At 38.1% G+C, this 57,671-nt stretch carries 50 protein-coding genes, 4 tRNA genes and 1 pseudogene (1 of these 55 only partly in view); 15 read left to right on the top strand and 40 right to left on the bottom strand.

Annotation, left to right across the window (positions count from 1 at the left end):
* The first annotated feature begins 59 nt into the window (after positions 1 to 59).
* On the top strand, positions 60 to 2,252 hold the full coding sequence (locus tag FPL17_RS00405; RefSeq protein WP_005184245.1) for a TonB-dependent siderophore receptor: 2,193 nt from the start codon (positions 60 to 62) through the stop codon (positions 2,250 to 2,252).
* A 53-nt stretch (positions 2,253 to 2,305) separates the two neighbouring features.
* On the opposite strand, the gene glpD is transcribed toward FPL17_RS00405, so the two are convergent.
* The 3 genes from glpD to glpK form a co-directional block, all read right to left on the bottom strand.
* Positions 2,306 to 3,826: a glycerol-3-phosphate dehydrogenase gene (glpD, locus tag FPL17_RS00400; RefSeq protein WP_159882449.1), complete on the bottom strand. Its 1,521-nt coding sequence runs from the start codon at positions 3,824 to 3,826 to the stop codon at positions 2,306 to 2,308.
* A gap of 260 nt (positions 3,827 to 4,086) precedes the next feature.
* Positions 4,087 to 4,845 carry a DeoR family transcriptional regulator gene (locus tag FPL17_RS00395; protein WP_005184250.1) on the bottom strand — a complete coding sequence of 253 codons (759 nt, stop codon included), beginning with the start codon at positions 4,843 to 4,845 and terminating at the stop codon, positions 4,087 to 4,089.
* A gap of 50 nt (positions 4,846 to 4,895) precedes the next feature.
* Positions 4,896 to 6,410, bottom strand: a complete 1,515-nt coding sequence (glpK, locus tag FPL17_RS00390) for a glycerol kinase GlpK (protein ID WP_159882447.1) — start codon at positions 6,408 to 6,410, stop codon at positions 4,896 to 4,898.
* A 261-nt stretch (positions 6,411 to 6,671) separates the two neighbouring features.
* Between glpK and FPL17_RS00385 the strand changes: the two genes are divergently transcribed.
* The gene (locus FPL17_RS00385; RefSeq protein WP_005208141.1) at positions 6,672 to 7,094 is read left to right on the top strand and encodes a hypothetical protein; all 423 of its coding nucleotides are present in this window, start codon (positions 6,672 to 6,674) and stop codon (positions 7,092 to 7,094) included.
* A gap of 61 nt (positions 7,095 to 7,155) precedes the next feature.
* Here FPL17_RS00385 and FPL17_RS00380 read toward each other — a convergent pair whose 3' ends face one another.
* From FPL17_RS00380 to folD, 3 genes are all read right to left on the bottom strand, one after another.
* Positions 7,156 to 7,440 (bottom strand): GNAT family N-acetyltransferase, encoded by a 285-nt coding sequence (locus FPL17_RS00380; protein WP_159882445.1) that lies wholly within the window; start codon positions 7,438 to 7,440, stop codon positions 7,156 to 7,158.
* 152 nt (positions 7,441 to 7,592) lie between these two features.
* On the bottom strand, positions 7,593 to 8,261 hold the full coding sequence (locus FPL17_RS00375; protein ID WP_004801487.1) for a class I SAM-dependent methyltransferase: 669 nt from the start codon (positions 8,259 to 8,261) through the stop codon (positions 7,593 to 7,595).
* A gap of 50 nt (positions 8,262 to 8,311) precedes the next feature.
* On the bottom strand, positions 8,312 to 9,160 hold the full coding sequence (gene folD, locus FPL17_RS00370; protein WP_004652016.1) for a bifunctional methylenetetrahydrofolate dehydrogenase/methenyltetrahydrofolate cyclohydrolase FolD: 849 nt from the start codon (positions 9,158 to 9,160) through the stop codon (positions 8,312 to 8,314).
* Positions 9,161 to 9,311: 151 nt separating this feature from the next.
* On the opposite strand from folD, the gene FPL17_RS00365 reads away from it, so the two are divergent.
* Both FPL17_RS00365 and FPL17_RS00360 read left to right on the top strand, forming a co-directional pair.
* Positions 9,312 to 9,385, top strand: a tRNA-Cys gene (locus FPL17_RS00365).
* A gap of 8 nt (positions 9,386 to 9,393) precedes the next feature.
* Positions 9,394 to 9,479, top strand: a tRNA-Leu gene (locus tag FPL17_RS00360).
* Between the two features lie 125 nt (positions 9,480 to 9,604).
* On the opposite strand, the gene FPL17_RS00355 is transcribed toward FPL17_RS00360, so the two are convergent.
* Positions 9,605 to 11,398 carry an alkaline phosphatase D family protein gene (locus tag FPL17_RS00355; RefSeq protein ID WP_159882443.1) on the bottom strand — a complete coding sequence of 598 codons (1,794 nt, stop codon included), beginning with the start codon at positions 11,396 to 11,398 and terminating at the stop codon, positions 9,605 to 9,607.
* A 213-nt stretch (positions 11,399 to 11,611) separates the two neighbouring features.
* Here FPL17_RS00355 and FPL17_RS00350 point away from each other — a divergent pair.
* A tRNA-Leu gene (locus FPL17_RS00350) sits at positions 11,612 to 11,697 on the top strand.
* A gap of 140 nt (positions 11,698 to 11,837) precedes the next feature.
* On the opposite strand, the gene pgaD is transcribed toward FPL17_RS00350, so the two are convergent.
* The 7 genes from pgaD to FPL17_RS00315 form a co-directional block, all read right to left on the bottom strand.
* Positions 11,838 to 12,254 (bottom strand): poly-beta-1,6-N-acetyl-D-glucosamine biosynthesis protein PgaD, encoded by a 417-nt coding sequence (gene pgaD / locus FPL17_RS00345; RefSeq protein WP_005184270.1) that lies wholly within the window; start codon positions 12,252 to 12,254, stop codon positions 11,838 to 11,840.
* Positions 12,255 to 12,287: 33 nt separating this feature from the next.
* Complete coding sequence (gene pgaC, locus FPL17_RS00340) at positions 12,288 to 13,544, bottom strand: poly-beta-1,6-N-acetyl-D-glucosamine synthase (RefSeq protein ID WP_159882441.1); 1,257 nt, start codon at positions 13,542 to 13,544, stop codon at positions 12,288 to 12,290.
* Between the two features lie 13 nt (positions 13,545 to 13,557).
* A complete protein-coding gene (pgaB, locus tag FPL17_RS00335) occupies positions 13,558 to 15,555 on the bottom strand; it encodes a poly-beta-1,6-N-acetyl-D-glucosamine N-deacetylase PgaB (protein ID WP_159882439.1) in 1,998 nt (665 codons plus the stop codon).
* Positions 15,556 to 15,805: 250 nt separating this feature from the next.
* Positions 15,806 to 16,207, bottom strand: coding sequence for a hypothetical protein (locus FPL17_RS00330; RefSeq protein WP_159882437.1), 402 nt, complete (start codon positions 16,205 to 16,207; stop codon positions 15,806 to 15,808).
* Positions 16,208 to 16,581: 374 nt separating this feature from the next.
* The gene (locus FPL17_RS00325) at positions 16,582 to 16,923 is read right to left on the bottom strand and encodes an FKBP-type peptidyl-prolyl cis-trans isomerase (RefSeq protein WP_005144817.1); all 342 of its coding nucleotides are present in this window, start codon (positions 16,921 to 16,923) and stop codon (positions 16,582 to 16,584) included.
* A 29-nt stretch (positions 16,924 to 16,952) separates the two neighbouring features.
* Entirely contained in the window at positions 16,953 to 17,483 is a 531-nt protein-coding gene (locus FPL17_RS00320; protein ID WP_005184283.1) for a YaeQ family protein, read from the bottom strand.
* 54 nt (positions 17,484 to 17,537) lie between these two features.
* Positions 17,538 to 18,572 (bottom strand): CobW family GTP-binding protein, encoded by a 1,035-nt coding sequence (locus tag FPL17_RS00315; protein WP_159882435.1) that lies wholly within the window; start codon positions 18,570 to 18,572, stop codon positions 17,538 to 17,540.
* A 477-nt stretch (positions 18,573 to 19,049) separates the two neighbouring features.
* Here FPL17_RS00315 and FPL17_RS00310 point away from each other — a divergent pair, with 477 nt between their 5' ends.
* A complete protein-coding gene (locus FPL17_RS00310) occupies positions 19,050 to 19,244 on the top strand; it encodes a hypothetical protein (RefSeq protein ID WP_005184293.1) in 195 nt (64 codons plus the stop codon).
* A 138-nt stretch (positions 19,245 to 19,382) separates the two neighbouring features.
* On the opposite strand, the gene FPL17_RS00305 is transcribed toward FPL17_RS00310, so the two are convergent.
* The 3 genes from FPL17_RS00305 to FPL17_RS00295 form a co-directional block, all read right to left on the bottom strand.
* The gene (locus FPL17_RS00305) at positions 19,383 to 19,904 is read right to left on the bottom strand and encodes an acyl-CoA thioesterase (RefSeq protein WP_004801507.1); all 522 of its coding nucleotides are present in this window, start codon (positions 19,902 to 19,904) and stop codon (positions 19,383 to 19,385) included.
* A gap of 218 nt (positions 19,905 to 20,122) precedes the next feature.
* Positions 20,123 to 20,746, bottom strand: coding sequence for a MarC family protein (locus FPL17_RS00300; protein WP_151715954.1), 624 nt, complete (start codon positions 20,744 to 20,746; stop codon positions 20,123 to 20,125).
* Positions 20,747 to 20,819: 73 nt separating this feature from the next.
* Positions 20,820 to 21,230 carry a J517_1871 family lipoprotein gene (locus FPL17_RS00295; RefSeq protein ID WP_159886745.1) on the bottom strand — a complete coding sequence of 137 codons (411 nt, stop codon included), beginning with the start codon at positions 21,228 to 21,230 and terminating at the stop codon, positions 20,820 to 20,822.
* A gap of 300 nt (positions 21,231 to 21,530) precedes the next feature.
* On the opposite strand from FPL17_RS00295, the gene FPL17_RS00290 reads away from it, so the two are divergent.
* Positions 21,531 to 21,866 carry a hypothetical protein gene (locus FPL17_RS00290; protein WP_159882433.1) on the top strand — a complete coding sequence of 112 codons (336 nt, stop codon included), beginning with the start codon at positions 21,531 to 21,533 and terminating at the stop codon, positions 21,864 to 21,866.
* A 162-nt stretch (positions 21,867 to 22,028) separates the two neighbouring features.
* Here the strand turns inward: FPL17_RS00290 and FPL17_RS00285 are convergent, their stop codons facing one another.
* Both FPL17_RS00285 and FPL17_RS00280 read right to left on the bottom strand, forming a co-directional pair.
* On the bottom strand, positions 22,029 to 22,916 hold the full coding sequence (locus FPL17_RS00285) for an ArgP/LysG family DNA-binding transcriptional regulator (RefSeq protein ID WP_159882431.1): 888 nt from the start codon (positions 22,914 to 22,916) through the stop codon (positions 22,029 to 22,031).
* 114 nt (positions 22,917 to 23,030) lie between these two features.
* Positions 23,031 to 24,194 (bottom strand): MFS transporter, encoded by a 1,164-nt coding sequence (locus FPL17_RS00280; RefSeq protein ID WP_159882429.1) that lies wholly within the window; start codon positions 24,192 to 24,194, stop codon positions 23,031 to 23,033.
* 550 nt (positions 24,195 to 24,744) lie between these two features.
* Here FPL17_RS00280 and FPL17_RS00275 point away from each other — a divergent pair.
* The gene (locus tag FPL17_RS00275) at positions 24,745 to 25,341 is read left to right on the top strand and encodes a LysE/ArgO family amino acid transporter (RefSeq protein ID WP_159882427.1); all 597 of its coding nucleotides are present in this window, start codon (positions 24,745 to 24,747) and stop codon (positions 25,339 to 25,341) included.
* A 770-nt stretch (positions 25,342 to 26,111) separates the two neighbouring features.
* Here FPL17_RS00275 and drt3b read toward each other — a convergent pair.
* The 12 genes and pseudogenes from drt3b to FPL17_RS19080 all read right to left on the bottom strand — a co-directional run.
* On the bottom strand, positions 26,112 to 28,073 hold the full coding sequence (gene drt3b, locus FPL17_RS00270) for an antiviral reverse transcriptase Drt3b (RefSeq protein WP_159882425.1): 1,962 nt from the start codon (positions 28,071 to 28,073) through the stop codon (positions 26,112 to 26,114).
* A gap of 9 nt (positions 28,074 to 28,082) precedes the next feature.
* Positions 28,083 to 29,339 (bottom strand): antiviral reverse transcriptase Drt3a, encoded by a 1,257-nt coding sequence (drt3a, locus tag FPL17_RS00265; protein ID WP_159882423.1) that lies wholly within the window; start codon positions 29,337 to 29,339, stop codon positions 28,083 to 28,085.
* A gap of 159 nt (positions 29,340 to 29,498) precedes the next feature.
* Positions 29,499 to 30,653, bottom strand: a complete 1,155-nt coding sequence (locus FPL17_RS00260) for a PD-(D/E)XK nuclease domain-containing protein (protein ID WP_159882421.1) — start codon at positions 30,651 to 30,653, stop codon at positions 29,499 to 29,501.
* Positions 30,641 to 32,833 carry an argonaute/piwi family protein gene (locus FPL17_RS00255; RefSeq protein WP_159882419.1) on the bottom strand — a complete coding sequence of 731 codons (2,193 nt, stop codon included), beginning with the start codon at positions 32,831 to 32,833 and terminating at the stop codon, positions 30,641 to 30,643. The genes FPL17_RS00260 and FPL17_RS00255 overlap by 13 nt, the downstream gene beginning before the upstream one ends.
* A gap of 109 nt (positions 32,834 to 32,942) precedes the next feature.
* Complete coding sequence (locus FPL17_RS00250; RefSeq protein WP_159882417.1) at positions 32,943 to 34,733, bottom strand: ATP-dependent helicase; 1,791 nt, start codon at positions 34,731 to 34,733, stop codon at positions 32,943 to 32,945.
* Positions 34,726 to 36,519, bottom strand: a complete 1,794-nt coding sequence (locus FPL17_RS00245; RefSeq protein ID WP_159882415.1) for an ATP-dependent nuclease — start codon at positions 36,517 to 36,519, stop codon at positions 34,726 to 34,728. Before FPL17_RS00245 ends, FPL17_RS00250 begins: the two co-directional genes overlap by 8 nt.
* 516 nt (positions 36,520 to 37,035) lie before the next feature.
* Positions 37,036 to 37,347, bottom strand: a complete 312-nt coding sequence (locus tag FPL17_RS00240; RefSeq protein WP_159882413.1) for a hypothetical protein — start codon at positions 37,345 to 37,347, stop codon at positions 37,036 to 37,038.
* A 113-nt stretch (positions 37,348 to 37,460) separates the two neighbouring features.
* The gene (locus FPL17_RS00235) at positions 37,461 to 37,844 is read right to left on the bottom strand and encodes a hypothetical protein (protein WP_159882411.1); all 384 of its coding nucleotides are present in this window, start codon (positions 37,842 to 37,844) and stop codon (positions 37,461 to 37,463) included.
* A 28-nt stretch (positions 37,845 to 37,872) separates the two neighbouring features.
* Positions 37,873 to 38,022: a hypothetical protein gene (locus FPL17_RS18695; RefSeq protein WP_167515349.1), complete on the bottom strand. Its 150-nt coding sequence runs from the start codon at positions 38,020 to 38,022 to the stop codon at positions 37,873 to 37,875.
* 23 nt (positions 38,023 to 38,045) lie between these two features.
* On the bottom strand, positions 38,046 to 39,632 hold the full coding sequence (locus tag FPL17_RS00230) for a CAP domain-containing protein (RefSeq protein WP_159882409.1): 1,587 nt from the start codon (positions 39,630 to 39,632) through the stop codon (positions 38,046 to 38,048).
* A gap of 30 nt (positions 39,633 to 39,662) precedes the next feature.
* Positions 39,663 to 40,271 carry a sortase family protein gene (locus tag FPL17_RS00225; protein ID WP_159882407.1) on the bottom strand — a complete coding sequence of 203 codons (609 nt, stop codon included), beginning with the start codon at positions 40,269 to 40,271 and terminating at the stop codon, positions 39,663 to 39,665.
* A gap of 656 nt (positions 40,272 to 40,927) precedes the next feature.
* Positions 40,928 to 41,053: pseudogene (locus FPL17_RS19080) on the bottom strand (DNA adenine methylase); the annotation flags it as partial.
* Positions 41,054 to 41,270: 217 nt separating this feature from the next.
* Between FPL17_RS19080 and FPL17_RS00220 the strand changes: the two are divergent.
* The 3 genes from FPL17_RS00220 (at position 41,271) to FPL17_RS00210 (ending at position 43,560) form a co-directional block, all read left to right on the top strand.
* Positions 41,271 to 41,951: a hypothetical protein gene (locus FPL17_RS00220; protein WP_159882405.1), complete on the top strand. Its 681-nt coding sequence runs from the start codon at positions 41,271 to 41,273 to the stop codon at positions 41,949 to 41,951.
* Positions 41,952 to 42,046: 95 nt separating this feature from the next.
* Complete coding sequence (locus FPL17_RS00215; RefSeq protein ID WP_119055180.1) at positions 42,047 to 42,274, top strand: hypothetical protein; 228 nt, start codon at positions 42,047 to 42,049, stop codon at positions 42,272 to 42,274.
* Positions 42,275 to 43,224: 950 nt separating this feature from the next.
* On the top strand, positions 43,225 to 43,560 hold the full coding sequence (locus tag FPL17_RS00210; RefSeq protein WP_159882403.1) for a hypothetical protein: 336 nt from the start codon (positions 43,225 to 43,227) through the stop codon (positions 43,558 to 43,560).
* 151 nt (positions 43,561 to 43,711) lie between these two features.
* Here FPL17_RS00210 and FPL17_RS00205 read toward each other — a convergent pair whose 3' ends face one another.
* Both FPL17_RS00205 and mobC read right to left on the bottom strand, forming a co-directional pair.
* Positions 43,712 to 46,132, bottom strand: coding sequence for a coiled-coil domain-containing protein (locus FPL17_RS00205; protein ID WP_159882401.1), 2,421 nt, complete (start codon positions 46,130 to 46,132; stop codon positions 43,712 to 43,714).
* Between the two features lie 41 nt (positions 46,133 to 46,173).
* On the bottom strand, positions 46,174 to 46,743 hold the full coding sequence (gene mobC / locus FPL17_RS00200; protein WP_159882399.1) for a plasmid mobilization relaxosome protein MobC: 570 nt from the start codon (positions 46,741 to 46,743) through the stop codon (positions 46,174 to 46,176).
* 1,078 nt (positions 46,744 to 47,821) lie between these two features.
* On the opposite strand from mobC, the gene FPL17_RS00195 reads away from it, so the two are divergent.
* A complete protein-coding gene (locus FPL17_RS00195) occupies positions 47,822 to 49,030 on the top strand; it encodes a site-specific integrase (RefSeq protein ID WP_159882397.1) in 1,209 nt (402 codons plus the stop codon).
* Positions 49,031 to 49,046: 16 nt separating this feature from the next.
* Here FPL17_RS00195 and FPL17_RS00190 read toward each other — a convergent pair.
* A tRNA-Ser gene (locus FPL17_RS00190) sits at positions 49,047 to 49,136 on the bottom strand.
* Positions 49,137 to 49,232: 96 nt separating this feature from the next.
* Positions 49,233 to 49,721, bottom strand: coding sequence for a transcription elongation factor GreB (gene greB / locus FPL17_RS00185; RefSeq protein ID WP_005202026.1), 489 nt, complete (start codon positions 49,719 to 49,721; stop codon positions 49,233 to 49,235).
* Positions 49,722 to 50,094: 373 nt separating this feature from the next.
* Here greB and FPL17_RS00180 point away from each other — a divergent pair, with 373 nt between their 5' ends.
* A complete protein-coding gene (locus tag FPL17_RS00180; RefSeq protein WP_005184375.1) occupies positions 50,095 to 51,204 on the top strand; it encodes an MltF family protein in 1,110 nt (369 codons plus the stop codon).
* A 56-nt stretch (positions 51,205 to 51,260) separates the two neighbouring features.
* Here FPL17_RS00180 and FPL17_RS00175 read toward each other — a convergent pair whose 3' ends face one another.
* Positions 51,261 to 51,644, bottom strand: coding sequence for an SCP2 sterol-binding domain-containing protein (locus FPL17_RS00175; RefSeq protein WP_004801562.1), 384 nt, complete (start codon positions 51,642 to 51,644; stop codon positions 51,261 to 51,263).
* Positions 51,645 to 51,840: 196 nt separating this feature from the next.
* A complete protein-coding gene (gene ttcA, locus FPL17_RS00170; RefSeq protein ID WP_004801563.1) occupies positions 51,841 to 52,746 on the bottom strand; it encodes a tRNA 2-thiocytidine(32) synthetase TtcA in 906 nt (301 codons plus the stop codon).
* Between the two features lie 498 nt (positions 52,747 to 53,244).
* On the opposite strand from ttcA, the gene FPL17_RS00165 reads away from it, so the two are divergent.
* On the top strand, positions 53,245 to 54,105 hold the full coding sequence (locus FPL17_RS00165) for a lytic transglycosylase domain-containing protein (protein ID WP_216070853.1): 861 nt from the start codon (positions 53,245 to 53,247) through the stop codon (positions 54,103 to 54,105).
* Between the two features lie 224 nt (positions 54,106 to 54,329).
* Positions 54,330 to 55,235, top strand: a complete 906-nt coding sequence (gene htpX, locus FPL17_RS00160; protein WP_005184378.1) for a protease HtpX — start codon at positions 54,330 to 54,332, stop codon at positions 55,233 to 55,235.
* A gap of 57 nt (positions 55,236 to 55,292) precedes the next feature.
* Here htpX and FPL17_RS00155 read toward each other — a convergent pair whose 3' ends face one another.
* From FPL17_RS00155 to FPL17_RS00145, 3 genes are all read right to left on the bottom strand, one after another.
* Positions 55,293 to 55,886, bottom strand: coding sequence for a DUF4112 domain-containing protein (locus tag FPL17_RS00155; protein ID WP_159882393.1), 594 nt, complete (start codon positions 55,884 to 55,886; stop codon positions 55,293 to 55,295).
* Between the two features lie 78 nt (positions 55,887 to 55,964).
* Positions 55,965 to 57,302: a magnesium transporter gene (gene mgtE, locus FPL17_RS00150; RefSeq protein WP_159882391.1), complete on the bottom strand. Its 1,338-nt coding sequence runs from the start codon at positions 57,300 to 57,302 to the stop codon at positions 55,965 to 55,967.
* A gap of 291 nt (positions 57,303 to 57,593) precedes the next feature.
* A protein-coding gene (locus FPL17_RS00145) for an efflux RND transporter permease subunit (protein ID WP_159882389.1) crosses the window boundary here: on the bottom strand, positions 57,594 to 57,671 show its end. It continues 3,027 nt past the right edge of the window; the window shows 78 of its 3,105 coding nt (coding positions 3,028-3,105); its start codon lies off the right edge, out of view; the stop codon is at positions 57,594 to 57,596.

The raw sequence follows: 57,671 nt of genomic DNA, 5'->3' as shown, positions 1-57,671 counted from the left end.
ATAAATTGCAAAATTAACGAATATTAACAATAATTGTAACAATAATATTTCTCATTTACATGGTTGTAGGTATGAGTTCTTCCCCTCTGTTTAAACGCACGCCACTCTTTTTAGCTATCTCAACATTAGTCAGCATCAGTTCTTATAGTTATGCACTTGATGAGGGATCGCAACAACTGCCAACCATCAAAGTCCAAGCAACTCAGGACAGCGATATCAGTGAGAAAACTAAAGCATATAGTATTAAAAATAGCTCAAGCGCAAACAAACTAAATATTGAAGCCAAAGAAATTCCACAGACCATCAACGTGGTAACACGCCAACAAATTGAAGACTTTGGTCTTACCAGCTCTAGAGATGTACTCAACAATACCCCTGGTGTGACCGTCAATTCACTAGAAACTGAACGCTCGGTATATATGGCACGCGGTTTTGAAATCTCAAACATTCTCGTTGATGGCGTGGGCTTCCCTTCTGGTGAATGGAATTATAATGACACCAATCCAGACAGCTATTTCTATGACCGCATTGAAGTCATTAAAGGTGCAGATGCACTGACCAATGCTTTTGGTGATCCAAGCGCAACCATTAACTACATCCGAAAACGTCCAACTAAAGAGTTCCAAGCCAATGCAGGTCTAAGCTATGGTTCATGGGATACTCAACGTTATGAAGCAGATGCCTCAGGTAGCCTCGTATCAGATGGTCGTCTTCGAGGCCGTGTTTCTGGTTTTCAACAAACAGGTGACTCACACTTAGATCGCTATAGCTCTGAGAAAAATGGCATTGCAGGTGTCTTAGAAGCAGACCTTACAGATAGCACATTACTTACCATTGGTGCCAGCCAAGAGAAAAACAAACCCAACGCCAATAACTGGGGTGCTTTACCCCTGATGGATTCTTCGGGTAAACAAATCAATTATGATCGCTCTTACAATCCAAACCCCGATTGGGCCTATTGGGACAATACTTCGCGTAATGCATTTTTTGAGCTTAAACAAAAACTCTCTGACACATGGTCTGCCAATCTAAGCTATAACTATAATGAAAAGAATCGTGACAGCCGACTGCTATATTATTATGGCTATCCGACGGCAAATGGTGCTGATGTCGATCTTACTGCTAAAGGCTTTAGTGAAAAAAATAAACAACACAGTGTTGACCTCAACCTAAACGGAAAGTTTGAATTATTTGGTCAGCAACATGAAGCAATTGTTGGCTATAGCTTTACGCAGAGCAAACAAAATGATGCTCAAATTGTGGGTGATATTCAAGACAGCAATATTGGAACATGTGTTCGTGGCACAAGTCCAAATACCTATGATGCCCAATGTACAACTGACTGGGCAAGTTGGACACCAAACAATGTGTCTTGGGGTTCATTCGCAGAAACAGCAGACTATACGCAACGCAACCAATCGGTTTATGCAGCAACTCGCCTACACTTCAATGACGATTTAAAATTAACCCTAGGTGCAAACTACGTTCAAGCCAAGAGTGAAGGTACGAGTTATGATGCCCCAATGAATTACGACGAGAGCAAAGTATCGCCATATGCGGGTATCACCTATAACTTCACCCCTGAATATACAGGTTATATGAGTTATACCTCAATTTTCCGTCCACAAACCTCGGTTGACCAAGCTACAGGTAAAGTTGCAGATCCAATTGAAGGTAAAAGTTATGAAGCTGGTTTTAAGAGTTCTTGGTTAGATAACAAGCTTACTGGAACACTGGCTGTATTTAGAACCGAGGAAAATAACTACCCACTTCGCTCAACCGACAACCCAGCTATCAATCGCAAAGTCGCAATCAGTGATTTACGCTCGCAAGGCGTAGAAGTTGGTTTGGCTGGACAATTAACAGATCAAGTCAATGTTTCTCTCGGCTATACCCAGTTTAGCCTGCAAGATCTAAAGAATGGTGGGGCTGCACGAACTTACAACCCAACACAAAGCTTTAATCTATTGACGACTTATTCCCCTGCTCAGCTACCAAAACTGAAAGTTGGTGCAGGTGTAAAATGGCAAAGTAAAATCACACGTTTTGACCCAAGCTATAGCACTTACCTTAAACAAAGTGATTATGCCTTGCTCAATTTAATGGCAAGCTATGACATTAGTCCAAATCTTAGTATTCAGGCCAATGCCAACAACGTAACTGATAAAAAATATTTAAACAGCTTTACTGATGGACAAGCCTTCTACGGAGCACCTGCAAATTACACCGTTGCATTCCGCTTCAAGTACTAATTAAGGCCAATAAAAAAGCCCCTTATTCAAAGGGGCTTTTTTATTGGGAATTTTTAAGCAGCAACCGTGCTATTTGGTTTATTTGCTAAATACACATCTAAGCTTTCGATTTCACTTGGCGCAAAATTCAGACCTAGCTTTGAACGTCTCCATAAAATATCTTGGCTGGTCGTTACCCACTCAAAGCGGCATAAATAATCCACTTCTTTCGCATACAAGCCTTGACCAAAATGCTGACCTAACTGCTCAACCGAAGTTGCTTCACCCAAGATATTCCAAATACGTGAACCATAAGCAGATGCCCAACGTTTTGCCAAAGCCTCAGATGCATCAGTGATTTGTGCACGAATTTCTTTCGCCAATTGTTCAGCTGTTGCCATATTTTCACCACCTGGCAAAGCTTCTGTCGCTGTCCAACTGCCTTTCATTTCTGGGAAAAATGCTTTGAGCTGCTGCATTGCAGATTCTGCCAATTTGCGATACGTGGTTAACTTACCGCCAAACACAGACAATAATGGGGCTTGATCTTCCGATTCTTGCGATAAAGCCAAAGTATAATCACGGGTAATTGCAGATGGATTGTCTGATTCATCATCACACAATGGACGTACACCAGCAAAAGTCGAAATAATATCGGCTTGTGTTAACTGATTTTTGAAGTGCGCATTACTCACTTCAATCAAGTAATCAATTTCTTCTTGGGTGATTTTGACTTGCGCAGGATCACCTTGATACTCACGATCCGTGGTTCCAATCATGGTGTATTGGTCTAAGTATGGAATCGCGAACACAATACGACGGTCATCATTCTGCATGATAAAGGCTTTATCGCCTTCATAAAGCTTCGGCACAATGATATGACTGCCTTGAATCAAACGAATACCATACGGCGATTTAAGCTGTAGATCTTGCTTAATGAATTGTGCCACCCAAGGGCCAGCAGCATTCACTAAAGCCTTGGCTTTAATCTGGAATTGGCCTTTTTCATTTTCCAAATCCACAACCCAATATTGCCCTTCACGTTGTGCTGATAGACAACGGGTACGCGTCACAATATCCGCGCCCTTTTCACGTGCATGCATGGCATTCAGTACCACCAAACGAGAGTCATCGACTGCACAGTCTGAATATTCAAAACCGCGAGTAATTGCAGCATTTAATGGACTGTCTTCTTTAAAATAAACATTATTCGAACCCAATAACTTTTCACGTTTACCCAAGTGATCGTAAAAGAATAAACCTGTACGAATCAACCATGCTGGGCGCAGATGTGGGCGATGCGGCATGATAAAACGCATTGGACGGATAATGTGTGGTGCTTTTGCCAACAATACTTCACGTTCAGCCAGCGCTTCACGGACTAAGCGAAACTCTTTGTGTTCAAGATAACGTAAACCACCATGAATCAACTTACTGCTTGCAGAAGAAGTGTGGCTGGCCAAATCATCTTTTTCACATAGGAATACAGATAAACCACGACCTGAAGCATCTGCTGCGATACCAACACCGTTGATACCACCACCAATCACAGCGAGGTCATAGATTTTGTCATTTGACTGAGGAGAAGTTTGCATAAATCACCGCAAATATTCATTATTGTTCAATAACGAACATTTAAACATGCAAAATGAAAATAAACAATAAAAAACAGTCAAAAAAATGCCAATTTATAGACATTTTTAGATAAATGGTCAAAATTGAAAATGTGTGGATTAAAAAGAAGATCATCTGGCAATACAAAGACTGCTCATGGTTACAGCATTATTCTTATTTAAATATTCTTGAGCCAAAAATACTCAGCTCAAGAAAAGTAACAATTTTCGAAAATGAAGATTTACTTGGCAACAATCAGCCCAACATCCAAATCGCGGATAGTTTTCATAAACTCATCATTCGGCTGTTGATCGGTAAAAATACAGTCGACTTGCTTCAGTGAACCTAAACGAATCATTGCATTACGACCAAACTTACTGCTATCCGCAGCAAGGAAAACTTGACGGGCACTCGAAACAATCTCTTGAGATACGCACACTTCTTGGAAGTCAAAATCCAGTAAAGTACCATCTTCTTCGATACCACTGATGCCCACCAATGCATAGTCCGCCTTAAACTGCTTAAAGAAATCTGCAGTCGCCTGACCAATCACCCCGCCATCTGGACGCACACGCCCGCTGGCAATCAGCACCTCAAAGTCTTCTTTGGTACTCAGAATTTTGGCAACATTAAGATTATTGGTAATAATTCGCAACCCCGTATGGTTCAATAACGCATGCGCGATTGCTTCAGTTGTGGTCCCAATATTAATAAACAAAGAAGCATGATCTGGAACGGCTGCAGCAACTGCTGCAGCAATCAATCTCTTTTCTTCCAACATATAGCCGACACGCATCGTATATTCAGTGTTTTCCACACTTGAATCATGCGCTGCACCACCGTGATAACGTCTTAGCAAGCCCTCATCCGCCAATTGATTAATATCACGACGGATGGTTTGCGGGGTGACATCAAAATGTTGAGCAAGTTCTTCAATACTGATATAGCCACGCTCTCTCACTAGTTCGAGGGTTTTTTGTTGGCGTAGTATCAAGCTCATGCTCATCCATCCTGTGTTGTTTTAAGTCATACTAAACGGTCTATTTTAGCTTAATCTTCCGCCCAATCACGAGTGCGTCCGACAGCTTTTAACCAACCTTTATAGAGTTTTTCAGTCACATCCTGACTGCACTCTGGCACAAAGGTATTTTCGATGGTCATTCTACTCTTCAATTCGTTTAAATCCGACCAGAAACCGACAGCCAAACCAGCCAAGAATGCAGCACCCATACCCGTTGTTTCTTTCATCGCAGGACGTTCTACTGAAGTACCCATGATATCGGCTTGGAATTGCATCAAGAAGTTATTGGCAGTTACACCACCATCAACACGTAGGGTACGTAATTTCTCACCTGAATCTTGCTGCATGGCATCCAATACATCACGGGTTTGGTAAGCAATCGATTCCAATGTGGCACGAATAATATGTTCAATACTTACACCGCGAGTAATACCCAAGATCGCACCGCGTGCTGTTGGATCCCAATATGGTGCACCTAAACCTGTAAATGCCGGCACTACATAGACACCATTACTGTCTTTTACCTTGGTTGCATAGTATTCAGAATCATGCGAATCATTAATCGCTTTCAGTTCATCACGCAACCATTGCACACATGAGCCACCATTGAATACTGCACCTTCCAAGGCATAGTTCACTTCACCACGTGGGCCACATGCAATCGTCGTCAATAAACCATGATCAGATTGCACAATGCGTTTGCCCGTATTCATGAGCAAGAAGCAACCAGTACCATAAGTATTTTTTGCCTGACCTGCTTCAACACACATTTGTCCAAACAATGCAGCTTGTTGATCCCCTGCAATACCTGCAATTGGAATCCCAATTTCTTGACCACTAATGGTATGTGTATAACCGTAAATTTCAGAAGAACCGCGAACTTCAGGCAACATCGCTTTAGGAATATTTAACGCTTCAAGCAGTTTATCGTCCCATTCAAGCGTTTCGATGTTAAATAACATCGTGCGAGATGCATTGGTATAGTCAGTCACATGAACTTGACCATTGGTCAATTTCCAAAGCAACCACGTATCGATGGTACCAAATAAAAGCTCGCCACGTTCTGCACGTTCACGGCTGCCTTCAACGCGATCCAGAATCCACTTAATTTTAGTTGCAGAGAAATATGGATCAAGGACCAAACCAGTTACTTTATGAACGTAATCTTGCCAACCATCTTGGCGCAGTTGATTACAAATTTCATTGCTTTGGCGGCTTTGCCATACAATTGCATTGTAAATAGGTTTACCTGTCTTTTTATCCCAGATGACAGTTGTTTCACGTTGGTTGGTAATCCCAATCGCTGCGATTTGCTCGCTAGAAATACTGGCTTGCGCTAAAGCTTCAACCCACACTGCACTTTGAGTCGCCCAGATTTCCATTGGATCATGCTCAACCCAACCTGGTTGTGGGTAAATTTGCGTAAATTCACGCTGAGCAATACTGATGACATTCGCATCGTGATCCAATACGATCGCACGTGAACTCGTTGTACCTTGGTCAAATGCAACCACGTATTTTTTTTGACTATCTGTAGAGATCATGACATACCTATCCAGACTTGCTTATGTATAGTGCAATAAATTAAACGCCCGTTAAAAAACGGGCTCCAATACTGCAAAAAAGCAATGACTTCTGTATTAAATAAAAAACTTGGCAGATTATATGCAAAATTGTTCGAAAACGAAAATTCTTTCTTTAAAATTGAAGCTAAAAATCGATGAATAGCCTGTGTTTTAAAGATTCCTCACAATAAAAAACTTATTTTATGCGATACTGAAACCAGAAATAACAGGATCATTGATATGAAAAAAACCAATTTATTGTTAATTATGAGCGGTACTCTTGTTCTTGCAGCCTGTCAAAGCAGCCCACATCAATACAATGGCACAACGGGTTATCAAATCGAAAATAAAACCGCCACTTCTGCAACTGTTGCTTATACGCTCGCCGCACGCAGTAATAGCGATTTGGATGAGAAAAAATTACAGCATGCATGTAAGCAGATTTTAGGTGCAGACAAGACCTATAAACTTGCAGTTCTTAGTGTTAATGAAATCATGAACCCAACCCAACAAGAGCAATATGGGGTAAAACTAGGCAATAGCCGTGCAACGTTTGGCTTATCTAATTCACCGGATTTAAATAACAGTGAAGGCTATGCAACCCGTCAGGCGCTTGAAACTCGCCCGACTACACTCAAAGTGGTTCGTTATACCTGTTCTTAAGTTCTTTACCGAATCAATAAAAATGGATGTATTCCATCATTTAGAATACATCCAACTGATCTTAGGTCTTGAGTACATCGTGAATCGATAAGTCTTTATCAAATACGGATTTTGCAAAAGGACATAAAGGAATCACCTTTACTTGGCGCTCACGGACAAACGCAATCAGCTCGTCTAACAGCTTGCGTCCTACACCTTGACCACGAAATGCTTCATTCACATCGGTATGGTCAATAATAAGCATGCTATCACCTGCCCATGTATAGGCCATCTCACCCGCAAGCACCTCGCCTTCAAAAAGCTTAAATGCACCATGTTTGCCATCATCAGACTGCTGAATACCCATACACTTTCCTTTTTTTCATCAAAACAATATTGTAAAGAATAGCCAAAGGCCATCTGTTTATTTCATTTTGAATGTTTTAGCACGCGCCGTAAGGATATTGTGTTGAGATTTGATAATCTCAACACAGAGTGTTTTGTGAAAGACTGTTTATTTTATTTGGTACGGTAAAAACTGACATTTCTAAACTCTTTGGCTTCATCCAAATCTGGCCAAGTGCTTGCGCTACGTTCATCAATTTTTAGATATTGAGGATGACTAAAGTTTTTGACTCGACTATCTGCTACCCATACTTCAGGTGCAAACTTAAGGAATTCATCCAAAAAGAAGCGATTAGATTGGTCATACAACACATCTGCTGCCAATAACACATCAACTTGTTCGGACTGATACAAATCGTCTAGATATTCCAGCTCAACATCATTTAGCAACGCATTTTCACGACATGATGCCAGACTCACTGGATCAATATCACAACAAATGACACGTTTAGCGCCTGCCATTTTCGCTGCAATTGCGACCACACCCGAACCTGCACCAAAGTCTAGCACCACCTTATCTTTGACATGATGTGGTTCTGCCAACAACCATTGTGCCATCGCTAGACCAGATGCCCAGCAAAAGATCCAATACGGTGTTTCATTCCAAATCCGTCGAATTACTTCATCATCTAAACGGTCGGTCGGAAATACCGGAGGAATTAACCAAAGTGAAATCGGCGTTTCAGGTAATTGTTGTGCCAACAAATCTGTATTGGGAATCACCTGATGCAAGGCCTGCAACAAATGTTCAGGTGCTTTGGCAAATTGAAATGTACAACTCATATTTGTTTAATTCTAAAAAACCCCTCTTCGCGAGGGGTTATCAATAATCTTTAGGCTAATGCTTTTTCAGCAGCTTCTACAGTTTGACGAATCAACGTCGTGATCGTCATCGGCCCCACACCGCCTGGAACTGGGGTATAAGCAGACGCAATTTCTTCGATACCGACCAATTGGATATCGCCTACACCACCACCATCACGTGGATGGAAACCCGCATCAACCACAACAGCACCTTGCTTGATCCAATCTTTTTGAATCAATTCAGCTTTACCGACTGCACCGACAATAATATCTGCTTGTTTAACCAATTCTGGCAAGTTTTGAGTGCGTGAATGGCAAATCGTCACAGTTGCATTGGCTTGTAATAACATCATCGCCATTGGTTTACCCAAAATAGCAGAACGGCCCACAACAACCGCATGCTTACCTGCGATTTCAATTTTGTTTTCTTGCAAAATGGTCATGATGCCAGCTGGAGTTGCTGAACCATATGCAGCCTCACCCATAGCCATACGACCAAACCCTAAGCAAGTAACGCCATCAACGTCTTTTGCCAATGAAATCGCATCGAAACACGCTCTTTCATCAATCTGTTCTGGCACTGGATGTTGTAACAAGATTCCGTGTACATCTGGATTGGCATTTAATTTTTCAATTTCAGCCAATAATTGTTCAGTTGTGGTTTCTTTTGGAAGTTCAACTTTCAATGAGTCCATGCCAACACGGCGGCAAGCATTCCCTTTCATACGTACATAAGTTGCAGATGCACCATCATCACCAACCAAGATGGTTGCCAAGATTGGGGTACGCCCCGATTTTGCTTTTAATGCTTCTACACGTACCAACAAATCCGTTTCAATTTGTTTTGCTAATGCACGACCGTCTAAAACCAATGCCACAGCGCATCTCCAAAGTGGGTATGAATCAATTGCGTAAATAATACATGATAATTTGAGCAATATTCTTTTAGATGTTGTTTTTATGTGCATATTCGCTATAAACACTATTGTTTTTTTTTAAAGATTGCTAATATGTGCATCACCAAGAGATGGCGGGGTGGCAGAGTGGTCATGCAGCGGACTGCAACTCCGTGTACGCCGGTTCGATTCCGACCTCCGCCTCCATTGGTAAAGCCCGAGTGGTGAAATCGGTAGACACAGGGGATTTAAAATCCCCCGCCCACAAAGCGTGCCAGTTCGAGTCTGGCCTCGGGCACCATCTTTCAGCTAATGAAATATGGTGCAAATAAAAATCCAGCGTAAGCTGGTTTTTTTATGCCTGAAATTTAGAAAATCATAAAAAAGCCAAGTACATCGACTTGGCCTTTGTCTCACTTTTTAAATTTATGCCACTTGCTGCCCTGTTTTCACGGGCAATAAGTTTTTATCCAAACTCAATTGATAGCCCCGTGTTTGATCAATCACATATTCAGGCTTTTTGATCGAATCGACATAAATCCACTGTGATTGAACCTGTGCAGCGTCAAATTGCACGACCAAATAACCTCTTTGATTTAAGTTGCAATAATTCAGCTCATCAATCAAGGTTGTGAATGCAAATTCAAATTGTTGCAACTGCGCCAATGGAATATTTAAGTATTTTTCCAAACCTGGCGAAGACACCGAACTGGTTGCTAACTCCACCCCGACAAAAGCACCATCTTTACTGTATAAATTCGATGACCACGCATTATGAGTATCCCCTGCCAGTACCACTACTTTTTTCTTTAACTGTGCCAAAGTGCCATATACAATCTCACGCTCAGCAAAATAACCATCCCATGCATCTAGGTTATAAGGTGCAACTGTCAAAACACGCGCTTTTTCTTGTGCAGTCAGCGTCGGATCACCTTTCTGCAAACGGAATTTCAGCGTAATCAGCTCAGTAATCTGTGCATTCATTTTTTCCAAAGTTTCATCACTCGGATGTCCCGAAGTAATTTCATCCAAGGCAAGCAGCAACTCTGCTGGGACCAACATTTTGGTCATTAGAATCTGTTGACCTAAAACATCCCACGTTGCAGTTGAGCTTTGCAAGACACCTACGATATTTTTCTCTTTACTCCCCAATAACCACTCACGCTGAGTTTCCCCCATTAAGGTACGTACTGGATCAGTGAGATCTGCTTGGAATTTTGCAATATCCAAACCATTCGTTGTCATATAGTTGACATAGTTCAACTGCTTGTCGCGCGCAATAATTCGCGTATCTAGCATCATTAAATTGACAAGCCCCCCAAAATCAAACTGGCGATAAATTTTGGTGTGTTGATCATCGACAGGACGTATCGGCATCCACTCAAAATAGGCCTGTAGAGCTGCTAATTTTCTTTCTAAAAACTTACCTTCGTTCTTTGCTTCCGATGTTTCTTCTGTATGATTCTCAGCCCCATCCCGCCAAGCATCATTGGCTAACTCATGGTCGTCCCAAATCACAATAAATGGATGACGATGATGTAATGCCTGTAAGTCTTTATCTTTACGATAGAGCGCATAACGCTTGCGATAATCATCTAATTTGATAATTTCTGTATTATTATCTGCTTCAAGCTTACGAACTGCTTCATCTGTCGCATAACCATCTGCACCATATTCATAAATATAGTCACCTAAATGGATCACCACATCGACATTTTGCTTGGCCATTTCACGATAGACGTGGAAATACCCCATTGGATAATAAGAGCATGAGCACACCGCAAAACTGACTTTTGTCGCACGGCTTGGCAAAGTCTTGGTTTGCCCCACAGGTGAAACCTTATCCCCGAAGATAAAGCGATAGAAATAAGACTGATCTGGTTTTAAACCTGTGGCATCTACCTTTACAGTAAAATCATACGTTGCAGTTGTCGTGACTTTATCGGTTTTAATGATTTGCTTGAATTGCTGATCTAAAGCAATTTCCCAAGTCACTTGCAGACGTGCGCTGCTGTCGCTTGGTGTCAAACGCGTCCATAAGATCACGCGATCTTGTAAAGGATCGCCACTGGCCACCCCATGTTCAAAATTGACTTGTAATACTGCTGTCTCTTGATCTGAACTGTCGTTACACCCTGTAAACCCCGTAGATAAAGATAATGCCCCGAAACCGAATAGACTTTTTTGAATGAGTTCCCGTCGTGAAATTTTTGCTGTCATTTGGATAGCTACCTTAATTTTATCACTACTAAGTAAATGATTGAAATTAATGGGCTTAGATGAAGCTTTGATCTCAATTTGATGAAAGAATCATGAAAGTTACATGACAGTGCTTAATTTTCATCAGATAAGCACATGAATTGATTGAAAAGAAAGCAAATAGCAAGTTTTGCTCTTGCCAAGTTTTAAAGTGTCCTCTATTATTGCGCACATGCCCGAGTGGTGAAATCGGTAGACACAGGGGATTTAAAATCCCCCGCCCACAAAGCGTGCCAGTTCGAGTCTGGCCTCGGGCACCATCTTACAACTAATGAAAGATGGTGCAAATAAAAATCCAGCGTAAGCTGGTTTTTTTATGCCTAAAATTTAAGAACATATAATAAAAAATGCCTTAATTTTTAATTAAGGCATTTGATATTCTTGATTTAGAACAATAAGTTTATTCTACGCGAATAATTTTACCATTCTCATCGTGATGTACGATGCTAACCTTCTGCTGACGCCCAACCTGAATTTCTTGCTCAGGTAATTCGAAATAACGTGCATAATCAGGTAAGGTTTTTTCAACAGCATGCTTTTGATGCACACGTTTCGCTGGCAAAAAACTCCACAACAACAATGCAACTGCACACATAAATAATGCGGTTACACCATGCTCAATGCCATCGCTAAATGCGGACATTAAACGTTGTGCGATATGCGTTTTTTGCAATTCAACCAGCACCCATACCAAAATAAACGGACGCCATAACAGCAACCAGCACGCCCACATCATTGCGGTGGTTGTAGTTGAAAAATAACGTTTATGCCATGGGAGTTGGCGACGTACATCAATAATTAAACTGTCAGCTTTCATTGCTTGTTACTCAGCAAAATGAATCTTTCCGATTCAACGAATTCCACGATCTGGGCTAATCCAACGGGCACGTTTCTCATCATTACGCAACAGCACCTTTGGAAAGGCGACGATTGTAGCAGTAATCGTGATCAACCAAAACACAAACGGGTACCAAATCATCCAATAATAATTTTTCCCTAGGCTTGGCTCATAACGACTATCCATCCATTTGCTTAAAGCAAACTGAATTAAGCAGGTCGCACCTAATAAAATTCCACTACCGTATGGTAAAAATGGTGAACTCACCACAGCCAGCGCTGGGATTGCAAAGATAAAGTGCAATAACCAGATCACCGCCATAATAAGCATCAAATATGACCAAATGAGTGTCAAACACAGCTCAAACATCAAAGGCCATAAAAAATTAAGTTTAGGCTTTAAAAACACATCAATATTTTTAACCAAAACCTGTGCCCCACCCATGGCCCAACGTAAACGTTGCTTCCATAAACCATTTAAAGTTTCAGGCATCAAAATCCAAACCAAGGCATTTGGCTCAAAACGCACATCCCAACCTGCACGTTGTAATTTCCAAGTGATATCAATATCTTCAGTCAACATATTCGGAGACCAATAATCAACTTGATGTACTGCGCTTTTACGAAAGGCAGTAATGACACCCGATACGGTAAATAGACGGCCAAAAGTACGTTGTGCGCGCTTAATCATGCCAACAATCGAAGAGAACTCACCCACTTGAATTCGCCCAAGTAAGGTCGAACGTGTCCGGATACGTGGATTACCGGTCACTGCGGCAACGGTTGTATCTTCCAAGAAATGTCGCATCATCCATTTGGCCGCGTGTGGATCAAGCAGAGCATCGCCATCAATCCCGATCAGAAATTCTGCATCGGTCATCAAACTACCCGCTTGTAGCCCCATGGCTTTGCCTTGGTTCTGTGCCAAATGCACTACACGTAATTTTTCATACTGCGTGGCTAATCGATCTAGTACTTCAGCGGTATTGTCAGAACTACCATCATTAATCGCAATCACCTCAAAATTCGGATAATCCAATTTGAGTGCATGGCTAATGGTTTCTTCAGCATTATCCCCTTCATTAAAGCACGGCACTAAGACCGCGACTTTAGGATATTCAGGCAAAGCTGCGGGTTGCTGATAGGGAGGATCTTGACGCTCTTTCCAGTAAAAAATAATTGCCCCAACCATCCATAAATACGACATAAATAGTGGATAGTAAAAAACAAACTTAATGGCATATGACCACAATAAAGCAATCCAACTCATCTACATTACTCGACTATGGTACTAATTGAGATGATTTTAGACTAAAAGCCTTATGCATGGTTTCTACATCTGGATGTCCTTTGATCGGATCATCTGGATAATAGGCTACATGCATTGCACCTTGCTCATATAAAGACTTAATCGTCGCTGCCATTTCTTCAGACGGCACTTTTTGGTCATTGCGCCAATTCACCGCCTGCAGCTCCATCACCGTCTTTTTAATGCCATTTGGGTACTGCTTCACGCGGTTCATAATGTCTGAATAGAACTTGGCTGGATTGTCCGATTGTTCCATATAAGGCATCGCCATAATCGCTGTAAAGTCATAACGATTCAGGGATTGTTCTAAGGATTGAGCATACCAGTTTTCTGCATAAGCATTTAAAGCCACTTGTGCATAAAGATTGCGAGCAGTGACTAGGAAAGGTTGATACTGACGAACCTCTCCTGCGAGCTCCATTGCAAAATCATCTAAATAATTGGTTTTATATGCTGTCCATTTTTGCAAGTCGGCATCGTTATCACGGATTTTGGCAAGATCTGTTGGTAAGCCTTGTTTGGCATACGCTGCCAACGCATCCGGACTGGCATCTTCATAATCTGACAAGGTCACATCATCATGGAACAACAGCCCATCAAATGGTGTTGATTTAGCAAGATCTTGGTAAATCTCTTTAATGGTCTGACGAGCTTCTGGCGAAAATGGGCTAAGACGAATATAGCCCATATTCAAATGCTCGCCCGCTTTTGCTTGCTGGGTTTCCACTAAATCTTTCGACACAGGATCAGTCTTAGGCAGTTCCCAAGCCAAGAGTGGCATCCAAGCGTATAAACGCTGCACTGGAGTACGAGTCTGAATCTGCCAAGCCACGCGATTGAACAAATCTGCACGCATTGGGATATGACGATTTGGGAAATACACCATATCGGCAGAACCATTGGCATCAGGATCAGAAAAGGCCTGTAAATACACCGTATTTACACCCATGCCATTAATACGATCAATCAAATGATCGAGATTACGTTCTTGCTGTTTGGTATCTGGATCGTAAATATAATCTAAATCGACATGCATAATTTTTTGCGGCCGATTGTTATCATTTAGATTCAGTTCACGATTCTTGATTTCTTGCGCCAAAGCACTGGTCGACATATTGCCCTGAATCAAAATACGACTCATATTTTGTAGCGATTGTTTGGCATGATCGGCCCCATCATCTAAAGTGATGGTAATCGGCATACCCAGCTGCTTAGCCGTTTGTACCAATTGCATATTATAACGACCATAAGGCCAAACCATTACGCGTGGCGAACGCAAACCATGTGCTTTTAAAAGATCATTATTGGTTTTTAAATCTTGATAAACACGGGCTTGATACACCGCATCACTTTCATAACTCTTGGTTTTAGGATCATAAATCCGCGTAATCGCAGCAGGTTCTAAATTACCTTGCGGATTACCATTAATCCCTTGATGTAAATGATAACTGTGGCTGGCAATTTCAACCAAACCACTGCTTTGCATTTCCTTCAGCTCATCCCAACTTAAGATTTTATTACGTTCAATTGGCTCACCACCAAAATCAACTTTCTGCCCTGCTTTAGGCTCCAACCATGAACCAACGACAGCCAAAACCACTGGAATCTTTTTCGCACGAATAATCGGATATGCATTTTGATAAAATGACTGATAGCCATCATCAACCGTCAGCAAAATAGGTTTGCTCGGTAATTTATATTTGCCTTGGTGTGCTTTGATCAATTGATCAACATTAATAAAATGATAGCCATTCTTTTTCAGCCAGTCGATGTGCTCACCAAACTGCTTTGCGGTGACTGCATAGCTTGGAATCAGTGCATCTTTTCGATCTGTAATTTCGTGATACCCAATGACGGTCAATGTGGTCGCATCGATTTTTGGATTTGCCGCAAAAGTTGTGGTACTGGCAACCACCCCAAACACAAGACCTAAAAAAGTTTTTAACGTCGGGGACACTAAACGTGTTGTCATAGAGATATCGTCTCAAGATTAGAAATTCGCTGATCGCAGATCATGCCTGCATCATCTTACAACTTTATGGAAAAATAAGATGTTTTTGATGTTCAGCTGGAAGTACGGATTGTATTTATAATTTTAAAAGCTGAAAATAAACTTAAATGTAATTTTTATGAAATCAATCACACTTTGATTGAATATTTTTTAATAACAATAGCTCCTCATATACATCTATATCAGGAGCGTTAAATCGTAATAAAAAGAATTAGTATTCAATTGACTGGAAATTCGGATGATCTGCAAGCTGCTGTAAATAGTGGCGTTCTTTTTGATAAAAATATTTATTCAGGCGATTCACCCATTCACCACGGCGGAAAGTCAGTATCTTTTTATGCACACCATCATATTCCAGTAGTACAACATTCGTATCATCTTCACTGGCTGCTAATCGCGTTATTTTATAGTCATGCGGTGCATACTGATGTGAAGGTTGTAATGATCTGAGGATTTCAATCTTATAATCACCATCAATCCAGTAATGCTTATCGATCAGCGCTTTTTCATTCACCCAAAAGCCTGTCTGTGCACCATCATGGGTATCAATCAAAAAAAAATGATCTAACTCTTTTAATAATTCCGATGCCGTGATATCCAAATAATCATTCATATCGACCTCTATTCACTCAAATTTTTATCGTTGCTTATTGCCGCATTTTTATAATGGATAAACTATAAGTGACATATTCCCCGATCACCTGATAGCCACCTGAAAAGCAAACTTTCATGACCTTAGAATAAACACTTGTTATTCAAAAAATTAAGGCCAATGGAAAAATTGCTCTTTTAACTCAAAGATATACAGGACTGTATATTGAGAATCAATATTTTTTTCTTAGGCTGCAATAAAATTCAGATAAAAGAAATATTTTTAAAAATCAAAACCTTATTATATGATTATAAATATTATTTTATGCTTATGATTTTAAAGCGATTTCGTCTAAAAATAGACCAAATCGCTTTATTTTTTGAATAGCAAAATCGTTATTCGTCGCGTGTTTTTACGTCGAATAGTTCAATTTCAAAAGTCAGATTGGCATTGGCTGGAATGATCTTGCCCATTTTACGTGAGCCATAAGCCAAGTGTGCAGGGACAATCAATTTACGCTTTCCACCTACACGCATCCCCATAATGCCTTGATCCCAGCCCTTAATCACACGTCCAGTACCAATCACCGTTTCAAAGTAGTTACCACGATCCAATGATGAGTCAAACTTTGTTCCATCTTCCAACCAACCGGTATAGTGAGTCGTAATCAAGGCACCACGAACTGCTTCTTTACCTTCGCCAACTTTTAAATCAATAATTTCTAATTCTGTGCTCATTTCTATCTCTCCAAATCACTCAAGCTAAATTATTGCAATTGTTGCCACTGAATGTCGACCTGACCTTTGTCGCTTAATAAGGTCCATTCGCCATCCATAATATTCAGCTGCAATTGCATGGTACGTTCGCATAAGCTCTCAAGTGCCTGCGTAGTCTGTGGGGCCAATTGCCACACTTGTACATTGCTTAAGGTTTTAATCTTGGTGTTTTTCTGCCACCAATCATCTGACTGAGAACCATACGTCACAACTGCAACATTCTTACAACGTGCACTCGCCTTTTTCACTTTATCTTCAGATGGACAACCGACTTCGATCCATTTCTCTAACAGTCCAGTCAAGTCTTTTTGCCATAACGCTGGCTCATCAGTTTCAAATAAATCTTTGGTGAACTCTAAACGTTCATCGGCAAAACGCGCATAAGCCAAAATACGAACCATTAAACGTTCAATGGTTTCAGAAGGATGCTGAGCAAGCGTGAGCTGATAATCGGCATAAATATGCTCATCCATATTGGCAATATTGAGGTCTGCCTTATATATTGTTGCTTTTAACGCCATAAACTAAACTCTTAAATAAAGTGTTCTCAAATTTGGCGCTAAGCATACTCTATTTTACCGAGAAGCATGTGCGATTTGATCAAGTTGATCATCAATCGGATCGATACGGCACTGCAATAATTGTGTTTCAAAAGCCAACCAGTCACGTGCTGACTGACAAATCACCTCAATTCGATTATCAATGCTCTCCTCGGCCGACTTATAGTTAAATTGCTGCGGATTAAAATTAAAACTTTTCCAGCCTTGATCAGTATTAAAAATTCCTTTAATTCGTACCCAGTCTTGTTGCGCACACAACACATCTAATAAATCATGAAAATTAAATTGCCAGCGTTTCGGCAATTTCCAACCCGCGACCGTATAGCCCTGAGCCGTTTCAACATAATGATAAGGGAGTTGCTTTATTTCTGGCGTCTGTTCTACAGCTTGTATTTTCTGCAATCTTAATAAGGGTTGAATCTTACGTTGTACAGGTTGCTGCTGAATATCCAAGTGTTGAATATCCATCTGTCCATTTTCAGCTTCAATCCAATACTGGACATAGGTTTCATATTCTTGTTTTAAAGCCGCATAGGCTTGATGATCTGCTGTTGTCATACAATCGATATGCGACAACACCACAATTTGTGCCGCTTTTAATTGATCGGTATATAAATTCTGTTTGACCCAATCCTGATCATGTAGACGACTTCCATCTACAACTATCACCAAAGCTCGCATTGCCAAGCTCGTTTGCCAATGTGGTTCAGTCAGTTGCTCTAATAACTGTGCTGGATGCCCTAAACCCGTTGGTTCGATAAATAAACGATCAGGTTTGCTTTCACTGAGTAAGCGCGAAAGTGCTATCTGCATCGGCAATTGACTACTACAGCACAAACAACCACCGAGCAACTCTTTCACCGCATAACCTTGTTGCTGGGTAATTAATTGTTGGTCAACCCCAATTTGCCCAAACTCATTCATCAGAATCGCCCAAACTTCATGCTCAGGCTTTTGAGTGAGCAAATGCTGCAATAATGTGGTCTTACCTGCCCCTAAAAAGCCAGAAATAATATGAGTGGGAACTGTTTTGGGAGCAATAACCTTCACGATCGACTCGCATTGAAAATTTATTTCATTCTAAAGCGAAAAATTGATGAAATAAAATAAAGAATGATTTTCCCTATAATTAGACTTACAAGCGATTAAATAAAAATAAAGAGATATTCATCACACATTAAATCTAAAAATCTTATTTAAAAATAAGATATAAATGGTTTATTCAATTAATAACTTTTTAGAAAAAGAAGACTAGTGTTTAAAACACGTAAAATAATAGATCATTTTTTAATCACAAAAACATATTTTCATACATTTTAATCCTTAATTTCTCCATGATGTTTACATAGCAACTACATAAAGCGATTCAATATTTCATATTGTTAAGATAGACGTAATAGATTGTTAAGAACATTGCCGCAAATACGTTTGGCACATAGCATGGACCTCATGCCGAAATTGAGAGATTGGGATTAACCGAATCCTCCTATTGCGGTTGTTATTTTAAATGAAATAAGGATGCCAAACATGAAATTTATCAAAACTGTTCTTGCGACTACACTTACTCTTGCTGCAGCTTCTACATTTGCAGCACCAGTAGAACAACAAACTGAAGATAAAGTTGTTGTTTCAACTCAAGAGCAACCTGAAACTCAAGGTCAAGCTGCAACTGATGCAACAGCAACTGAAGCACCTGCGTCTACACCTGCACCAACAAACTAATTAGATCTTAAGGTTCCTCCAGATCCTTAGACCAACATTTGTAATGATTTAAAATTTACTTCATTACAAATGTAAAAAAAGATCGAACCATGCTGCGGTTCGATCTTTTATTTTTTGAATAAGCTCTGTATTAAAAAATTAGCATTGAGTGGTTTTCTTAAACATACTGCATGAAGGCTGATGAACTTCTTGTAAACGTGTCGCCTTACGCTGCTCTGCAGCCTCAAAGCGACAACGCTTCCATTCTGTATCTAGATTTAATTGTGGTACTTCTTTCGGCTTACGCTGCTCATCCACTGCAACCATAGTGAAATAACAAGTATTGGTATGACGAATGGTACGCTTCTGAATATTTTGCGCTTCAACACGAATGCCAATTTCCATCGAAGTGCGCCCAACATGATTGACACTGGCCAGAAATGTGACCAGTTCCCCGACATAAATTGGTTCTTTGAAATTAACGCGATCAACAGATAAAGTCACAACATAGCTGCCTGAGTATCGGCTTGCACAAGCATAAGCAACCTGATCAAGTAACTTTAAAATCGTTCCACCATGAACATTACCTGAAAAGTTGGCCATATCAGGTGTCATCAAAACGGTCATTGTAAGCTCTGACTGGTCGTCAGGTGCTTGGTTTGCTTGATCTAATTGATACATGGGAAGAGCTCATAGAGAATACAACATGATTATTATCGTTTATTCAGGGGTATAAACATATGCGCAAAATGATAAAACATCATCAATTCTTTTTATGATCTTGTTATTGTTTAATTCAAAATAATGACATCCCAAGTATTTTTGATTCAATGCGTCCCCAAAAGAAAGAGAATCTTTGAAAAAATACCTGAGATGTAGAAATCTGGGCTTTATACAATTCAACTCAGATGGGCTGAACGAATCAGCCCAATGATACCGTTTACAATCATATCAATTGCGATCGTACCAATCAGCAAAGCAGATAAACGCCCAACAATATCAAAATAGCGATCGATATATTTTGCATGTTTATAGCGTAAATGATCATGACCAAATTTCATCAGGATCAAAATGCTACAGGTTAAAATCAAAGTAATTGCAATAACGGCTATTGCCCCAGTAAAAGGTACACTCACCCCAGTGACCACCGCCGCACTAATTGTGCCTGGACCGATCATAAATGGCATCGCGATGGTACCCGCCAGATGCTCAGGCGCCCCCCGCATTTCTCCGATCGTTTCCGCACCCTGAAAGACATAACGGTAGCCAATCACCAAGAAAATTAAGCCACCAAAAATTTGAAAAGATTCGAAACGAACATTTAAATAGCGACTAAAAATATTCTCACCGCCCCAAGCAAATAGAATAAATACCCCGAAGGCGATCAAACTGCCCTGTATCAAAGCTTTACTAAATACCTTTGCATCGGTATTACGGATCATCCCGACCATGTAGACACTCATCAGAAAGGGATTGAGCAATGAGAAAAATAATGCAAACGCATGAATATAAGGAGAAAACATAACGGTCTCTTTAATCTGCGGAAAATTTTAAATGCCTGCGATCACAGGCAAGGTTTAGAATCGTAATACAAAATTAATTTAGGGCTTGCTTACAACCTACAGTGGCATTCTTTAACGCATCATCTTTATTCAGATCAAGATTAACCCCTAATCCCAATAAACTCATGTGAATGTTGGCCTTGCTGTTATTCAACGCTTTGACTTTAAACTTGACCCCTTTATCACTGTATAAAGTGTTATCAACCAACTTTACCTGATAAGACATGACTTCCTTACGGTCGTCCATACACAGCACCCCATTACCTTGGCGGTTCAGACTTAATGCGACTGATGCAGCCCCTATCTCACCTGTCCAACTTCCTGAAAATGGAATCTGTGTTGTACTGAGTTGGTTAAATTGAGCAGGAGACATAGTTGTGATCGAAGTACAGCCAACCAAACCAAATACCAAAATAGCGGGTAATAAAATATTCTTCACAACCATCACCTAAAACGATCAAAATCAAATAATTGTTACTATTTTCCCATATTAAGGCCTTTTTTGATTTGTACAGCATGTATATGACTAGTATCGGAAATGTAAAAAACTTTAAATAATTTTTTGACCCAACTGCTATATTCAACTTTTGTACAGGGATAAAACTAAATCTGCCAATAAATATTTAATTCTTTAAAGCAAAATAATCTGAATCATTGCATAAATAACTCATCATCAAAAATAATAAATTTTTCTTGATTTTTAGTTCAATCATCTGTAGATTTTCTTTTTGAGCGAGTAATTCAAATGAATTTCCAATCTATATTTGAAACGTTTCAAACTCTTCCAAATGGAACGGATGCCTACCAACAATTAAAACATCAATGTGAACAAGCCATTGTTGCTGCTGAACACCCGCTTGAACACAACGCCTTATTTCTTATTTATGGTTTTGCAAAAAACTATGTCCTACTCTATGAAGATCAAGCTGTCACACCAGTTTTCGCAGACAAAGTAAAAGCACAAATTGTCGCTTATATGCATGAGCTCAGTGAAGCATTAAGCACGAAAGATGCTAACCGTATATTAACTGCCTTAAATAATGTCTCTAAACAATATATTGGAGGTTCTAGGATTTTCTAATCACTGTCGTCCAATAAAATATTCAGACTTCATTTAGCTTTGACATTGCTTCTAAAAGTTTATTAGGTTTCATTTCACCAATTAAACGTTTTAGAAGTAATGTTAGCTCATGCATTTAAAATATTTCTCTATACCCGATATAATAATTTTTATTCTCTCATCTTAGGCCAAAATTAATCGAGCATGATTTACAATATGCTCAGTCAAAAGCTGCAATGGCTTTGATTGTTGATCCCAATGATGCCAATACAGTGGAATATCAACGCTAATATCAGGCAATAACCCAACCAATACTTCTGCTTTATTTTCAATATTCAGTTGCAGCTCGGGCACCATGCCATAGCCTAACCCCAATTTAATAGCGGACACAAAAGACTCTGATGATGGAATTAAATGACAAGGATAAGTACCTTTCATCAATCCATAGTGTTTTTCCAGAACATCAAAATGCATACGGTCTTTTTCATTAAAAATAATCGCAGGTGCAGCACGTAAAGTTTCTCGATGAATGCCTTCTGAAAACCATTTCCGTCTAAATTGCGCTGTCGCCATCATTTGATAACGCATCAAACCTAAATATTGCGCACGGCAACCGCGCATGGGTTGATCTTCAATTGAAATACAGGCACTTACCGTACCCTTTTCTAATAATGAATAGGTATGAGACTGGTCATCTGTTCTCAGCTCAATCACAATCTTTTCTTTGAGTAACACATCCTTTAATGCAGGAAGCAACCATGTCGCTAAAGAGTCTTCATTTGAACCAATCACAGTCTTGAAAAAATGTGATTCTCCTCCACCAGTCAAACCATGAAGTAAGTTCTGTTCTAAACGTCGAATGTGCTGTATGTGTTCGAAGATCTGCTGACCTGCTTGGGTTAAGATACAAGGACGACCCCGAATCAGCAGTAGTTGCCCTAATTCTTTTTCAAGTGCTTGGACTCTCAATGTCACTGCTGATGCAGTAATACAGAGCTTGGCGCCAGCTTGTTCGAAGCTTCCATGTTCAGCAACTGCAAAGAAGGCTTCACATTGTTTATTGTCCAGCATAAAAACCTTAAAAAAATTTAGGAAAATCTAAACAACTTTAATCTTACTAAATTTTAAAAATAAAAAAAGATGATCATAACCAGCACAAAATAGCTTTGTCCTGATTGATAAAAATTAAACCAGTCTTTTTCTCAAATAAATGATACTGAGTAAAGCAAAAGCCAAACCGATAAAGGACGGTGCATAACCAAAAGGTGTTGCTAATAGCCCAACAATGACCGCACCCGCTACTGCACCGCCATAATTAAAAATATTAACTCGAGCAATAATTTCATCACGCCGGCTTTCATCCAAACGACCTACAGCAGAATATGTAAGTGGCACCAAAGCACCTACAGCAACACCAGCCAATGCAAAACCCAAAATAACGGTCACTAATGAATGGCTGATTCCAGACAATACACATCCGAATGCCCCGATCAGGAGCGTGACTAAAGCAATCCATGTCGCTGTTTTAAATTGTAGTAAATAATCAAGACTTAAGCGTGTGAGTAAAATTCCAATTTGATAGGCTGCATAACCCAAAGGAGCAATGGTTGCCGAGCTTGCCAAAACATCTTTGAGATAAATTGAACTCCATGTACTGATTGCAGAATCGACAATAAACACAATTAAAATAATCAGTCCAAAGATGAGAAGCTGTTGATATGGAATTGCTGGTTTCTCTTGCGAAAGTATTTCTGAGCATTGTTTTTGCTGAAATAACCAGTGTCTAGAGAGTTGCGAGGTGATGAAGGCGATCGCCACTGCAATGCATAATGCTGTCGTTGCTCCGAGTGCAGTTGAAACAGTAGCTGACATAATCAATGCCCCTAAAAATGCAGCCGCGGTGTAACAAGCAAAGAAACCACCAAATACACTTTTACCAAGCCGTTGCTCCATCATAACCGCTTGCATATTCAGTGCTGCATCTAAACAACCTAGTCCAAGCCCATAAAGCAAAAAACTCGCAATCATAAGAATCACATTTGGACTAAATGCAGCAATTGCTATTCCTATCGCTTCAAAAATAAAACCAGTCACAACGGCAAGTCGTGAACCAAGCTTGACTGCGATACGATCAGCTAAAATTGAACCGAGTGCCGCTGCAATACATACCCCTAGAATAATTAGCGACAACTGATCATCTGAAAGTCTGAATCGACCTTTTATTGTCGGGAGTGCCGTCATCACGGTCGCGTAGCCAAGGCCTTGTGTGGCAAACCCCAGCGCAATCACTTTTCGTGTTTTGCTGAGCATCAGATTGTTTACACTTTGAATATTATGATTGAGGTCCATGCCTGACTCACTTCATTATTTTTAAATATGTGCTTGGGTATTCCCTCGAACACTTCCTGTGTCGATTGTTTTTAATTTTGATCTGAAACAATTCTGAAAATAAGGGCAATAATTGAAAAATAAGGGGGGTATTTCGGACAACAAGATTAAGCAGCTTTGCTACATCACCGACCTCTAAACACTTATTCAGTCATATCCATCTCAGATAAATAAAGCTATCGCTAAAGTCCAACCTACAAGCCATTGGCTTTTACTCTTGAAGCCTCATAACAGTCTATTCAAAAGGCCCCTTTTCTGCGATAGCAAAAGATGCTTCACCTTGTTTTGTGTTCAGCATAAACCTTAAAAAAATTTAGCCAAACCAAAACAATCTTAATTTTACTGACTTTTATAAATAAAAAAAGATAATAGCAAACAGTAAATTTTTAATGGAAAAAAGCATCTAACACTTGATCCAAGCGTTAGACGAACTGCCTTTGCCTAAGCATATGCACGTTGTTTTCCAGCCAAAACCAGCACAGACCACCCTATATGATTGAGGAACCAAAATATGACTGCATTTTTCTATGGGCTTGGTATTGGCTTTTCTTTAATTTTAGCCATTGGCGCGCAAAATGCTTTTGTTCTAAAACAAGGCTTAAAGCAGCAGCATGTTTTTTGGGTCTGTTTGATCTGTGCACTTTCGGATTCTATCTTGATTTATTTAGGGGTCATGGGCTTTTCAAAAATCGTGATTGACTTCCCCTTGATCGTCACCATTGCCAAATACTTTGGTGCTGCTTTTTTATTTTTATACGGGCTTAGAAATTTTTACTCAGCCATCAATAATAGTTCAGCACTCAACCCCAGTGAAATTGAAAAAGACTCGCTATTTAAAATTATTGGTATGTGCTTGGCCTTCACATGGCTGAATCCACATGTCTATCTAGACACCGTGATTCTGGTTGGTTCGATTTCAGTTCAGTTTGCAGATCATCTGTATTTATTTGCAGCTGGGACCATACTTTCTTCATGGATCTTCTTTTTCGCTTTAGGCTATGGCGCAAGAGTTTTATTGCCTTGGTTTAAAAAGGCCAGTTCATGGAGAATTCTAGATGTTGTTGTTGGACTTATGATGTGGGCGATTGCAACAAAGTTGTTAATCTAAAACACAGAGAAATAAAAAAGCCCTTATTTTCATAAGGGCTTTTTTGTATTTGGCGGAAGCGGTGAGATTCGAACTCTCTAAATAACTTTTTAATAGATTCTATTTAGGTTTAATTCATTATTTATCAAATAATTAAAATCTAATAGAATCTTATAGATTTTATAATTTGTGCCAAATTTTGTGACAATGTCTTTTTTAAACAATGCTTTTTATAACAAGAATTTAGGAAGGGGTCTAACAAACTGATCGACTAACTAGTTATTATAATTGATAAAATAAAATTTATATTAAAAAGGTATACAGATTAGGATACAAATCATTAGTTCATACTGTCCTATCATCCATCTTCACCATATCCAAATTTGAATTAGAATGAAACTCTTACTTAATTTTAAAAAAGTTCTCAAAATAGTTCTTTTAAGTATTCCCAGCTATCAACTATCATATTTTTGAATTTCTACTCTAATTCATCACTTGAAGAACATTGCTTACCTTGTTTCAAAGTATTGTAATACTTATCTTCATTAGGACTAACTTAAACAAGTTTAGGATTTAATAAAAGGCGGGAAACAGGTAATCCTCTGGGTGTGTGGCTAATTATCAAACAAATTTCTTCACTCAACAACTCGCACTCATAAAACTCAGAAAATAACTTAAGTCGTAAAACCAAATAATTTCCCATGAAAAAGAGGCCTGCTTTACAGGTGTGCACACTGATTGCTCAAATGTGAAAGAAGATTACTTGTTTCCCTAAAACAAATTTTAAACAACTAATACGCTCTCTTCAACTCTTTCTTTTCTAAAGAATTAAGAAGATCAACATCTGACCAATTAATCTGCCAATAGCCTTTGGTCAAACTATCTAAATTATTATTTATTTCTACTGGGCTCATCGTTGGCACCCCTATTCTTCGACCTAGTGCTTTTAACCATTTTTTTCGAAATTTAATAGGAATGTATGGACAACTTAAAACATCTAATAATAAATGTAATTTCTCGCTACATGTAGCTATATCACTTAAATCCTCAAATTTTTTGTTTAAATAGGCATTCAAATTGTTTCGAATATTATCAAATCCTTCAGCATTTTTAATATAAAACAAACAGGATGTGACTGAAAAATAGGATAAATCTTTCATTTTAGGAAAAATACCTTCAATTACTGACTCAGGAATTAAATATTCGTCTCCCAGTTCCCTAGTTGCTATAAGGATATTAATAAACTCTAAATGAACAAAACCTTCAATTGGATTAGTTCCCTGACTTTGTGATTCATCTAGAAGAAGTTGACTAGTAAGTTCATATATTTTATGGCACACCTCATCCTGATGAACTTTAAGTCGAATATTAGTAAATCTTACAAGTAAAATTATTATTGTACTTAGCTTATAAGATGAGCTAACTGACGGCGCAACACTGTAAAGAAAAAAGCTAACCTCTAGGAGGGTTTTAATAACATGGAAATAAGATTTAACTTCTTCAGCAATTATTTCCTCTTCAACATTAATTAATCTTTTAATTCTTTCTGTAATAGATGAAATTATAAAAGAAGAGATTTCATCATAATCGACCTCATTACTATTACAAAGATTTTTAATAGAATCAATAAATGTTTTAGCAACTTTCCAAGGTGAATGTATATTCTTTGGTTTTAATTGACCAAAATCATTTTTCATAAAGCAAGTATCAAAAAATATATTTGCAAGACTACTAGCACCATGAATTAGTCTAGATTTTTTACTAACGAATGGTCTATATTGGATACTTAACTTAGAACTATTAGTATGAAGATTAAACTTCATTAGAGTATCAGCATAAATTGAATAAATTTTTCTAGCTACATCCTCATCTTTTGCAAAAATATAAACATCATCTACATATCTTCGAAAAGTATATTCAACATCAAAAATTAAGTCTTGATTTTTTAAATATCCAATTACTATACCATCTATTCTTTGAAAAATTATTTCCGAAAATATTCTACTAACTTCAGGTCCAATTGGGATACCATTTGTTTCATTATAATTTCCATGTCGAATAGTAAAATCAAAATCCTCACCAAATGATGATACATTCAAATTATTTTTAACAAATTCTTTTTCCTTAGTAGCCCAAGCCATTGAATGGGTATATATACTATCAAAACACTTTGATACATCTAAACTCATTTGAATTTTAAACTTTTTCTCAAGATTAAAATAATCTGATGAATTAAAAAACTTATAAAGACGATCATATCCTTTATATGTAAAGAAGGAAGGTGTATGTTTAGCATAGCCATCTATTGTATCTGATGTAACACTTCCTGTTTTATATTTATATATATTTTCCCAAGAACCTTTAGAGTAAAATGAACTAGCAATTTTTTTTGGTGCACGTATTGAAGCAGGATTTTCTGAGCAATAATATAGAATTAACTTATCATATTCATTATAAAATTCTCTAATCTTCCATTGAGAGGCAGGGTGCAATAAAGCAAGTCGCCTATACTCTAGCGCATTCTTTCTAATTTTATAAAGATAGGGCTTAGTTGGTTTACTTTTTATGTACCCCCCATTACAAAGAACTAGCTCCTTAATTATCTTTTGTTCAAATAATGAGAATATATTTATATTCTTAATTCGATCATACAAACCATTATTAGAAAATATAATTGGAGTTTCATAGGGCAGAGTTTCCGTTATGAGTACTCGATCGTAATCATTTCGTTTAATCAAATTTTTCTTAGACATGATTAAAAATTAATACTCCCAACATTTTTTTATTTCAGCAATACGCTGTGCAGAAAAATGAATAAATCTTTTCTCAGAATGACCTTTTAAAAAGCTATTCTGAAGAAGCTCTCTTTTAAGTTTCCCTGTGAGTAAAGGTACAAGAAATCGCCCTATTCTTCCATTCCTAGTCAAAACCACCCCTCTTAGATAATGATCTAATTCTTTAAGATTTTTAGCCTCAAGTTGAATTTCTGGGTAATTATGATAAATACCCGCAAGCTTTGTTTTCTCAATATGAACGTTATAAACCCTAAAATTATTAGCAAGGTATTTAATACGATCTTTAAGTAAATTTACATCTTTTGTTTTTACAAAATCATAGAAAGCACGCGTAATTCTTAACTTATATTTTTTAGCCTTTTTAGTAGCAAGATCTACATCCACAACTCTCTGCTTATTATTTTTAGAACTTTTATAAGGATCACTAACAACAACCTTATAACCTAAATATTCAAATTTAATTACAACTTTTTTTGGACTAACATCTAAAACCTTCCCCACTGAATTTATTTTATCAGATATTTCTAATTTGTTATAGTTAAAATCCAAACCATGGGGCAAAATAGTTTTTATATATTTTAAAAATTCATTTTTATCCTCAACCCCTGAAGTAATTATTATAATATCATCCACATATCTAGAGTAGAAAAAAGTATTACTACTATTCCTTATCTGACTATCAAAACCTTTCATCATTAACTCACTAATACATGAGCTCAATGGTAATCCTCTAGGCGTGCCTCTTCCACCAAGAGACTGATGCTTTGTTAAAATATGCTTTATCAGATTTTTACTATGGGGACTCAACTTGTAAAGATTATCAACTTCTTTACATATATGTATATATGAAAAAGATTCATAGAACTTTTTAATATCCAACCTATATACTCGGCACGGAACCCCCTCTCTTAAGAAGAGTTTAAGATTACCTATAATATTATTACGATTAGGAGCTTGGATTTGACAAGCGCGTCTTAAGTTAAAAGTTATTTTCCTTTCAACAATTATATGAGCTTGATTTTCTAACTTGAAAACTAAATTTCCTTTTAGTACAAATGATGATAAGGACAAATTAGAGCCATTAAATTTAGTTTGTGCAGAAGAGATAGAATCATTAATTAAGCTTTCACGGTAAGTCTCTTGAGAGCTTTTAGGAATATTGAGAAAATCACTTTTACGTAATACTTTTGTCAGCCCATGCCTACTAAAAGTCTGGTACTCCATCTTATCTCCCCCAATGGCCGAATCACTAATTCTTTTAGATTTGTAACTATTCAATTATAAACAAATTTTTCAATTATTTTAATTTAACTTTAGAGCCACATAGATTTGCTCAAAATTTATTCTTTAAATAGCCACTAATATTCTAAAAACTTTTTAATTTCAATCCATTGTTGAAGGTGCACTAATCACAACACAGCCATCTATCCCTTCAATATTTAAAATACCTTCCTTGAATTTGGCATGCTCTTGTGTCGCACGAGTCCTATCCCATAGAAAACTGATAATATGTGCATCTTTATGTTTTGTATCAACACGGTAAAGTGATGCATCTTCAGCGATCTCCCCAATAAGCATTGGAAAGGACTTTTTATTGTCCTTACGGTACTTTACTTCAATAATCGTATGTAAGGTAGGCAAATAAAGATCAAGACGTGGGTTCTTCTGTCCGACAGGTTGAAGGTTTACTTCATCAGCGATGTCATTAAATATTGGGGCGAGCATAATGTAGAGGAGATTCTGAACATGATACTCGTTCTCTATCAACCACTTAACTGGTTTAGCACCTCTCGTACGTCCAGCTTCCTCCCATGTCCAGCGCTTGAGACCAACTGGAATATTTTCCAGAAACTTAACTAGATCATCGAAGCTCCATCCATTGGGCGCTACTATAGCTACATCCTGATTAATTTGATCGAATACATAAATGATCAAGCTCAGAATTGCATTTGAAGCCTCTCCTTTTGCTAGCGCTCGAAATTCATTCAGGAACCGGTTAATGAGGGAAAGACGGCTTTGGTGATCTTCGATACTTATTATCTTCTGGTAATGAAGAAACAGTGGCACACATGCACTGGAAAAAACAACAGAATCACCTCTGATAACAAACATAGCTATATCTTTCTCAAAAATATCGAAGTGATCACCCCTTATTTGTTGCTCTAGAAATCCTGAAACCCAATTATTGAACTCACAATCAATGCTCGGTTCACCCAATTTTTCAACTAACCATTTTATAGCCAAAACGCCAAAAACATCTGAGACCCAAGGCAGTGGAGTAGAGTCGATCTTCGCGGCTTGTCCAAGCAAACGCGAGATATCTTGGCTTGGAATTTCTTCAGTTAAAATTTGAAGGCCCGAGATTGCACAACGTTGATATAAAGATAGAGAAGAATAATCGAAAATTGGAAGGTTCTCAGATAATTTCAGAAAATACAAGAAACTAGTCTTAAACGGATCTGTTCGGGCACCTTTACATACTTTTATATACATATACTCGCGCAATTGATATGCATTGTCTTTTTCTACAGAAACCATTGGGACTGCCCTATCTTTCCGATCATGACTGAGTCACTCCAACCTGGAAGTTGATTAAGCCATCCTAGATTTCGAGCGATTATATCTGAATAGCTTATTGTCACTGGCATCGGATTTGGGAAGTAACTTCGCCAAGAATGAGATGCAAAGCAGTGAATTTGTGCACTTAGATATCTAATATCCTTGAAAGTTGAATCTTTATGAACGTCAATTATTAACCCTCGTGGATGACCATCTGTATCTTGTCGCAACTCCCGCTGTCCTATCAGGTAAACAAGCATTTCGTGTTTTGAAAGTTGGAATGTTTTTCCACGAGGTGGAGCCAATCGACCTTTCTGTACACCACTTGTAGAGGAGTCGAACATATGAAGACCATGGTCTTCGGAGATTTTAAGGAATGCATACTCAATCTGATAATCGTGATACTTGTCAATAATAGTGCGAACAGCTTGAATCTCTGCTTTATTGAACTTCTTCACCTGAGCATGGAAAATCAAGCGAATCGTATCACCTTTCTGCCAATTCATGCGCTTTTGAATTTTTTCAATAGTTTCACCAAGAATCGTAGTTAATGCTTCACAATAGGCTTCTGGTACAACAGCTTTTGACGTATTGGAAACGATGTAACTACCATCTCCAGAAAAAACGGTGGTAATTCCCATAACCCTTTGTCCATTGATGCCACGCTCCTGTCCAATATTTGCACTACCGATGCCAATTACTAACTCATGAGAAAGTGTTGGTGAGGACTTCAGTAACCATGGAACGCCTCCCATTTTTGCGTAGCAGGCTAAAGCCATATTATTGAGCGAAAAACTGAGGGTATGGTCAGACTGTGACAGAAGTTCCATTGTGAAGTCTTGTACGGGTACTTGATGCAAGAAAAAAAGGCTTTTGCCTAGATAGTATGGATTTTCGTCAACCTTAAGCTTCTTAAAAGACTGCCGAACCTGCACGAGAGCAAGATCCCAACGGCCACCATCCTCCGCTTTCTTTCGGATTGCATCTTCGATTGCACTTTTGAACCCCTCAAGATTCTCCGAGGCTGCCGTGAAGACTTCAACACGGCTCGTACCAAGCGTAAATTTACCCTCAAGGCCATTATTGAAATACTTACTGTTGGGAATACCTTTCAGGAGTTTACGAACAAACTGCTCCACACGGCCCTTGTCATGCTGGGCACAAATCACACAGATTGAAGGATCATTTCTATCGAAAGTACGCTTCGTATAAGGACCGTACTTCGTCAATCCCTTTTCAACCCAATCAGCTTGTCCATTATCATTAAAGACAAATATTGGTTTCTGCATTTGTCCGCAATCTTTCTGGATATCAGGTGAATCGTGAATTTCTATGTTTATGCCATTAAGCATTGAGATGGTATTTGACTGAATGTATCCCTTGAGCCTATCGATGTGCTTCTTCTTATTATCACCTCCATTGAAAAGAGAAATGGATTGTCGAATACGCTCTACGATGGCATCTTTTTGTATACCGTGCGTGTGAAAAATGAAATCATCGAAATTCTTCAGATTTGCCTCTAAGAAAATATCTCTGGCATTAGTCTGCACAATCTGTCCGTCTGGCTGAGTAACAGAAATTACCTCTCCAGTTACACCACCAATCATCCCTAAAAATTTCTTATATCCATCTTTCTGTTCGGAAACGACATAACGTCCAATCAAATCGAACCCACTATGTAAAAAGTACAAACAATTCTCTTTAATAACTTTACGTGTTGTACAGTCAATAACGAGACATGGGTGACCTTGAATAATACGTGTATCAATTGAATATTTTGTGCAGATTTTAAATGGATAAGTTTCACCAAGAATCGGAGCCAGAAGATTATCTTTTGGCTTAATGCTTACCAACTCGATTGGATTAAAACCAGAAGGATTACGTCCCAACTCATTGAGATGCCTAGTAAGCCCAGCCTTAACCAGCGAACAGAAAATACCTACATTATCCTTAAGCGAAATTGTCTGCGGTGCGCCAAAATTAGGAAAGGTGCCATCCATTGAGAAGATCAGGATATTATTGCCTTTACGGTGAAATGTATGAGTTTTTCTATGACTAATACGAAACTCATCTAAGATTTCCTTGCTATAAGGTATCACGCAAACCTTAACTTCCAACTCAGAAACTTTCAGTGGAAATGCGTTTAAGACTATCGACAACTTTCGCTCCTTTTATGGTTTTCTTCCCACAAATGATTGTAATGTAACAACTAATTAGAGTCTTTCATTGCTTTCAATAAATACTTGCTAACAAAATTTTTGATCAAATCTAATGCAGTTTTTCTTGTTTATATCTTTGATAAAAATCACATAAGAAATCTGAGGGATTATTCTCTTCATACACTAAATGTAATATAGTTTTAGGTCGTGTAACAGCTACATAAAAAACTCTTCTTGCTTCTTGTAATGTTTTCGATGTTTTTTTATCTCTACTTACAGGTATCACGCTATTATTAACCCCAAAAAGGATTACAGCATCAAACTCACGTCCTTTTGAACTATGAAAAGTAGTAAGATTTACTCTTCCAGTTCCTTCAACTTTTCCAGAAAACAGCTCAAGAGAGATATCTTTATTTAATGTAGGGGAAGTTTTTTCTATTAGTTCTGAACAAATACACCATTCTTGAAAGCTATTGCGGCAAACTATTGTCCAAGGCGTTACTAATTCTAATTTAAACCTTAATAGCCATTCATTTGTAGTTTCTTCAATAGTTCTACTTTTTTGAAGAAAATTAATAAGCTGAAGCAGCAAAATTTGCTCTTCATTTTGTGTATATTGATTACTATAAACTAAACTTAGTGCTTGTTTATGTAACCTATTAAATGGTGGCTCTGCAACTTTCCATCCTCCGGCAACCCATTTTGCACAATCCTCAATAAAGCGGGCAAACTTTGAACTTCTTTTAATTAAAGAATTACCATCAGTTCGATGATATGGTACTTCCCTGTAATCTAAAGCTTCTACAATTTTATCACCCAACCAAGCAGCTCTGTATAAGATAGCAATGTTTTCATTTTTATGACCTTTTCTGTTTAGCTCAGATAAAAGACTATTTACAACGAAATATGCTTGTTCATCTAAACCACCATTTACAGGATTAAATATTATTTCTCCTTCTGGAGTACCTTCAGGGCTATCATAGTTTCTGTGTTCATTAAGTGCTGCTGAAGATGCTTTGACGATTTTTGTTCCTGATCGGTAATTAAATCGTAGCTGTATCGATTGAACATCTCTTCGTTGAGTCAAACTTTGTAGTAATTCTGGATTTGCACCTGTGAATCCATAAATTGATTGGTCGGCATCTCCTACAGCAAATAGCCGAATCTTTCCACTGAAACACAGAAGTAAAACTAATTCATGAAGCGCATGGCCTAAGTCCTGATATTCATCTACAAATAAAATTGGAAATCGAGCTTCTAGAGCTTCACGAATCCATGAATTTTCTTTTATCATTTTGAATGCAATAAGAGGCATATCATCAAAATCAATGAGGCCTTGATTTCTTAGTTCTTTTTCATATTCTTCAATGAATTCAGCTAGCTCTTGATTGTGACTTCTCCAATTAGGGAGGGTTCTGTCTACTTCACGATTTCGTTTTTCACTAGCAAAGTCCCACTGTTTATGTGGGTCGCCTGAATCGTTATATATTTTTTTATAAGCATTTTCTCTAGCTGTACGACACTCGCTAGAGGTTGCTACTTTAAAATCTGGCGGTATATCAATGCTTACACAACGATAATACGGCATTATGATTTGAGTTAAAGCAAAACTATGTACTGTACCTATGAAACTTGTTCCTGTAGTTTCGATTCCTAACTTTGCCAACCGAGTTTCAAGCTCTATTGCACATTCATTATTATATGTTATACAGGCTATGGCTCTTGGAGCAATTACTTCTTCATGAAGAGTTCGAGCAATGGCTGTAGTAAGAGTTTTTGTTTTTCCACTGCCAGGACCAGCTAAAACTACACAATGTCTTTTACACTGCACAGCCTCAAATTGCTCTTTATTTTTTTCAAGTTCTGATAAAGCCTGTTGCAAGGTAGTATAGTTAGACATTTTTCACCATGCACTCAATCGCATCCTGAATATATTTAGGGACTTCTATTTTTTTCTCTCTAGCAATTTTCTTTTTCAATTTTCCACTTAAACGTCCTTTACCAATGTCTTTAATCATAGCTAGTAGCTGAGTACTATCTATTTTGCTCGGATTAGTTTTCCATTCTTCAATACGTTTTGATCGTGTTGGTCCAAAGCCTTGTTCATCCAATATCTCTAATAATGCTGAACTTAAATTAGGTGTTTTCGCTATGGCAACTTCAAATGTTTCATCATTAAGAAAGCATCCTAATTTAGCCCATATTCTACTAAATTCCTCAAAATCTGCTGTTTCAGCCCATGTGATATTTGCTTCAGTAAACTTGTTTAATGCAGAATTTACTTCACAACGCGCATCCCAAATTCCAATACATCTAGCTCTGCCTAATGCTGGTTTTGTTCCATCTAGAGGATCCCAATCTGTAATTACTATGGAAGGTAAGCCCAAACTTTCAGCTAATTTAATATAAGGATTGAAGTTTGTTCCAGCCACATTACATACAGTAATCCCTAGCCCATCTAAATCATAGCCTAATATTTCAGCAAAACTCGGAACTAAAGCCTCTTCAGCATCGCCTTCAACAAAAATAATCCCTTTAGCAAATAGAATTTCTGAACGGGTTGCTATTAAATATCTTTCTATATCATCTTTTTCATCATCATCAATTGGTAAACCAGCTAGTGAAAATGCTTTTGTACTAGTTTTCACAGACCTTAAATTAACTATAGAATGTAACGGAACAATTGAAGCTAGAGTTGGGGAATGACTAGTAATAATTAGAGCTTGGGAAGAATCTTTTTCTTCAAATATATTTTTAAAAACAGTGCGCTGAAGTTGAGGATGCAAATGAGCTTCAGGCTCTTCTATGCATAATAGAGAATAATTCCTTTCATTTTTTTCTTTACGCCATGAGAACTCTTCTAGTTTTAAAGCCATTAGCATAACATTAGCTGACCCTAAACTTGCTTCAGTAATACTACGTTTGCCTTCATCTATATACATACCTAATGAGCGAAATAGTCTTAACGGATCGGTATTAGAAAAGCGTAGAGATGTTTTTAAATCGTGCCCTTTACCTGAAAGTTTTAGGATTTTTTTTCCTAATGAATCATTCAATTCTTTTATTGCAGGTTGTTCAATAATTTTTGTATTTGCAGCTTCCAAATCAACCGATACTTTAGCTAATTCAGTTGAATCTATTGATGCCATAGCATTTTCTAGAAGTGGCCTTAAAGGTGAATTTCTCCAAGATCCTAGTTGATTTTCTGCATCACGTAATGCATCAAGAAAATCTAAAGAAATGCGTCTTCTCACTTGATTATGAATTGGCCTTGTTTCAACCCCTCCACCATACACAATAAATTCAAAGTCTTCGCTACTTGTTGGTAAACTAGTAATCCCAGGTTTACATCTAAAAACATAGCTTAATCGGATAGTTGTATGGTCATGAGAAAGTCTATAATCAGTTAACAATGCTGTTAAATAAGGATCATCCTCAAAATCGGTAAAATCTAAGTGAATTTCAATTTGAGGTTTTTTCGATAAATCGCAATTATCCCAAAAATCTGAAATTTTTAATTGTCTAACTGAGTCCGGAAGTGTTTGATCAATCACTAAGCGCATAGCAAAAATTAAATTGCTTTTTCCTACCCTGTTTTCTCCAAGCAAGACGATATTATTACTCAACGGAATATCAATAGATTCAAAGTTTCTAAAATTTTTAATGGTTAAATGTTTAAGATACATAATTTTTTAAATCTAAAAGAAAATAAATTAAATATTTAATCGATTTATGTTATTTTTGCAAGGCTTTAAGATTTTTATGTAAGCATCTAATTTAATAAATTTTATTATAATTACATATAGGCATACAATAGATTCATATCATCACTTACCAACAGCTACGATTTTTTCAGCTCACAAATTTGAAGTTTCTGTGACCGAATAAGGTCTGGACAAATGATGTTACGTATGTCTAGCCAGAAGAAGGTTGGCAGCATTTATAGGATATGTTAGATCTGTTCAGTCGAGGTATTGAAGGTTAGAAAATCAGCTCAAGGATAGATCGCCAATCGCTATGTAATATATTTAATTATGCGAGGGCACGATGAAGGTGTACATTATTTCCGATCTAAAAAAAGATATAAAAAAAATTAGATATCGCTAATTGTTTAGTCACATTTAAAATATATTTATCTAGCAGATAAGATTTTCATATCGTTTTTTAGAATACTATCAAAATCTTAATTGATATTTCGCATATCAATTATTTCTATTCTTTTTATTTTTATAGTACTGATGTCTTCTTCTAGAATTATGTTTCCAGCTTTTAGCTACATTGTAGACTGAAGATGGAAGATCATCCCATTCTTCGGGCAAGCCAGAACCTCGTGCAACACGAAGTTTTAATGGATACTTCTTATATTCAGTCAAATGTAGAAAATAAAAACTACGCTCTTGATATGTACTGAACTTTTTAAAATATCTACTTCTCAGATGAGGAAATCGTCTTCGGATGTCATCATTAGGAAAATTTTTTACAGGTCGTTTGTACTGAAATTTCAGCTTTTGCATATTGCCTCCTAGATTAAGTTACCTAGAAGGGATCCTCTGCATAGTAGTTCATTCTTTCAAATCCAATGCGCAGTTGTTATTTTCACTTATATATTCAACCTTTCTTGTTTATACTATTTAAAATAATAGCCAAGTGTATCGTCCTTTGAATCACCCCACCCCGTCCATATCTGAGTCAGTTTTAAGTAATGCTGATTGATGCTTTGGACTTTATATAAATAGCTACGTGGTGGGGAAATATTATTCGTTCGTACTTTTTCAATTAAAATAAAGGTCTTGTCATCTAACCATTTCACTCGAAGTAGTAAAGGATCTTGGCATTGCCCCATTTCAGCATACATCGCAGCATCTTTACCATTTTTAGCAAAAGACAATCCTGCGCATTCAGTATCTGGTAAATCTAAGACTAAACGCTTTCCGATAAGGCTTTCTTTTGCACCTGCAAAGGCTAACGTTGAAAGACTTAGACATAATCCTGCGAATATTAATTTTTTCATTTGATTTGACTCTTTATTTATTTAGAGGTTAAAACACATTGTCAATAAAGCCACACTGTAAGATGTGCTGTGAGGAATTGACTGAACTGTCATAAAGGCTAGAAAAAGCAATCATGTCATCCAGATTAGAGGTATCAGGTTTACTCGTGACGAGAATTTCTTTAATCATCAATGTCATTCTATTGTTGTCCTTATTTTCGCTTACCGACCATTCACGTTAAACCAATAGGAATATTCTTTAGGCTGACCATTTACTAGAACATTGCTGAGCTTGACATCGTAGATCACGTTCAGTTTCAAATCGTTGAAGTTAAATTGGATATGGTTGGGAACACCGATATTTTCATAACGAATATTGCTGATCTTCTGTTTAGCTCCAGTTCTTCGTTCAGTGACAACAACAGTGGCTTTGGCGTAGTCCACATTGCGATTGGCAAAGAAGTTCTTTTGATCGGTTAAAACTGAAATCGAGAGAATTGAACCCGCCATATAATATTTGGCTGGATAGTTGTGGTAGGGATAGGCAATCACACCGAGTGGTGCAGTGGTTGTATGATTAAAGGGATAAACCACCTTATAGGACGTACCGACCACGTAAGGGAATCGGGTATCCTTAAATGATGGCGCATTAACTGAACCATACACCGATTTTTGTAAGAATGGGTTAAGCATCCAGAGTCGATGCTCCACATCTCCTGCAAACAGGTTTAATTTGTCATGCACCATATTTCTAATGCTTTCGGCAGGTGAATAGTCATACTTATTCTGTCTTACCCCCATTTCCAGACTACTGGTTCTTGCACCCACCGCACCAATATCTGAATAGCAGTTTGTATTCGCTTCAGGGTAATGGGTCAAGATGTTGTTTGCCGCAAGAATCAGGGCAGTCTGCATCATCTCATCTTCACGGGCATAGTCGTATGTAATACTTGGCAGCTCATGCAAGGTACGAACCGTATTGATTTCATTTAAGAATTCATTTCTAAACTTTGCACTGAGCTTACCCGCATAACAGTTGTTGAGATCGGGTGCATCACCCATAGATGAAGCCTTAAACACATCAAAACTGATGGTCTTACTCTCTGCTGCCAGTGTTTTGGTATCACCCTCTTGGGTAAGTTTAAGGGTACATGCACCTGCACTAATCCCTTTGAGTTCACCATTAGAATAAGTACAGGTTGCTGAAGAAAGACTGCTAATCGTGACAGGAAGTTTGGCACTGGATTCAATATCCAGTGAACACACACTCTCCGTCAGGATGTATTTGATTTTGAGTGGGGTAATGGTTTGCTTGACCTTAGTTACACAAACATTATTTTCTAGATATTGATCGGCAGCACAAGTCACATTGACGATCATGCTGCTATTGAGTGGTAGAACTTTTGTTGTGCCTGCCTGTGTCAGTGCCAGACTACACTGACCAACTTTAAGCGCTTTGAGTTCATTACCACTTACATTACAGATATTAGGGGTGTTACTGCTAAAAGTCACTGCCAGCCCTTGATCTGTCTGAAGCGATAATGGATAGCTTTGACCTTGAATCAGCGTACTCAATGGTAAGGACTGGATATTCTGCACTGCCTTGTTTTTACATGCACCCTCTTCCAGATATTGAGTTTCAGCACAAGTCACGGGCTTAGGATTGGTACTGCCATTATTAGAATTTTCCGTTCCACCGCCATTGGATGAACCAGAATCTCCTCCCGAACCACCGCCTCCACATCCGACCATGACTGTGCTGATTGCCAACATCAGCACAGATGGCATAAAAGTTTTTGAAATGATCATGATTGACTGCCTTAAATTTTTTTATTGTTGTTATTGATAATGATCAGCGGAAAGGAGTTGACGGATTTCACTGGCCATTTGAGGGCTACGCCAAGGAAACAGCACTTTAAGGCTGTAATTTGGTTTAAATTGATCCCGTGTTCCTATATTGACTTGAAACTCTCGTTTCATCGGTGTCCGATGGACTTGTTGGTTAACATGGGTTCCCATCATTGGGTTACTGATCACAGTGGTCGTAGTTCTAAAGCGATCTTCAACCAGATTGTAATGACCCACAGAGGTAATGTAGTCAAATGGATATTTGACTAGACGTTGATCTGGCTGATCAAACAGGATGATGGTTTTATCCTGACTATTAATCCAGACACCACGATTTTGATAGTTAAAAGTTTCCCCTTGGCGTTTCAGTTGCTCAGTCATTCCATCGAAATATGTATTTCCATATTGATAGAGGTAGTAAATGATCACAAACCAGAATAGGTCAAAGCCAAAGAAGATATAGCCGAAAGCACCAAAGGAAAAGATTTTGGCAATAATCAGAAAGATCACAATCGGTAAGACCACACATTTTAAAAATAGCTTGGATTTCTGAGGACGGTTTTCGATTGGAATGATTTTAGGTTTGGTTAATTCAGTCATTGTTGTTTCCCGCATGTTCAATGCAATTCACAATCACCAGCAGATATAAATATAAAAAGGTCTATTTTTTATAGGCGTGATTTAGCCATCCACCGTTGGATTGTTCTTGTAAAATGTTTTTAATACAGCCTAAAAAATTAAATTATCCGTATAGTCCCCGTTGCAAAGCACAACAAGGTTGAACAGGTGGCGAGGCACAAATCAGAAAAGATAGATACAGCATGAGAAGCTCCTTGAATCTTAAGAAGTTCTGCCGATTACTGCTAAATAATGGTGGCAGAACAAAAGAGGGTTAGCAGACTGGGATCCAAGGAACCAGCACACCCGAAGGTGTCCCCCTTCTGTCCTACCATAAAGATAAAAGGGGGACGAGAAGGTCCACAAAAAATAGACGGGCTATTTTCTGTGCTGGATCAACGGTCTGCTAAAACCGACTGGCAATGTAGGCCAGCGAGCCCATATTAATTTTATCCAGCGCTTTAGTCAATTTTACCAACACTAAAATCTAGACAATCAGTTCAGACGGAGAAAGTTAAGTAGCAGATTTTTGCTTAAGCTCAAATTCAGCCATCAAGGTGTTTATTTTGATTTTATGGATAAGTCTAAATTGGGCTATTCTTCTTTATTAAAATGAAACAATAAAATAAATGATAGAGACCATTCACATCATTGATAATTTCAACTTTTGATGGCTGCTCATGTATAAAAAATAAGGCTGCGCCTCTAGCAAATAATTCTACATAGCAATGGTGTTAAGGTATTTTAGGAATCAGTTGCGACACAAGACGACGTTTACCATCTGATCACGAAACAATTGGTTTGGTTTTCATATTTTCACCTACTGCAAAAGCGTTTCATTTTCTGATAGCCTCAAATCACTGTGTGCACAGTAGCGAGGCTTTGCCTGCGGTAGCATCAATACTAAAGGAGGCAGTTTAAACTGATCCTTTAAATCGTCACCTAGTTTTTATTATTAAACAATTAGAGGGAACTATTTCTATGAAAGAATGGTTTAAAGATCATTTGGGGATTTTGATAACACTTATAGTCACAGTAATTTATTTAATTGGAGTTTTAGTTGTTACAGACCTCAGTGACTACCACAATCTTAAATTGAATGAAAAAGGAGACGTGCTCGCAGGTATCTTCTCACCACTTGCTTTTTTATGGTTGGTATACGGATATCTTCAGCAAGGACAAGAATTAAAACAAAATACCCTAGCTTTAAGTCTACAAGCTCAAGAATTGAAAAATAGCGTAGAACAACAAAAAGTTTTAGCTAATGCTGCACTTGAACAACTAAATATTTTAAGAATTGAATTTAACAATAATATTGTCAAATCAAGACCAATACTACAAATAAAAGATTGTGGATTTCAGCAATTTGCAATTGTCAGTTCAGAGGGGATTGCCAATAATATTTCTTTATCAATTGATACAACCATGGTCAATTTAGATCTAAATCACATTCAAAGTGTGTTACCACAGCAAGAAGAAATAGATATAGACAATATTTTTACGTTCACCTCTTTAAAAAATATTATTGGAAATAAAATTTATCACTTTAAGCTTACTCTACTTTACGACACAGCAATAGAAAAAGGCTTATCGTGTTCATTTAAATTTAAATACTATAAAGATCAATATGATAATAAAAAATATGTTGAACTAATCCATTAAAACATCCTACATTGTCATTCTAATATTTTTTATTGCATTGGCTTGGAACTTACCACTACTCTTAGATTTTGATCAATAACTTTGGAGCAATAACTATGCGAACCATAAAGAAATCTGCTTTTTTGGATTTAATTAATTCAGAAATTAGTAAATTACCTGACTATGACTCAAGCATAAAAATTATTGATATTTCAGTTGATGCAAATGGGCTAATTAATTATTTCTTACCTAATCAATTTGAAATAAATAAAGTCCTTCTCGCACGAGAATATGTAGAGCAAGTTGAGCATTTATTAAACTATAAATATTACAAAGTTATCTAAAAGCAACTAGCATCACTAAACCAACCATCATAATCATCAGCATTTATCTCTATCTCTTCATGAGATAGAGATCCATAAACTCTCTTTTCATTTCCTCACAACTGGCAGCATTAATTCCTAAGAATCCTGCCCTTGTACGGTCAGCATGTCTGTCACTATTAGCCAAGAAGCTCAGCGCGCAAGTATCACTGGGCACTTTCTTAAGCTTATGTAAGTCAGCACGTAAAGTATAATTACCCATAGGAATATGTACTTTGCGATCCTGAAATGCTTCCTTACCGTGAATGGCTAAAGTCTGTTGATTACTTAGGATAAATAGTACGCCGTCAACCTAATATTCACCATGATTCCTTTTCACGTCTTCAACAGGCTTTTCACCCATGCCTATTTGATCCATACAGCAATGAGCCACTCTATAACGCATAAACACATCAGCAAGTAACGAATCGATAATGAATTCACCTTATTATTATGAGCAGCCACTCTCAATTTTATGATTTAACAATATTTAACACCTATTCGGATGAGCTCTAAGAACACAAAAAAGAATAAACATTAAGCAATTACCACCGTACACAAACACTTTTAATAACTAGTTTCCTAGCCGTCAGAAATTCAAGATTTCTTCAGGATAATCAATTAATTATTTAATGTTAAGATATGTAAAAATATCATACTGGATCGTTGACAGGTTAAGGTATACCCAGCTAACCTAGTTTTACACAGCAAAATCTGTGTTCAGGCGTGAGAACCTGATACAATCTAGGTGCAAATTAATGTCGCACTAGCGACTATTTTTTTGCCTACTGTTTAGCAGTCGTTATGGCAGCTTGCAGGGCAACCGTAAGGTTGGCTGAGCCTAGATTCAGTATTCTCACCCCTGTCTTGCTGCCACCATTACCGTGAGAAGTAATGATGGTAAGTGTTAAAACTTATCTAGGACTACTGCTATGAACGCAATTCTTCATGGTGCAAACACTTGCACACCTAAACAACAAGCTTCTCAACTCATTGTTGAACTTGGCAAGACAATTTCAAATCCTCAACGCCAAACGTTGGCAAATCTTTATATTGCTGTTGACACCGCAAATTCCTTACTCAAAGAACTTGAACAAGCACATCAAATTATTCGTCAATGCATGCAGGAAATGACTGATGAACAAATTCTTGAAGTTGCCAAACTCAATCAAAAAAGTAATTTATCTTCATTGTGGGCATTCCGAACGCACCAACGTCAAAAGATGATTGAACGAGCACAGCGTGTTTTGGGAATCCCTTCCATTTAACTCGCTTAATTATTAATGAATTTTTAGCTTGCTACTGTGCACTATATAAATCGACTGCGTTATTATCGATTAAACAGAAATAACGTTGAATGTAATCAGTGACAATAGCAACGCTAAAGATAATAAAAGTCTTATTTTTAAAAGTGGTTGCTTAAAATTCAGGACCAGAGTCATTAGATTTCTGTTGCTTAGCTTCAACTTGTGGTTGACGTTGAATGTTATATTGCTGCCCCAGCATGGCAGCAATTAAACTCATCATCAACCTGACAACTTCTTCAACGAGCTTTGCAAGTTGTAGTATTGTTGCTGTAAGTTCTGCTGAATGCTCTCGATCGAGTTGGTATTGTTGTTGCATTGATGCTGCATGCTCTTGATCTGCGTCTGCTTGTTCTCTAAGTCGACGCATATGTTGTTTAAACTGTTCATATTCTGAGTGCAGTTCAGCATCATCTCGTTTAAATTCTTGATTTGTTGCTGGTATTGCGATTGTAAATTCGTCTCCTGCTTCTCTAGTACGTCGAAGCGCTTGATCAAGCTGGTTGTTAAGAGCTGTAGTTTGTTGATCTGTGTTGCGCATAACATGCTCTGTTCTTGAAGTCGCTGCTCTTTCTGATGCTGTAAGTGCTGTTGTTGCTCTAACTGTTCTAATTTTTTCTGTCTCGATTGTAACTCTTTGATCATCAATCCAATATTCTGAAATAAACTGATCTCGGTTTGGCTCAATTCTGACGGACTGCTGAATCCTAAGATTTTCAAGATCTTGTTCATGTCGTCTCTGTTGCTCTGCTCGTAATGCTCGATCACGCTGAGCCTTTTTTTCATCTTCTCGACGTTTTCTTGCAAGCCTTGCATAGTACTCAGCGATGATGGCATCAAAGCTAAACTCATTTGTTCGAGTAAATCCAAAATCATCTGCTGTGTGTCGCTGCCGTTGTGGTGTTGAATAGTCGTATGTTGCTGTTCTTTCATGACTTATTTCTCTACGATACATGGAAATGTCAGATGAATATTCGGTTCCGTCGGATGTACCTTCTTTTTGTTCAAATTCAGTGTATTGCAATCTATCCATTTCGAGGAGGTAATTGCTCGGAAACGATTGCCCTTGCCGTCCGTCAAGATTTCGGTCTGGTTTTTGGTTAAGATCGGCTGTGTGAGATAATAGTTGGAGGGTAATATTACTAAAATATTCAGCAGCCCCATTCCAAGCGCCAACAGAATAAATGTTTTCAGAATCAATTTGGGGTTGTGAGTGATCGACTGAGTTAATGCCTGATCTACTTGCTGCTGCAACTGTTTCTTCTGATCTTCTAATACCCTTATGATGCTCTGAGTATTGTTCTGAATTTGGTCTTTGATCAAATTCTGATTGTCTTTGATCGTCTGTTGCAATTGAGCTTTGCTCTTCTGGAGATGCTTTTGCATGATCTGATCGATTTCGTGGAGATGTGAAGACAGCTTCATTTGTATATTGTCGATATTCTGCTTCAGCTCTCCTCGATATGATTTCAATCCTAGGATCAAAGTCTGGGTCTCGTTCTTCTGGTGTTGTAGCAGATGCATAACGTTGTCTGTGGTAATCTGCTCTTGCTTGTCGAGCTCCTTGCAAAGCTTGTTCTGCTCGATCTCGAAGTTGTGCACAAGGCGTTCGAGTGTATTTTGAAATCTGATTAACTGTTCGCTGCTCATCGTTTCCACGTTCTCGATCTGCTGTTCGAACTTGTTCAAGAGATTTGATACGCTCTCGAATTGTTCTTGAACATTTTTCGATGGTGAATTGTCTTTCATAGATTTCTCCTTGAAAATAGATAGGTTTTTTGCCAAAAGGTGGAACTAGGCTGAACTGTTTTTCTCGAATTTTGACTACTTCACTTGCCAGCTCGTTGGTTAACACAAACTGCATAAAGTCATCACGGTTTCTGACTAAAAGTTCGGACGGAATTACTTGAGCATGCTTTTTTTCTAGTTGTTTCAACGATATTGATAAAAGCTGTAAATAAGTGTTTTCAATGTACTGTTTATAATTCTCTCGATCTTTTCCAACCTTTTTTAGCCCAGATTGCAAATACATCTCATGACCTTTTTTTGTGAATCGGGCACGGTCGGGATCATTCGGATCTGCCCAGCCGTATTCGAAATTCAGCTTGTCTTGCAACATATGAAAATGCTTTTGGAATCTGCCAGGAGGTGCGATATTCATTGCCTTTCCTGACCTGAGTTCAAGTCGAGGGACAAGAATATGAACATGTTTTGAACCGTTGGGTTCCTGATGCAGAACAGCCGTCATATGATATTGGTCAGGTTCAAGACCACTGAAAGCCAATGCTTCGAACTGTTTTAAGACATCTTTTATTTCAACATCGGTCGGTCGATCTTCTTCTGCAAAGGCAATGACGGCAGACGTATATTTATGTTTAAAAGGAGAGCTATCTGCAATTTTTGCAAAGAGATGTGGATCACCACAGAGCACTTCGACATGCGGACGGACAATATTCATGTGATCTTTTTCATCGAGAACATAGCTCGCTGCACGAGCTGCACTGCCCGTCCCATGCCTCAACATCTTAATCAACATGAACTACCCTCCCGTTTAAAAATATAAATGGAAATAAAAAGTCAATTTTTTAGATGGTCATTAGAAAGGTCAGCGTCTGAAACTGATTCAATTTCAGTTCCTCCAACGACTTGCATTTGTCGCAATAAATCACCGAGATATTTTTGTTCAATATATTTATGCCTACGCTGAACAACTTCATCAGAACGATGCAAGGATGGCGGAGAAGGAAGTGGATAAAGTTGATAGATTTTTTTTAAATAGTCTTCGACAAGTAAGTAAGTTCGAAGTAAGTCGACAGGCTTGCCAAGTTTGTTTGCAATGTGAATTGCGCGAGTAACTTGGTTAAGATTATTGCCAATTTTTGCAAGTTGAAATGCAATGCTTTCGCTATCTTCTTCTCCTCTCTGACTAAATGATTGCTTAGCAACGACATGCGATTCACGAATTGCAGATTGATCAACATTCAAAATATTTTGAATATAGTGATTAACGGAAAACCGAATAAAATCGCTAGTGTTTTTATTTAATAACTTCGCCGAATTTTTAATCACCTCTAATTCATCATCATTTAAACGTAATTCAAGCCGACTTAATCTTTTTGATTTTTTAATAACAATTTCATTAATCATAAGCACACCAAAATCATAAATCTATTTTTAAGCTATAATATTTTTTAAAATAAAAAAAGTGTTTTTTAATAAAAATTTAGAATAATTTTAAATTAGAATAAATAGTTACTCTAAAAATTTAAAATAAAAATCCTCATTAAAAGTGGCGGTTTGGCTGCAAGCCAACCAGATCCCATTCGTACAAAATCACAACTTTTGTTGTGATTTTGTACGGACAGGGGTAATCTGGCTCGACCGGTTAAAAGCATATTTAATGTACTTTAGACTATTAAGTGTTATATTAAATTTTATAAATATTAAAAGTATCATAGTCATTAAAATATAACTAAGCGATGATCCAAAAGGATGAATACAAAAATAAATTCACCCTTAAATTATAATAAAAAACAAATACTTATTTAAAAAACCAAGTAAATAATTTCAATACAGGAAATACAAACCTTAAAGTTAAACAATATTATATATTTAAACCATAGATTAAAATTAAATACGAAAAATCAAAATCAAAGAAGATATTAATTTTAAAATTAATTAACGCATATTAAAAACCAACAAGTATCTAAAAGTTAAAAAATATCACTCCAAACTTTAAGGCGCCTCGACCATACAAAAGATTAATTACTGTCATAATAAACATAAAATTAAGTTAGAAAATAAACCTATTTTTTGATCTTTTACACCAAACTCATTTTTATATAAAAAAATATGCTAGCTTTCAAAGTATAGAAACTTGTTTTACTCTTCAGATCCTAATTACCAAAATGAGGGTTTTAAGACAACAAGGCTTTCTTCAACTAAGTTAAAAATTGAAGAGGTCAAAATGATCAAAAATCTTTATCTAATAAAATTTATTATTAGATATACAAAACTGGACCAAGACTTTCAAATAAAAATGCGGAGGTTCAACAATGAGTCAACATTTTGAACTGGTGGATTGGGTCACCGCAGAAAAGTTTTGTGAATTGACGGGCGAACAGATCTCGAACCTAAAGAACCTTAGACCTAATTGGGAGGAAGGAAAAGTTTGGGTGAGGGTGTCTGATCGTAAAATATTATATAGCTTAAAAGGTTATAACAGATGGGTCGAACAAGCAGCGCTGGTCTACCAAAAGGCACACGAGCAAGATCGGGAAAAATACAGATTAACTTTAAATGGAACGGTAAACGCGAGTGGTTCACCCTCGACCTCACCGACACACCTGCCAACTTCAGTAAGGCGGCTAAGATTAGAGAAGATTTTGTAACTAAGGCCAAGTACGGAATCTTAAAGATTGAAGATATCGAAGCGGTTACGGTCAAACCCATCAAAAAAGCTGACGCTGTGCAAGAAACATTGCCAGCGTCACGAGGTCCTACTTTTGCTCACTATGCCCAAGAATACCTCTACAACCTAGCTGACCATAAGCACGGTACTAAGAAAAAATATCTATCAATTTTGGAACGGCTGTGGATGCCATTATTTGCTGACATGCCAATTAATACGATCACCAGCCAAATGTTGCGTAGTGCGGTGAATGGACGTGAATGGTCTTCAGCGAAGACTCGAAATGATGCTTTGATTCCATTACGTGGCGCATTCGAACTAGCGCACGATGATGAAATTATTGATAAGAACCCATGTGACCGATTAAAGAATCAGAAAACGCAGGAAACTGAACCTGATCCATTTAATGAAATTGAGCGGGAAAGAATACTGAACTGGTTAAAAGAGAAATATATTGCAGACTACCCAACTGTATATTGGTATTTTGTGGTGGCTTTTTGGACAGGTTGCCGTCCATCAGAAATTATCGCGCTCACTTGGCAGGATGTAGATTTTTTGAATAAGCAGATTCACATCAATAAAGGTCGTGTGAACGGCGTTCAGCAGGAAACCACTAAAACCAATAAAGCTCGATTTGTAGATTTGAATGATTTTGCATTTGAAGCATTCCAACAACTCAGATTACTAACTTATCTCAAATACGAGCATGTATTTATTTGTGATGAAACTGGTGAGGAATTTACTACGCAAAAGTCATTGAGTGAAAAGTTTGTGGCGGCATTGAAAGCGAACGGCATACGCTATCGCCCTGCCTATAACACTCGTCATTCATATGCGACTGTATGCTTAATGAATGGACTTAATCCGGTCTATGTGGCTTCACAGCTGGGTCATAGTTTGGTGATGCTGATGAAGCGTTATGCGAAGTGGATTAACTCGGATAAGAACAAAGAAGAGATCGCTAAAATTTCGAATAGTGCCAAAATTGTGCCAAAGAAAAAGGGAATCAAACTATGTATTTGATTCCCTTTCAGATATTTGGCGGAAGCGGTGAGATTCGAACTCACGGAGGACTCACACCCTCGTCGGTTTTCAAGACCGGTGCATTAAACCGCTCTGCCACGCTTCCAATGGCGGCTATCATATAAATAAAAGTTCAACTTGGCAAATCTTTTATTCAAAATAATGCATCAACCGCTCAAAATAAAATCAACACCCTGTAATTTTAAGCATTTTCAGGTTTTTCATAGCGAATTGAGTTGATATACCACAGTTTTTTGCCCAATGGAGTATGTACTTCAACTTCATCATCCACTTGTTTACCCAGTAAAGCTCGCGCCATAGGTGACTCAATCGAAATATGTTGCGGATGATGATCGTAGATTTCATCGACACCCACGAGACGCAATTTTTTTTGCTCCCCTGCATCATTTTCGATTTCAACCCAAGCACCAAAGTAGACCTTTCCCTCTTGCTCAGGCACATAATCGACAATTTTTAATTCTTCTAAACGTTTTCCTAAATAGCGAACTCGACGATCTATCTTCCTAAGTATTTGTTTATTGTATTGATAATCAGCATTTTCCGAACGATCACCAAGGCTTGCCGCCCAATTTACTTTTTTAGTGATTTCAGGGCGTTCGTCATGCCAAAGCTTTTTTAGCTCAGCAACCAAAAGGTCATGTCCAGTACGTGTAATTAAATTCGATTTCATAAGCCCAAATACGTTAATACAACAGTCCATTTACAAGTTTTTGCATTGTATTCCTTATTTCACCACCACTAAAGTGTATAAATTTTATTCTTTTCCAAATCATGGGTTTGTGATGTAACTCTCATTTTTTTATTGTGCAAAATTTGACATTCTTGTTTTTGCCGCTTAATATGCGCCCCTAAGTTTGTTTTTGTTTATTTTTTATACACTTTGTAAATGTTGTGAAACATTTGCACCATCTTCCTTTTAACTCAATGTCATTACTGAATGACGTTCATGACTTGCCCACCCTTATTGAATTTATCAACTTTTAAAAGTTAAGGCAGTGTTTTGCTGAACTTTTTGGGCATAAATTACCTGTAGCGGAGACAACATGCACAGTAATTCAAGTTCTGGGTCGAGGCCTAGCCTTAACTCTTTATCTTCCAAACGACCTTTTCAAGTTTTAGCGTTAGGAGCTGCAATCCTTCCGTTCAATAGCTTGAATGCTGAAAAATCACATCAATACAATACGGTTGTGAATACCAACGTTTTAACTGTCGTTGCAGTTGAAAGTCCAACCACGGTCTTTAAAGACGGTCAATTCCAACATGGTTTTGGTTATGACCTCGTACGTAATTACGCACAAAGCTTAAATGTAAAGCTTGATTTCAAAACCGTTCCTGACAATGCCACGGCATTGAAATGGGTTGCTCAAGGTAAAGCGAATATTGCCATGACCACAGCCAATCTGGCTGCGATTGAAAATAAACAACTGGTTTCATTTTCAGCAAGTTGTGGTGATCAAGCAAGCTTAAGCAAAAATGGTTTAAATCCTCAGTTAAACTGGGTGTTTAAGCAAGCTGATGATCCCCTCACACTTACAGCGAGTGGTTATATCTGTCAAAGTAAGCAGTCGGGTACAACCCAGCAATTGGCCTCGTTCTATAACCGCAATGTGGTTAAACCAGAGTCTTGGTCTACGATTCAAAGAGATTTGAATCAACGCTTACCGATTTATAAGGCAAGTTTTAAACAAAGTGCTTCTAAATACAATTTAGATTGGCATTTACTTGCAGCAATTGGCTATCAAGAGTCTTATCTTAAACCCAGCTCAGTTTCTCCCACTGGCGTACGTGGTTTAATGATGTTGACCAATAGTACTGCCAAAGCGATGGGCGTAAGCAATCGCTCAGATCCACTGCAAAGTATTCAAGGTGGTGCAAAGTACTTTGATCTGATGTTAGATCAATTTGGTAATGTGCCTTACCCAGACCGTAACTGGTATGCTTTGGTTGCATACAATATGGGTCCTGGTGCAGTCAGCCAGATTCAGAAACGTATCCGTGCACAAGGCAAAGATCCGAATCAGTGGGTCAATTTGTATGACTATTTACAGCGTAACCAAGCACGAAATGGTCGATATAAACAAGCCGTACAATATGTGACGCGTATTCGTACCTATTTAGAGCATCTCAAGACCAATAGCCGTATTGATGTATAACTGAATAGATATAAAAAAAGCTTACCTCTGGGTAAGCTTTTTTTATTCAAGAAGAATTAAGCAGTAAGCTCAAGTACTTTCTTGAATAAATCTTTTTGCTCTTGGCTTGGCTTGGCTGTTTGTAAAGCCATAAGCTGAGACATATCGCCTTGAACTTTGATTTTACCAGTCATGAATGCTTGCATCGCAGCAGCCATATCAAATTCCAAGAATACTTTACGTAAAGTTTCAGCATCCATGTTCAAAGTTGTTTTAGCATTTGAAGATAAACCCTTTTGGATTTTACCCGCATCTAAAGCCAACTCTGTATTACCAGCTGCATCTGTTACAACCAAGTTAATCGCTAAATTCGCAAGTGCTGGTGGCAAGTTTAAATCACCTGCTTCAGCAGTAAGTTTTTCAACAGTTGCAAACCAATCATCAGTTAAAAATGCAGCCATGATTATTCCTCAAATGTATTTGTTCAATTTCTTGTGCCATCTATCCAGACGACATCTCATGAAGCAATTTGCTCGTGCCCTGTTATAGCATGTAATTTTTATTTTAGGCTATGATTTTTTGTACGCGTGATTCAATTTTTAAAATTTTGATAAAAAAAAGGTACTTAACAAGTACCTTTTCAAAAACTTTTACACTTTACTCAGCAGCAAAACTGAGATTGACCACATCTAAGCGATTTTTCAGCTCTTCTGGGTCTTTCATATCAAACTCACGTTGAGCATCCAACGCTTCAAAATCGAATAGCTCACGGTCCGCCAATTGTGACGGAGACACATTCTGTAAGGCACCAAAAATACTGTGTAAACGTTTTGGATGTTGCTTATCCCATTCACGCAACATGTCATTAATAATGGCACGTTGTAAGTTTTCTTGTGAGCCACACAAGTTACACGGAATAATCGGGAACTGGCGTAAATCCGCATATTTGATAATGTCTTTCTCTTCGACATACGCCAAAGGACGAATCAGAATATTCTTTTTATCCGATGAAAGTAATTTTGGCGGCATCGCCTTCAAACTACCACCATGGAACAAGTTCAAGAAGAATGTTGCCATGATGTCATCACGGTGATGACCTAATGCAACCTTAGTTGCACCAATTTCTTGAGCGAAGCCATACAGCGAACCACGGCGTAAACGAGAGCATACTGCGCAGTAGGTTTTGCCTTCAGGTGTTAAACGCTTGGTAATGGTGTAAGTATCTTTTTCAAGGATGTAATATGGAATATTGTTCTCTTCCATATAGCGCGGCAAGATATCTTCGGGGAAGCCAGGTTGCTTTTGATCCAGATTCACAGCCACAACATCAAAATTGATGGGTGCAATCCGTTTAAACTGCAACAAGATATCCAATAAGGTATAGCTGTCTTTACCACCAGACACACAAACCATGACCTTATCACCATCTTCGATCATATTGTAATCACGAATTGCATGCCCAACCTGACGACGAAGCTTTTTCAACAAGCGATAATACGCTGAACTTGTCGGAAGTTCTGGCTTGAAATTAAATCCTTGGTTGGATTCCACTGGCGCGTACATAGACGTGATTTACTCATAAACAAAAATACCCGCAAGATTTTATCTCATTCAGAAAAAATGCGCATCTAAAGAATTTTTCAATTTCTTCCAATCGTCATATTTGAGTTTCATACTGGTAAAATTCTGATCAAAAAAATTTAGATTCGGCTGGATTGCTTATATTTCAAACTTTTCCACAGTTGTCCACAAAAGCTGTGGATAAATTTGTGGATTTCTTCGCTATTGACAAACTCTTTTTATCTTAAAATAAGGCTTCCGATTAGATTGATCACTTTTTAACCAATGATTTTATAAAAACAAAATCAACGACTTAGATAAGTCAAGACTTAGTTTTTAAAAAAAATATTTTAATTTTTTTTGCTGAACATTCGAACAAAATGACTTGATTTTTGTCTAACAGTCGAAAATAAAAAAATTGTAGCAAAAGTTCTTTTTTTACTTTTTTTTGTTACACTGCTGTGAAGAACTTATGCTCATCCTTTCGTGAATATTATAATGATGAACAAAACAACATATTTTTTTACCCTTTGCTTGGGGACAATCGGTTTTTTTAATGGCGTAGCTCCAAGCTATGCTGGGCAGACGATTTATCAATTTAAAGACAACAATGGTACAACACTGCTGACCAATAAGAAAAAAGCAGAATATAGCCATCTAAAAGTGGTGAAAGCGACCTATTATCCAGACAGTAATATCCATAGTTATAGTAACTGGGGTGCGAGCGAGGCTTCAGTGCTTCCAAGCTATAGCCGTAATAAAAATGCATTTGACTCTTTGATTCGCCAAGCGGCACAGCAACATGGCGTCTCTGAGGGATTAATTAAAGCGGTCATGCACACTGAATCAGGCTTTAATATCAATGCCCGCTCTCCAGTAGGAGCGCAAGGTTTAATGCAACTGATGCCAGCAACTGCACGCCGCTTTAATGTGAATAATGCCTACGACCCACAACAAAATATTTTTGCTGGTGCAAAATATTTAAGTTGGTTACTTAAGCGATTTAATGGTGATACCCGACTTGCAATCGCGGCATATAACGCAGGTGAAGGTAATGTCGATAAATATGGAGGCATTCCCCCGTTTCGTGAAACCCAAGATTATGTCCGTCGTGTCACTAGCCGTTATCAAAACCTATATGCATCAAGCATCGGTTCATCATCGAGCTCAAATGCACAGGTGATTGCACAATCGACCAATTACACCACGCCATCAACCGAAGCTGTAGAAGTTGTACCAGCCCCGAAACAATATAATCGTCAGATCATTACCCTTGCAGACGGCACCTTTACCGATGCACCATCAGGTACCTATACCACCACAAATGCCACAGCATCTGCTCGAATCCGTCTAAGTGATTAACAATTTAAGAATGCTATTCTCACAGCGTGATTTTAGCTGATTGTTTTCATACAAAAATTGTTTTAAGTCACTGTTTATCAGCCAGTTCATCGTTTTATAGGCTAAATGTATCTATGCCTATTTTTTGCTTGAATTTTTACAATTCGCCCTGCATATTAGCGTTATGATTTATAATTTATAATTTATAAATCAGATCACTTTTTCTCTATAAGAGGGTTTTCTCAATGATGCGGATTGGTTTGTTCTTGCTAACCAACCTCGCGGTACTGGTTGTAGCTGGCATTATCTTGTCACTCTTCGGTGTCGGTAGTTACCATGGCGCAGGGGGCTTGAATCTAGGCAACCTTTTAGTCGTCTGTTTTGTCTTTGGTATGGTGGGTTCTATTATTTCCCTGTTCATGTCGAAGTGGATGGCTAAAAAAACCACTGGGACTGAATTAATTGACCCAAATGCACCCCGTAGTCAAGCAGAAGCTTGGTTATTACAAGAAGTGGCGCAATTATCTCAACGTGCAGGTATTAACATGCCTGAAGTGGGTATTTTCCCTTCTTACCAATCCAATGCATTTGCGACAGGTTGGAATAAAAATGACGCATTAGTAGCTGTTTCAACAGGGCTATTAGAGCGTATGAACAAAGATGAACTTCGTGCAGTACTCGCGCACGAAATCGGTCACGTTGCAAATGGTGACATGGTTACCCTTGCACTGATTCAAGGTGTGGTTAACGCCTTTGTCATGTTCTTTGCACGTATTGCTGGTGATTTCATCGACCGTAATGTATTTGGTCGTGAAGAAGGTGAAGCACCAGGCCTTGCTTATTTTGCCATTACGATCGTACTCGATATCGTATTCGGTATTATGGCCTCTGCCATCGTGATGTGGTTCTCTCGTCAACGTGAATATCGCGCAGACGAAGCCGGCGCACGTTTAGCAGGTAAACAAGCGATGATCTCTGCTTTACTTCGTCTACAAGCAGAATCAGAAATGCCAGATCAAATGCCGAAAGAAATGAAAGCATTTGCGATTGCGGAAGGTAAGGAACAAGGCTTTAGCTTAGCTGCTTTATTCCAAACTCACCCAACCATTGAACAACGTGTTGCTGCATTACAGCAATTAAATGTTCAATAATCAGTATCAGATAAACGATAAAGCCTCCATCACGGAGGCTTTATTTTTGCTTAAAATCTAATGTGCTTGGAAAGATTGATAGAACTGCCACAGATAACTGAAACCTGCCCAAACCGCGACAACCAATAAGATAAGGACTGCAATTCCCAATAAATCTGGGATACGTAACCAAATCCAGCTCACGATCGGATTACGCCAAAATGCCGAGCTTTTTTGCTTCTGCTCAAGTGATTCATGTAAGAATGGATGAACCACATGAATATCACTATGCACTTGATATTCCTCACGGATATGCTCATGTACAATTTCAAGCGTCTTGCGACTCGGACGAATAAATACATCAAATAAGGTGCCGACAATCGGTACAAAACCGACCAACATATCCATAATTGCCAGTTTGACTACACCCTTCAGTTTATGCTGTGGTACACCGACCTCCCTCGCCTTTTTAAATGCATACAGGGTTAAAATAAAGCCTGCGATATCACCTGCAAAAGGAATGGTACTCAGTGCAGCATCGGCTCCGACACCTTGTTTGGTGAAAGGAATTCGAACCAAACTGTCCATGGTGTTGGCAAATTTTGCTAAATCACGTTCGACAGCAATCGCTTGCTGCTGAGTTAATTTTTTTTGTTGTGTTGGAGCCGTCATTCACGCAACCTAAAAACCATGTTTATGCTTGAGAATAAAGCAGATTTTCCGTTTTGTCGGTACGATTATTATTACCAATTAGAATAAAATCATCGAGGCGATGAATAAATACACCAATACACCTGTCGCATCACAAATCGAAGTGACCAACGGCGCGGAAGCACTGGCAGGATCAAGTCCAGCTTTGTTTAAAATAAACGGTAAACTCATTCCGATCAAACAGCCCATCAATACAATGCCCATCATGCTCAGCGCCAGTACCAAAGCCACCATTTCATCACCACGGAAATAACCCAGTAATGACACAGCAACCGCCATAGTGCCACCTAAGCACAGTGCAACTAAACTTTCACGTCCGAGTAAATAAAACCAGTCTTTAAATTGCACATCACCCGTTGCTAAAGCACGGACCATCAATGTTGAAGACTGAGAACCTGCATTGCCGCCACTTCCCACCAATAATGGCAAAAAGAAAACCAATACCAGATTTTTCGCAATTACATCTTCATAGTGGGCAATACCAATCCCTGACAACAAGCTACCAAACACCAAGAAAACCAGCCAAAAAACACGCTTCTGATAAAGCTGCAAAATGGGTGCCGACTTAATACTCAGTTTAGATGATGCATTGACCGCACCGACTTTTAAGAAGTCTTCTGTTGCTTCTTCGCTGGCCACGTCCATCGCATCATCATAGGTCACGATCCCGACCATCATGTTTTGATGATCGATAATCGGCAGCGCTAATAAATCATAACGTGCAATGGTTTTTGCCACTTCATCTTGGTCGGTATCCACATAAGCGGTTAAGACATTGGTTTCCATGAGCTCATTAATATTTTGCTCTTCAGGCGCAAGTATCAGTTGCTTTAAAGATAAAACCCCGAGAATTTTGCGTGCTTCATCCAATACATAAGCGAAATAAATCATTTCGGTATCAGGAGCTTCGAGACGCAGCATTTTAATCGCATCATTGACCGTCATATTCGGTTTTAAAGTCGCATATTCCGAGCTCATGATCGCACCTGCGGTTCCCTCTAAATAGGATGACAGTTGACGGATATCTTCTCTCTCTGCCTGTGCTAGGGCTGGTAATAAGGCATTTTGTTGTTCTTCATCTAAACACTTAAAGACGTCAGCGCGTTTATCCGATGACATTTCCCCGATAATCTCTGCCAGAACATTTCTGGGCATCGCTTGGGCGAGTTTGACTTGTTCATTGGGTGGAAGATATGAAAAGACATAGGCACGATCAGGTAAATGCGTGAGCAGCAATTGGCTTTGTTCAGCCGAAAGCTGTGTCAAAACATCGGCAATATCGACCGCTTGAAATGTTTCAACTGATGCAAGTGCTAGTTCAATATGATTATTTTTAAGTGCGTCGCTTAATAAATATAAAAAGTTGTTGTAGCTCATAATCGCCTCTTCACTACAAAGTATCTGCAATGAAGGACTAAACGCGGCGTATTATTTTACGATCGAATAGAAAACTTCATTCAGATTTTGATTAATATAAAAATGTGTAATTTGAAATAAACTACAACTCTGCGTGTCCATTTAGGGAATCAAACCTCATTAGGCCGCTTATACGGCACGGCAATACTACAAATATTTTTTTATATTCTCAACTTAGACAACAAAAATGAACAATTCGAGTCCTATTCTGTTTAATGAATTGTTCATTTCTGCTCGTCATTTTAACTGACCTTAAGCAGCTTCAACTTTTGTTTTGGGTTTAAAGGTGCTTCTTACCAATACATACATAAATGGAATAAAGATCAGAAC

Origin of the sequence: Acinetobacter dispersus (assembly GCF_009884975.1) — a bacterium.
GTDB classification, from domain to species: Bacteria; Pseudomonadota; Gammaproteobacteria; order Pseudomonadales; family Moraxellaceae; genus Acinetobacter; species Acinetobacter dispersus.
This window is presented reverse-complemented; position numbering and strand designations above follow the sequence as displayed.

Coding starts and splice junctions, on each gene's coding strand:
- FPL17_RS00405 (WP_005184245.1), top strand. CDS start 60: ATGGTTGTAGGTATGAGTTCTTCCCCTCTGTTTAAACGCACGCCACTC.
- glpD (WP_159882449.1), bottom strand. CDS start 3,826: ATGCAAACTTCTCCTCAGTCAAATGACAAAATCTATGACCTCGCTGTG.
- FPL17_RS00395 (WP_005184250.1), bottom strand. CDS start 4,845: ATGAGCTTGATACTACGCCAACAAAAAACCCTCGAACTAGTGAGAGAG.
- glpK (WP_159882447.1), bottom strand. CDS start 6,410: ATGATCTCTACAGATAGTCAAAAAAAATACGTGGTTGCATTTGACCAA.
- FPL17_RS00385 (WP_005208141.1), top strand. CDS start 6,672: ATGAAAAAAACCAATTTATTGTTAATTATGAGCGGTACTCTTGTTCTT.
- FPL17_RS00380 (WP_159882445.1), bottom strand. CDS start 7,440: ATGGGTATTCAGCAGTCTGATGATGGCAAACATGGTGCATTTAAGCTT.
- FPL17_RS00375 (WP_004801487.1), bottom strand. CDS start 8,261: ATGAGTTGTACATTTCAATTTGCCAAAGCACCTGAACATTTGTTGCAG.
- FPL17_RS00355 (WP_159882443.1), bottom strand. CDS start 11,398: ATGACAGCAAAAATTTCACGACGGGAACTCATTCAAAAAAGTCTATTC.
- pgaD (WP_005184270.1), bottom strand. CDS start 12,254: ATGAAAGCTGACAGTTTAATTATTGATGTACGTCGCCAACTCCCATGG.
- pgaC (WP_159882441.1), bottom strand. CDS start 13,544: ATGAGTTGGATTGCTTTATTGTGGTCATATGCCATTAAGTTTGTTTTT.
- pgaB (WP_159882439.1), bottom strand. CDS start 15,555: ATGACAACACGTTTAGTGTCCCCGACGTTAAAAACTTTTTTAGGTCTT.
- FPL17_RS00330 (WP_159882437.1), bottom strand. CDS start 16,207: ATGAATGATTATTTGGATATCACGGCATCGGAATTATTAAAAGAGTTA.
- FPL17_RS00325 (WP_005144817.1), bottom strand. CDS start 16,923: ATGAGCACAGAATTAGAAATTATTGATTTAAAAGTTGGCGAAGGTAAA.
- FPL17_RS00320 (WP_005184283.1), bottom strand. CDS start 17,483: ATGGCGTTAAAAGCAACAATATATAAGGCAGACCTCAATATTGCCAAT.
- FPL17_RS00310 (WP_005184293.1), top strand. CDS start 19,050: ATGAAATTTATCAAAACTGTTCTTGCGACTACACTTACTCTTGCTGCA.
- FPL17_RS00305 (WP_004801507.1), bottom strand. CDS start 19,904: ATGTATCAATTAGATCAAGCAAACCAAGCACCTGACGACCAGTCAGAG.
- FPL17_RS00300 (WP_151715954.1), bottom strand. CDS start 20,746: ATGTTTTCTCCTTATATTCATGCGTTTGCATTATTTTTCTCATTGCTC.
- FPL17_RS00295 (WP_159886745.1), bottom strand. CDS start 21,230: ATGGTTGTGAAGAATATTTTATTACCCGCTATTTTGGTATTTGGTTTG.
- FPL17_RS00290 (WP_159882433.1), top strand. CDS start 21,531: ATGAATTTCCAATCTATATTTGAAACGTTTCAAACTCTTCCAAATGGA.
- FPL17_RS00285 (WP_159882431.1), bottom strand. CDS start 22,916: ATGCTGGACAATAAACAATGTGAAGCCTTCTTTGCAGTTGCTGAACAT.
- FPL17_RS00280 (WP_159882429.1), bottom strand. CDS start 24,194: ATGGACCTCAATCATAATATTCAAAGTGTAAACAATCTGATGCTCAGC.
- FPL17_RS00275 (WP_159882427.1), top strand. CDS start 24,745: ATGACTGCATTTTTCTATGGGCTTGGTATTGGCTTTTCTTTAATTTTA.
- drt3b (WP_159882425.1), bottom strand. CDS start 28,073: ATGTCTAAGAAAAATTTGATTAAACGAAATGATTACGATCGAGTACTC.
- drt3a (WP_159882423.1), bottom strand. CDS start 29,339: ATGGAGTACCAGACTTTTAGTAGGCATGGGCTGACAAAAGTATTACGT.
- FPL17_RS00260 (WP_159882421.1), bottom strand. CDS start 30,653: ATGGTTTCTGTAGAAAAAGACAATGCATATCAATTGCGCGAGTATATG.
- FPL17_RS00250 (WP_159882417.1), bottom strand. CDS start 34,733: ATGTCTAACTATACTACCTTGCAACAGGCTTTATCAGAACTTGAAAAA.
- FPL17_RS00245 (WP_159882415.1), bottom strand. CDS start 36,519: ATGTATCTTAAACATTTAACCATTAAAAATTTTAGAAACTTTGAATCT.
- FPL17_RS00240 (WP_159882413.1), bottom strand. CDS start 37,347: ATGCAAAAGCTGAAATTTCAGTACAAACGACCTGTAAAAAATTTTCCT.
- FPL17_RS00235 (WP_159882411.1), bottom strand. CDS start 37,844: ATGAAAAAATTAATATTCGCAGGATTATGTCTAAGTCTTTCAACGTTA.
- FPL17_RS18695 (WP_167515349.1), bottom strand. CDS start 38,022: ATGACATTGATGATTAAAGAAATTCTCGTCACGAGTAAACCTGATACC.
- FPL17_RS00230 (WP_159882409.1), bottom strand. CDS start 39,632: ATGATCATTTCAAAAACTTTTATGCCATCTGTGCTGATGTTGGCAATC.
- FPL17_RS00225 (WP_159882407.1), bottom strand. CDS start 40,271: ATGACTGAATTAACCAAACCTAAAATCATTCCAATCGAAAACCGTCCT.
- FPL17_RS00220 (WP_159882405.1), top strand. CDS start 41,271: ATGAAAGAATGGTTTAAAGATCATTTGGGGATTTTGATAACACTTATA.
- FPL17_RS00215 (WP_119055180.1), top strand. CDS start 42,047: ATGCGAACCATAAAGAAATCTGCTTTTTTGGATTTAATTAATTCAGAA.
- FPL17_RS00210 (WP_159882403.1), top strand. CDS start 43,225: ATGAACGCAATTCTTCATGGTGCAAACACTTGCACACCTAAACAACAA.
- FPL17_RS00205 (WP_159882401.1), bottom strand. CDS start 46,132: ATGTTGATTAAGATGTTGAGGCATGGGACGGGCAGTGCAGCTCGTGCA.
- mobC (WP_159882399.1), bottom strand. CDS start 46,743: ATGATTAATGAAATTGTTATTAAAAAATCAAAAAGATTAAGTCGGCTT.
- FPL17_RS00195 (WP_159882397.1), top strand. CDS start 47,822: ATGGGTCGAACAAGCAGCGCTGGTCTACCAAAAGGCACACGAGCAAGA.
- greB (WP_005202026.1), bottom strand. CDS start 49,721: ATGAAATCGAATTTAATTACACGTACTGGACATGACCTTTTGGTTGCT.
- FPL17_RS00180 (WP_005184375.1), top strand. CDS start 50,095: ATGCACAGTAATTCAAGTTCTGGGTCGAGGCCTAGCCTTAACTCTTTA.
- FPL17_RS00175 (WP_004801562.1), bottom strand. CDS start 51,644: ATGGCTGCATTTTTAACTGATGATTGGTTTGCAACTGTTGAAAAACTT.
- ttcA (WP_004801563.1), bottom strand. CDS start 52,746: ATGTACGCGCCAGTGGAATCCAACCAAGGATTTAATTTCAAGCCAGAA.
- FPL17_RS00165 (WP_216070853.1), top strand. CDS start 53,245: ATGAACAAAACAACATATTTTTTTACCCTTTGCTTGGGGACAATCGGT.
- htpX (WP_005184378.1), top strand. CDS start 54,330: ATGATGCGGATTGGTTTGTTCTTGCTAACCAACCTCGCGGTACTGGTT.
- FPL17_RS00155 (WP_159882393.1), bottom strand. CDS start 55,886: ATGACGGCTCCAACACAACAAAAAAAATTAACTCAGCAGCAAGCGATT.
- mgtE (WP_159882391.1), bottom strand. CDS start 57,302: ATGAGCTACAACAACTTTTTATATTTATTAAGCGACGCACTTAAAAAT.